This is a genomic window from Methylomonas sp. LL1, from assembly GCF_015711015.1.
GTDB lineage: Bacteria > Pseudomonadota > Gammaproteobacteria > Methylococcales > Methylomonadaceae > Methylomonas.
Window position 1 is genome coordinate 2,995,874 of the sequence record NZ_CP064653.1, and the last position, 57,671, is coordinate 3,053,544.

Here is a 57,671-nt window from a genome sequence, read left to right on the forward strand (position 1 = left end):
CCAGTTGCGCGTTGGTTTGCTCAACCGGACCGGCGGTTCGAGCTTTCAGTTGCAGCCACACCCCGGCCGACATCGCCACAATTGCCGCCAATACGATGATCAATTTGGTTTTCATAATTGCTTGAGCAAGTTGACGAAGGTGGCGGCATCTTGATAGCCGATCACGCGCTTGTTAGCGCGTTCTTGCCCAGCGGGGTCGAAAAAGATGATGCCGGGCGGGCCAACCAGATTGAACCGCCGCAGCAAGGCTTTGTCGTCGTCATTGTTTTCGGTCACATCGGCCTGTATCAGCACAAAGCCATTTAACTGCTGCTTAACCCGAGAATCAGTGAAGGTGTAAACCTCCATTTCCTTGCAGGACACGCACCAATCGGCGTAAAAATCCAACATCACCCACTGATGGCTGGCTCTGGCCTGTTGCAGTTTTTGCTCCAGCTCGGCCATCGTCCGTACCCGTTGAAAGCGGATGCCGGACTGAGTCGGTGCCTCGCCCGCCGCGGCCAAGCCCGCCAGCGGTTGCAACGGATTGGTGTTGCCAGCGCTCAGCCCGATCAACTGCATCACGCCAAACACCAGCATCATCAAGCCGACGCCTTTCCATAACTTGTTCCAGCCGCTTGCGGGATGCGGCAAGGGTTCGATGGCATTCAGGTAAATCGCCGGAATGATCAGCAACATCGCCGACAACAGCATGGTGATCGCGGGCGGCAAGATACGCGACAACATCCAGACCGCCACCGCCAGCATGATCACGCCGAACACGGCCTTGGTCGCATTCATCCAACCACCGGCCTTGGGCAACAACTTGCCGGCGGAAGCACCGACGACTAATAACGGCACTCCCATGCCCAAGCCCATCACGAACAAGGCCGACCCGCCCAACACCACATCGCCGGTCTGGCCGATGTAAATCAGGGCCGCCGCCAGTGGCGCCGCCACGCAAGGCCCGACGATCAATGACGACAAAGCGCCCATGATGCCGGCTCCCCAATAAGAACCGTCCCGATGTTTATCGCTGGAATGATGCAATTTCGATTGCAAGGCCGACGGCAACTGCAACTCGAAGAAACCGAACATCGACAGCGACAACAACACGAACAGGCCGGCGAAGGTGGCAACCACCCACGGTTCCTGTAAAGTGGCTTGCAGATTAGCGCCAAACAGCGCGGCCAATATGCCGAAAACTGTGTACATCAAGGCCGAAGCGAACACGAAACTGGCCGACAATAGAAAGGCTTTGCGAGTACTGATCTGGTGGCCATGGCCGACGATGATGCCGGACAGTATCGGTATCATCGGAAACACGCAAGGCGTATGCGCCAACAGCAAGCCGAAACCGAAGAAACTCAGCAAAGTCAAAGCCAGACTGTCCTGCTTCAACGCATCGACGATTCGGTCCTGCTCCGATGCCGTTGCAACCGGTTCGGACTCGGCAAGCGGCGCGATAACTTGAGTTTCGGCTAATTCCAAAACCACCTTGCTAGTCATCGGCGGATAACAGACCCCGCGATCGGCGCAGCCCTGAAACTTGGCGCTCAACTCCAGCGTTTCCGCCGCCGTCGATTGCCGCGACAACGGCAGATCAAAACTCAATTCATTGCGGTAGACTTCAACTTGCCCAAACTCTTCGTCAAGATGAGTCTCGCCAACCGGCAACGGCAGTTTAGCCAAACGGGTCTGGCTGGATTCATCCAGCTTCAGACCGAGTTTATCCTTATATAAATAATAACCTTCCGCGATCAGCCAACTGACATGCACGGTATGATCGTCCTTTAACGTGGCGAAAAATTGAAAAGCCTGTTCGGGCGGCAATAATTCGTCTTCGAGCAAGCCGGTCGTCAATTTTTTCAGACCTCCGAAAAATTGATTGATTGATTGGGGCGGCTCGACAGCCGGAGCTTCCGGCAGATTGACCTCCACCACAACTTTTTGCGGCGGATAGCAAACACCGATGTCGGCACAGCCTTGGTATTTAATCAGCAGTTTGGCTTGAGCCAGATTGTTTGGGTTGATTAACGGCAAGCTGATTTTGACAGAGTCACGATAAACACTGACGTCGCCGAATACCGCATCATGTTCCTGCAAACCATCCGGCAGTTGAAAATCGCCCGCTTTAACCCCGTCGGTCTGAGATTCGATCTTGATTTTATCGCGATACAGGTGATAGCCAGGCTCGATCCGCCATTCAAGCTCGACCAGTTGCCGCGACTTTCCGACTACCGCCATTTGAAAAGCCTGTTCGGGCCGTAATATATCCTCGCTGGTTAAGGCCTCGGCCGGACGCAAAAAAATCGTTAACAAACAAAATAAAATCAGTCGGTAGACAGGCATGAGTCGATCCATTTCAAATATTCGGCCGAGCCGCGCTCTATCGCGACGGCAATAATTTCAGGGAGTTGATAAGGGTGCGCGGCTTTAATCGCCGCTTCGATGGCGTCATAACGGCTTTGCGGACTTTTGATCAGCAACAAATGTTCCCGTGCGGTTTCGATTTGGCCCCGCCATTGATAAACCGAATCCACGCCCGGCAAAATATTGACGCAGGCGGCCAGATTCTCGCCGACCAATTGTTTGGCAATGGCTTCGGCGGTTTCCAGGTTGGGACAGGTGCAATAAATCAAATGATACATGACGCTATTATCCTGCATTTTGGTTTAAAGATGTTTCGGCTAATCTCGACCGCGAATGTCAATAAAGAGGCTTTCGGACATTTTTCGGCGCTTAAATCGGTTAAACTGCACCGATATTTATCCTATAAAAATTTTCCGAGTCATCCATGAAAGCCATTCAACTATTGTTTCTCTTCTTCCTGGCCGTACCGTTTGTGGAAATTTACGTGCTGCTGCAGGTAGGCGGGCTGATCGGAGCATTTCCGACCATTTTTTTAGTCGTTTTCACGGCGGCTTTGGGCGCTTGGCTGCTACGCCGTCAGGGTTTCGCCACCTGGCAACGCTTTCAGGCCAACCTGGCCCAAGGCAACATCCCTGCTTATGAAATGATAGAAGGACCGATTTTGCTGGTGGGTGGGGCATTGCTGCTGACACCGGGCTTTTTCACCGACATACTGGGCTTCGCCTGCCTGATTCCGGCCTTACGCCGCAAGATTGCCCAATACATCATCGAAAACCATCTTCTGGTCAGCGAAGCCGGCGGCGTGTTTCGGCAAACCAAATCCCAAGACCCCAACATCATTGAAGGCGAATATCGAAAAGATGATACAAACGTGTAAAACCATCCGAATCCGCGCATCAGCGTGGATTCGGATGGCCCATGATTACTGGCTGTCGGTATCGGTATCCGCCGCTGAAGGCGCATCCGAAGCCGCCACGGCATCCGCTTCCAGAGTAGTTTTACCGAAGCCCGAATAGGCGGGGCACCAGCCGAAGTAACTGGTAGCCACCAGCACCAAACCGACCAGCAACATCAGAATACTTGCGGTAAATAATGACGCAACCAATAAGACTATGCCGGATACCAACCGGACTTTCTTATCTTTCGCGCCAACGTTGTGTTCAAATTTAATCAAGCGTTTATAATCAAAACTCATTTCCAACCCTCTCTGTGTAATATTTTTATTATCCCGACGGTAAGGCTTTCCCTTGAAGAGCAAGCAAATATACACAGCTCATTGAAATCTGCAAACAAAAAATGGAACCCTCCACAATTATCGCTTCATTAAACGATGCTCAGCGCCTGGCGGTTTCCGCACCGATGCAGGCCATGCTGGTATTGGCCGGCGCCGGTAGCGGCAAGACCCGGGTATTGGTGCACCGCATCGCCTGGCATATCAAAATCAACCACATTTCCCCCCAGCATATTCTGGCGGTAACTTTTACCAACAAAGCCGCCAATGAAATGCGGGCACGGGTTGAAGACTTGCTGCAAATCTCGGCCCGCACGATGTGGATAGGCACTTTTCATGGTCTGGCCCATCGTTTGCTGCGCCAACACGCCAAACAAGCCAAATTACCGGATAATTTTCAGGTGATGGACAGCGATGATCAGCTGCGCATCGTCAAGCGCCTGCTGAAAGCCATGAATATCGACGACAGCAAATGGCCGCCGAAACAGGTGCAATGGTTCATCAACGCCCAAAAGGAAGAAGGCATCCGCGCCCGCCACATGGCCGACAACGGCGACTTTTATCAGCGGCAAATGCTGCAGGTTTACAAGGCTTACGAAGAACTCTGCGACCGCTCCGGCCTGGTGGATTTCGCCGAACTGCTGCTGCGCGCGCATGAATTGCTGCGCGATAACGAAGATTTGCTGAGCTTTTACCGGCAACGCTTCCAACAGGTGCATGTCGACGAATTCCAGGACACCAACACCATCCAGTATGCCTGGCTGCGCCTGTTGACCGAAGGCAATAACAATCTGTTCGTGGTCGGCGACGACGATCAGTCGATTTACGGCTGGCGCGGCGCCAAAATCGAAAATATCTTCAATTTCCAGAAGCACTATCCCGGCCATCAAGTCGTGCGCCTGGAGCAAAACTACCGCTCCACCGGCCACATCCTGAAAGCCGCCAACACCTTGATCGCCAACAACGACAGCCGGATGGGCAAGGAACTGTGGACCGACGCCGGCGAAGGCCATCATATCTCGTTGTACTCGGCCTTCAACGAACAGGACGAAGCCTACTTCGTGGTGGAAAAAATCCGCCAATGGGTCAAGGACGGCGGTTTACGCAGCGACGCGGCAATTTTATATCGCTCCAATGCCCAATCGCGCCAATTCGAGGAACGCCTGATGACCACAGGCACCCCGTACCGAGTCTATGGCGGTTTGCGTTTTTTCGAACGCATGGAAATCAAAAACGCCCTGGCTTATCTGCGCCTGGCCAGCCATCACGATGACGATGCCTCGTTCGAACGGGTGGTCAATACGCCGACTCGCGGCATCGGCGCCAAAACCGTCGACGACATGCGGGTGCTGGCCCGCGAACAAAACCTGTCCCTGTGGCATGCGGCCGAGCACATGCTGAACGAAAACCGTTTGTCCGCCCGCGCCGCGAATGCCTTGAAAGGTTTCATCAACTTGATTTTACAGCTCGGCGCCGAAACCGGCGGCTTGGCGCTGTACGAAACCGTCAAACTGGTGGTCGAGAAAAGCGGCCTGATCGAACTGTATAAGAAAGAAAAACAGGACAAGGGCGAAACCAGGGTGGAAAACCTGGAGGAGTTGGTCAATGCCGCCCGCCTGTTCGACTATGACAGCCAAAACGACGAAAACCTGAGCGAACTGGACATGTTCCTGACCCACGCCGCGCTGGAAGCCGGCGAGATGCAAGGCAACGTCGATGAAGATTGCGTGCAATTGATGACCCTGCACTCGGCCAAGGGCCTGGAGTTCAAACTGGTGTTCATGGTGGGACTGGAAGAAGGCCTGTTCCCGTCGCAACAAGCCACCGACGACATCGGCCGCCTGCAGGAAGAACGCCGCCTGTGTTATGTCGGCATCACCCGCGCCATGGAACAACTGTATCTAACCCACGCCGAATCCCGTCGCCTGTACGGCAAGGATAGCTACCCCAGCCCGTCGCGGTTTTTGCGCGAGCTTCCGCCGGAATCGATGCAGGAAATCAGGATGCGCGCCAATGTCAACCGACCGATTACCAGCGCCAGCAGCGGCAATGTCGGTGGTTTCAGCGGAAAAACCGGCAAATACCGGCTCGGCCAGAACGTCAGACATGAGAAATTTGGCGAGGGCGTGGTACTGCAAACCGAAGGCGACGGCGATCAGGAAAGAGTACAAATCAACTTCCGCAATGCCGGGATTAAATGGCTGATGTTAGCTTATGCCAAGTTGGAGACGGTATAGCCTGGTAATAGCTACGAGTCCAAAATGTGGCCTGACCCTGAGGTATCCCGGTGCTTGGTAATGACCGGTTTAACGGGGAAGTTGAACGTTTGACTGGTCAGCGAGCAGCAGCAAAAGGCGGGTAGCCTGATCGACTGACGGAAAGACAAAGTGAATGTAATTTAACCAAACTGAATTTACCCTGGCCCCAGTTATTCCTATCCCCGTATTCCCGTACTTCCATAGCGGGATATAACCTGTTTAGTAAGCCAAATGCCTCAATAAAGTATATGGTCAAATCTATGTGGTTGATTTTTTAAGCGCCGGAATATGGTCTTAAAATTGCTTTTGCAATGGATGGAAAGATCGCATTGCTTGCCAATTTCTTTCCATCGCGCTTACCTAAATTTTAAATTAACAGGGAACTTTGCTAATGAAACTGAAGAACATATCGCTGGCGATTGGGGCCTTTGGAGTGCTTGCGCTCGCTAACACAACAGCTGAGGCAGCTGTTTATACGATAGACAACCAGGCATCCGGATACGTAAGCGATGGAGGCAACTTTACCGGGATTCGCCCTAATACCAACTACCTGGTTGGCCTCTGTAATGCTAGTAACTGCCTAAGTGCTCCGGGCGAATACCGCGATTTCTTCTATTTCGTCATTCCGAAGCTGGACGGTCCGATTGCATCCGCGATTCTATCCATTCCTACTCGCGGTGTAACGCTTAACCAGTCAACGACAACGACTTACCAAGTGACATCACTCGACATCGAACAAGCCGATCTTGGGCCATTGAGTTTTGCCGGCTTGGGCACCGGAACCTTCTACGGCAGTCGCGAATACACCGTTGCAGACGCGAGCACAACACAGACCATTGACTTGTCAGCTGCCGCGCTCGCGGCTTTAGGTGACGGCAGTTTAACCTTTGCCCTGGGCGGACGCTTATCTTCACCAACCGATTTCACCACTACCGCGCCTGACCAACTCTTGTTTGGCCGGAGCCAAAATCAAATCTCTCAATTAATTATCACAACTGTTCCACTTCCCGCAACGATGCCGATGATGCTGTTCGGCTTGTCCGGACTAAGCCTGTCTGGCTACCGCAGCAGCAAAAAACGCAAAGAGCTGGCCGCGTCCTGAGGTATTAGGTGAATTGCATCCCGTCGTAAGCGGGGATGATTGCAGTCACGACCGCTCTGCAGTCCCGTGCGACACCCTCTCAAACAGGTTTTCCCAATCCCATCAACGAAGGCATAGCAGCATGAAAATTTTGACTAAAGCCGTACGTTTAGCACTTGCCGGCAGCGTTCTGGCGCTAGGCGCATCCACCGCCGAAGCGGCCATCACGATGTATAACACGTACACCACTACAGACCAGAACGCAACCGACGGATGGACGCATGCCAATGGCAGCACAAACAGCGGGCAGCTTCAGCCTTGGGTCGGCATTCCGAATGCGACCGACCAGCCATTAGGGTTCCACGGTGGTCACGCCTTAAGCTGGGCAATCCAGCTGACCAGCGCTGGCGATTCCGGTGTAATTTCGACGGCTGACTCGCAGCAGCGCTATGGTTTTGCCGCTGAAATCGATACCGCCCAAGGCGCGTGGCAGGATAATTCCGGTTCATCGTTAAATCCGCCGAATCCCCTTGCCGACACCGGCTGGCGTCACCAGACCGACTTCGGCATCATCAAGTCCGATGTGACGCAGACAGTCCGTATCAGCGCAAGCGTGGTTGACGGAGCGTTTCCTTCCCTGTTCGGCATTACGTTGTATCAAGGCATGGATACCAGCAACTTTGGTAGCTGGAGTCATCACGGAAACTGGAATGCCGGTTACGTTGCTGGTAGAACCACGACTGGAAATCTTTCGAAAGTCAACGGCAATAATGCGGTGGGTATTCCCGGACTGATCTTCCTTGACTTTATCGATAGTTCAGGCCTGGGACCGCACGGCGGAACCGTTCTGGAATTCACGGCGTTGGCAGGACAGGTCTACACGGTGGCGCTTGGTGGTCGCGCCGGAGGTAGCTGGAATGGTACGAAGGCGAGCTACGAACTGAATGTTGCGGCAGTACCGGTTCCGGCTACCGTCTGGCTGTTTGGCACCGCACTTGGCGCGGTCGGCTGGGCTGGAGGCGGCAGAAGGAGAATCGCCCGGAAAGACTGAACCCACGCAAAGTGGAACTCGCAGGTGTTCCGGCAACATGTGACGACACAAATTGGCGGATCGCCTTGATATTACACTGGCTGCAAAGCACTGCCTTTTCCAGAAAAGCCTGCCCTTGGCGGGTTCCCAAACTCCAGTTTGGGAACAACGCCTTGAAAGCTCCAACTTTCATTGATTTGTTCAGGAATCTGGGGCTTCCAAGATCAGGTAACCAAGCTGAAGCTTGGTTACCTGTCAATATGACTTATTGGGTCGTACACCCAAAACAAGCTACCGACGACATCGACCGCCTGCAAGAAGAACGCCGCCTGTGTTATATCGGCAACTTCAGTGGAAAAACCGGCAATATAGGCTTGGCTAAAGCATCAAACATGAAAAATTTGGCGAGGGCGTGGTACTGCAAACCGAAGGCGGCGGCGAGCAGGAAAGAGTACAGATCAACTTTCGCAATGTGGTTGATGTTGGCGTATGCCAAGTTGGAGACGGTTTGATTGGGGGCTTTAATCATCACCGTCATGTAACTGTAAACGCAGTAACGTAACCGACTAGCCTGCAATCTGGCTGTTAGATGCCGCCAGGTTTTGCAGTCTCGAACAAATATTGCTTGTGCGGGCAATTACGACGAAAATGCGAACAACGCTATAAAAATAATAATTTCCGGCTATCGTTACGGATCACGCAACCCAATTGTCGCGGCCTCCACCATAGCCACAAGGATCAGCGGCATGCGCATACCAAAAACCTTGCTCGACAGTATCACTACTAAATCGTTTTTCCTCGCACCGACCACAAATTACCTAGGCCGTGGTTTATTCAAACTAAATTTGCGGACGCTATTTGCTATCCCGTCTTTCGATGCCGAGACCGAACGCTTGTTCTGGCAAGAACGCTTTCTGGTTTTACTTACGCCATTAAAGTCCGCCCTGGTGTTGGGCGCCAGTGCCTTTCTGGCATACATCCTGTTGGACGTCTACACCGGTAACGAGGGTGTAAGAATTTTTGTGTAAACGGCCATTAGGCGGGAAACTGCCGATCCTTAAAGGAGCAAAAATGACCGTATTAAAATCCATCCCAACCGAATTGCTCGATACCTTGCTATCGGGTTATCAAAAACCCGAAGACCTGATTGGTGAAAATGGTCTGTTGAAGCAATTAACCAAGGCGCTGGTGGAACGTGCGTTGGAAGCCGAACTGACCGAACATCTGGGCCACGCCAAGCATGACCCCATCACCAATCCGAGTGGCAATGCCCGTAATGGCAAAAGCCGAAAAAACCTGAAAGGCGACTTCAGCGAATTACCGATTGAGATTCCGCGTGACCGTCATGGCAGCTTCGAGCCGCAAATCGTCGCCAAACATCAAACGCGCTGGACTGGCTTCGACGACAAGATCATTTCGCTGTATGCGCGTGGAATGACGGTCCGAGAAATTCAGAGTCATCTGGAAGAGCTGTATGGCACCGAGGTTTCGCCTTCGTTGATTTCCTCGGTCACCGATGCGGTAGCCGATGAAGTTAAAACCTGGCAATCGCGCCCGCTGGAACCGGTTTATCCCATTGTCTATCTCGACTGCATACACGTCAAAGTGCGCGATACCGGCGCTGTGCGGGTCAAAGCCGTCTATCTGGCGATTGGTATCAATCTGAATGGCGAGAAGAAAGTTCTGGGGTTATGGATCGCCCAAACCGAAGGGGCTAAGTTCTGGTTACAGGTGGTCACCGAACTGAAAAATCGCGGCGTGCAGGACATTTTTATCGCCTGTGTCGATGGGCTGAAAGGGTTTCCCGAAGCCATCGAAACCGTTTATCCGCAAACCGCCGTTCAGCTTTGCATCGTCCATCTGGTGCGTAACAGCCTGAACTATGTCAATTGGAAAATGCGCAAACGGATTGCCGATGACCTCAAGCGGATTTATCAATCGGCTACCGTTGCAGAAGCCGAGCAGCAATTGGCTGAGTTCGAGGCACAATGGAATGGCGATTATCCTTCGATTGCCCAGATATGGCGGCGTAACTGGAGTCGGGTCATCCCGTTTTTCGACTATCCGCCGGAAATACGCCGAATCATCTACACCACCAATGCCATTGAGTCGGTCAATATGAGCCTGAGGAAAATCACCAAAAATCGTGGCTCTTTCCCCAATGACGAGGCATTATCGAAACTGTTTTATCTGGCACTGATGAATATCAGTAAAAAATGGACCATGCCATTGCATGACTGGAAAGCGGCTTTAAATCGGTTTAGCATTCAGTTCGACGACCGGATGCCAAACCGTTAATTAAACCCGTTTACACAAAATTCAGGACACCTTCCAAAACGCCAATTAACTCGCCATATATCAATAACTTAAATGATTGGCTTTGCGTGACTTTGCATAACAAAGCATAACGAATCACAACTAAAATACGCAAAATTCACGCAATTCATCTTGATAGATTTACCGATTGGTATCGGCATTCGTTGCCATTCAATCCTGTAAATTCAATGTTGAGTTGTTGCTATCAGACATAGATGATAGCATTGATAGCAACTAATCTTCGGAGATTACCATGCCTAGTCTAGTTGTCAGAAACCTTGATGAATCCATCATCAACGCGCTTAAAGCGAGAGCAGTTGCACATCACCGTTCTACCGAGGCGGAGCACCGCGCGATTTTAGCGGAGTTTTTGTTAAGTCCCCAACGTAAAACCTTTGCGGAGGCATTAGCTAATATACCTTCTGTCGGTATAGATAGCGATTTTCAACGCGTGAATGACAATACTATGGCAACCAATGTATTTGATTGATACTAACGTCATCAGTGAGATCAGAAAAGGCGACAAAGCTAATCTAGGGGTTCGCCGTTTTTTTGATGCCGCAACCCAAAACAATCAAAAACTTTATATTTCTGTGGTCACGATTGGGGAGCTACGCAGAGGTGTCGATTTGATTTTTCATCGCGGTGACATCTCGCAAAGCAAGCTTTTAGAAACGTGGCTAAATTCGATTCTTGAACAATATCAAGAGAACATTCTCGGTATTGACTGCGAGATAGCTTTAATCTGGGGAAAAATGCGCGTTCCTAATCCACAGCATCCCATCGACAAACTGATTGCGGCAACTGCATTGATTTATGATTTGACTGTCGTAACTCGCAACACAGATGATTTCCAAAACACAGGCATTGCTCTACTAAATCCATTCTCTGAATAATTCTGTTGCAACATGGCGTCGCCAGTTCGGTGCCTGCCAATCAGGTCTGTCTTGACATCTTAAAAGTATCGAGTTTAATCAGATGGGATATTTACTAGGCAGGATTGCTAAGAGGTTCACTCTCCCAATTCCTAAAAAGCTGCTCGGTCCCAAGACTCTCCTGCGGTATCCAGTAATCCAAAGCCCAGAGCTCCAAAATACGATCGATCAACTTGTAATGGTCAACAAAAACCGGACAACACCAGTATCTTCCATTGCTCCATGCCGGGCCGCCCGGTTTGGCGGTTGGCTTTGCCTTGCCCGTTCGCACGGTCAGGTATCATCTCTTCCAGAATGGTAAATACCCGCTCACGCAAGCCGGGCTCGGTGTAGAGATGTTGCAGTCCACGCAGTAATTGGGGAATGTCATCGCGCGATTTGGGATCGAGGACGATGGCGGCAATATCGGTTTCACCGAATTTGAGTTGTGGCTGAATGACGGTACGCATACAATTTCGGGTAACGAAGATTTTGGTTTTTAGGCCGTTGCAGGCTGATTTTCGCCCAAAATAGGGCAAAACCGGTCTCAGAACAACACATCTTCGTGCTGCGAAATAATTATAATATATTGATAGTTATGGCTTTAATTGATTTCCGTTCAGGCACTATATAGCGCGATTGCCCTGGCAGTTGGTTAAAGATTTCGAATTATTCGCACATATAAACTGTCATTCATCCTTGCAGGTAGATTTTCAATACTGTTGGCATTTACGGCGCATTATTTGTTAGCATGAACACCCTGTTGACAAAGTATGTTAGGGCCAGAAAAAATCTTGTTTACTTCAACAAAATTGGAAACACGATGGAGCGCCAAGGCTGGCGTTATTGTAAGGATAGTTAGCTGTCAATAATGCTCTATAAGGGGTACGTATCATGACAAAAAATTTTCATGCAAATATTTCAGGCGCAATAATTGGTGTCTTCGCGCTATTTTGCGCCTCATTTAATTTACTAGCATCCCCTCCCGACAATAAGGGGAAGCCGGTAGACGGGTCATTTGTAGTTGATTTACCTGCCAATTCATTTATTAATTGTCCATTCGACATTCATATAGAAGTCATTGGTAATACAAAGACAACTACATTGCCAGGTAATCGATTTATTACGAATAACCCGAATATGCAGGCCGTTATAACAAACTCGTCCAATCCTACGAAAACAGTCAGTCTTAGCATAACAGGTGCCACCCATCAATCGACCAACAATAATGGCGACAAAGTGACTGTGGCAACGGGACGAAATTTAATGGGTGACCCTGTGGCGGGCTTGGTGCTATCTATTGGAACCTTTAGTTTCGTATTTGACGCATCCGGTAATAACCTCGTACAACCTCTCATGGGTCAAGGGCAACTTATTGATGTCTGCCAACTCATTTCCTAAGCGCGAATGCAAGAACAAAGTCCTCCGACTGGATTTACTAACTCAGTCGGAGAGTCTTTCATAAGACTCGAATAGCTAAATTGCTAGATTTCATGGACAGCTATAGCATTTTCAGCCGGACTGCTGGGTGACGTAAAACGCGATAAGGTGCGCTATAGGATGCTGTCGTTAGGCGCATCGTTCGCGACCGTTGCGCCTCGCATGGCTCGGCACAACTAATCTTTGACGGCGCACCTTATCGCATTGGGGGCAGAGTAAATATCAGGGATACCTCAGACTCTGCCCCCCAGTTATTCCGTATTTTCCGAGCCCTGCATAATCCCCTTTACTACACGCATGGCGGAATTCGCAGCGCCATTGGAATGCGTGTCTTCGGTAAAGTCGCCAGCAAAATAGACTCTGCCTTGAGGCTGCCGAAAGGCTTCGGATAGTTGATCGAAACGCGAGCGGCCGACCGGCCAGGAAGCGATGGCGCGCGGATGATAGCGGTAAAAAGTCATCTGTTTGACCAGAGGTCCGAAGCCCGGCCACAATCTTTCAAACGCTTCCAGCAGACTTTCCCTAATGTCGTCCGAACTGGCGATTCTGGCATTGAAGCGCTCGGCTTCGGCGCCGGACACCAACAAATTCAAGATCGCGTCGTGACCGACTTCGGAGTGGCCTTCGTAAATCACGCCCAACGGGCCATCGGTCAAAATCGGCAAAATGCTCTCATCATCTTGTTTCCAAAACTTGTCGGCTTTGCCATCCACCAAGACATGGGCGGTAAAGTAAGCGCCAGCCGATTGGCTTTGTATCGCTTGACGCCTATCCGGCGTTAAGGGCGGGGTGAATTGAATGTCGTTCAGCCTGAACAAGGGAATCGCGGCGATGACATAACGGGCACGGAATACCTGTTGCTGAAAACTGGCCTGATCGGTCACCGTGACTTCGACACTGCTGTGATCGGACTTGATGTGTGTAACCAGTTGATTGAGCCTAATGTTATCCCTGCCGACGAAATCGGCGATGGCTTCCGTGGCGCGTTGATTGCCGCCCACCACATGGCGGGGAGCGAGTCCTTCGCCAGAGAACAGATGCCATTCGGCTATACCGTCCAGCGCGCTGATTTTATGCCAGGAAGCCGCGTATTCCGGTTCGGTTTCGATTCGCACAAATTCCTGGGTTTTCGGCGACAAAGCGCTGGTGTTTTTGATCCAATCCGCAAAGGATATGTCTTTCAAGGCCATTATTTCCGCTGGCAGCGGTTGCTGGCCGAGTTGACGGTACAGCGCAGCCATTTTGCTGTCCCAAGCTTTGTAAGCCCGCATTTCATCGGAATCTATGAACGACTCTAAAAACTCCAGATTGCTGTCATGGCTAAATGGGTGAAGTTTGCCTTGATAGTAAAAACTGGAAAAACTGGTGTATGAGGTTTCCAACGGGATGTTGAGTTCCCGCAAAATCTCGATCGCGGGATTGTTTTCCCAAAATTCCTCCAGGCCCACTTCGGCATGCGCATTATTCGCATAAGCGGCGGTACGTATCCTCCCGCCAATGTGCGGACTCATTTCCAGAATGACACTGGATTTTCCGGCTTTTTTCAGATGATAGGCGGCACTCAAGCCGGAAAGTCCGGCACCGACAATCAATACATCGGTAACCTCCTGTTGCGCCCACACCCAGGCGGAGCGAAGACTAAAACAACACATCAACAAACTTAATATCAGCCGGCGGGATAATTTCCGGTTCATTGGGTTCACCTCGACAAAACGGAAGAGAAATAGACAACTAGGGATACAGACCACATTTTTTCTTCGGGTCGCCTTTTGTTTGGATACTTCTTTTTGGCAACGCATCAGGAAGTATCTCGCCCGTTGGTGCGAAAACCGACTTTAAATAAACAATCCCGATAGCGACACGACAAATGGATGCAACAACCAATTTCCGGGCCATCGTCCGTTTGTTAAATCCCGGACACAAAAAAGGAGGTGCCGCTCGCACGACACCTCCCTTTCAGATCGATGAGGCCGAGAGATTAATCTTTAGCCACATTGATGACTTTCAGCGAGTTGGTTCCGCCGCTACGGCCGGTCAAGTCGCCCTTGGTCAGGATCAGCGAATCACCGTTTTTCACGACCCCGCGCAACAACAATTTATCGATGACGAATTGGCTGGCTTGAGCCGTATTCATCTGCTCGTGAGTGAAATGAATCGGGAAAACACCTTTATACAAGGTTACCCGACCCAACGTCCGCTCATGGCTGCTGAACGCAAAAATGGGGATATTCGAGTTAATCCGCGACATCCATAACGGTGTCGAGCCAGACTCGGTCAACGAGACGATGCCGTTGAGGTGAGTGTGGTTTGCCATATACATGGCCGACATCGCGATGGCTTCGTCGACTCGCTCGAAATTGTCGGTCATCCGGTGCATGGATTTGATCACGCTCGGTTGCTTTTCGGTTTCAAGGCAGATCCGCACCATGGCTTGCACGGTTTTGACCGGATGCTTGCCGGATGCGGTTTCGGCGGACAGCATGATCGCATCGGTACCATCGACAATCGCGTTGGCCACGTCGAATACTTCGGCCCGAGTCGGAATCGGATTTTCTATCATCGATTCCATCATCTGGGTCGCGGTAATCACGGCACGGTTCAACTCGCGCGAACGGTTGATCAACAACTTTTGCGCGGCCGGTAAATTGGCATCGCCGATTTCCACGCCCAAGTCGCCGCGCGCCACCATGATTGCATCGGAGGCCAGGATGATCTCGTCGATCACTTCCATCGCTTCCGCGCGTTCAACCTTGGCGACCAAGCCGGCATAACAACCTTGCGCTTCCAACAAGCTCCGTGCTTCGTTCATGTCGGCCGCGGTACGCGGAAAGGAAATCGCCACGTAATCGGCCTGAATCACCGCGATGGTTTTGATGTCTTCCTTGTCTTTGTCGGTCAATGCCGCCGCCGACAAACCACCGCCCAACAAGTTAATGCCCTTGTTATTGGATAAATCGCCGCCGACAACCACCTTGGTATTCACACGCGTGTTGTTCTCGACATTGACTACGTCCAGAACTACCCGGCCATCGTCAAGCAATAAACGAGTCCCGGGTTTTACTTCACACGCTAGCGGTTTATAGCTGATACCGACTTGAGTGTTATCACCATCCAATTTACCCAGATTGATATCCAGGGAAAAATCCTGGCCTTCTTCCAGCCAGACTTTGTTTTCCTTGAAGCGTTCGATCCGGATTTTCGGGCCTTGCAAATCAGCCAGGATACCGACTCGGCGGCCGGTTTGCTTGCTAAGAGCGCGCACGCGGTTGGCGCGATCGATGTGATCCTGCGCCGAACCGTGTGAAAAATTCAACCTGACAACGTCAATACCGGCATGGAACAACTCCTCCAGTACGCCGGGTTTATCCGTGGCAGGTCCCAGCGTAGCCAGGATTTTTGTTCTTCGTAACAGCATGTAAATCCTTTATTTAGCGTTAAACAACGCAACAGTAGTGTCAAGCATACGGTTTGAGAAACCCCATTCGTTGTCGTACCAGGACAGAACTTTCACGAAGTTGCCGCCGGTGACTTTGGTCAAGGATGCTTCGTAGATTGACGAATGCGGGTTGTGGTTGAAATCGGAAGAAACCAATGGCTCGTCGTTGATGGCCAGAATACCTTTCAGGGAACCGGCGGCCGCTTCGCGCAAGATGCCGTCGATTTCTTCCTTGGTGGTGTTACGCGAGGCTTGGAAGCACAAATCCACCACGGAGACGTTGATGGTTGGCACGCGCATCGCGAAACCGTCCAGTTTGCCTTTCATTTCCGGCAACACTAAACCCACAGCCGCGGCCGCACCGGTTTTGGTCGGAATCATCGATTGAGTCGCGGAACGCGCGCGGTGCAAGTCGCTGTGATAGACGTCGGTCAACACTTGGTCGTTGGTGTACGAGTGGATGGTGGTCATCAAACCGTGGTCGACGCCGATGGTGTCCATCAACGGTTTAACCAGTGGCGCCAGGCAGTTGGTGGTGCAAGACGCGTTGGAAATAACGGTATCGGAGGCTTTCAAGCTGGTATGGTTGACGCCGTAAACCACGGTCGCATCGACATCGGCACCGCCGGGAGCGGAGATGATGACTTTTTTAGCGCCGGCGCTAATGTGCGCGGAAGCCTTGGCTTTGCTGGTGAAAAAACCGGTGCATTCGTGAACCACATCGATACCCAGCTCGGCCCAAGGCAGTTTTGCCGGATCTCTTTCGGCGAAAACGCGAATTTTGTCGCCGTTAATTACGATGTAATCACCGTCAACCGACACATCAAACGGGAATTTGCCGTGTACAGTGTCGTATTTGGTCAAATGTGCGTTGGTTTTGGAATCGCCCAGATCGTTGATAGCAACGACTTGAATTTCATTGGTTCTGCCTGATTCGTACAAAGCGCGCATGACATTGCGACCGATACGACCATAACCGTTAATTGCAACTTTAATTGCCATAGAGTGTTCTCCGGGATGAGTGTGAAAGACTTGGGTGAATAAATTGACACCGGCAGCGCCAAAAATAGTCCTGATTGTAGCAAAGTGAGCCGGAAAGCGTCCAGATTGCTAAAATTAAAATCTCAAACTACCGATTGAGCCAGAGCTTCTTTCCCAACCCTGCCCATTCCGATTCAAAGCCGTCAGTCAAAACGTTACAACCAGGCTATTCGTTCCAGCGCCGTTGCGGCGACTGGTAATCTACTTTGCTAACGCGACAACATCCCAGCCAGGAGTTTTCAGTGCGGAACATTCCGCCTCAAGCCAGCCTTCATTTATAATTCGGCTAATTTCTCGGCTATTTATCCATCACAGAGCATGTTCGAAAACATAAAAATTGCCGTCCTCATTCCCTGCCATAACGAAGAAGTATCCATAGCGAAAGTGGTAAGCGATTTTAAGCAGGCTTTGCCCGAGGCCGGTATTTATGTGTTCGACAACAATTCCAGCGATCATACGGTTCGGGAAGCGTTGTCGGCCGGTGCACAGGTACGGCGCGAAACCCAGCAAGGCAAGGGGCATGTTGTCCGCCGCATGTTTCGCGATATCGATGCCGATTTATATCTGATGGTCGACGGCGACGATACCTATGACGCCGGTTTGGCGCCGGATATGATCAAGCTGGCGATGAGCGGACCCTATGACTTGGTTAACTGTATTCGCCGCGAATCCGGCGATGCCGCTTATCGGGACGGACACCGCTTCGGCAACCGGCTGCTGACCGGCGTGGTAAGGCGAATTTTCGGCAACCGGATACTCGACATGCTCTCCGGTTACAAGGTATTTTCGAGGCGATTCGTAAAATCCTTTCCGGCGCTATCGACCGGGTTTGATATTGAAACCGAGTTGACCGTGCATACCCTGGAACTGTCGATGCCGGCAACGCATATCGAGGGTTCATATCGAGGCCGCGCGGAAGGCTCGGAAAGCAAGTTGCGTACTTACCACGACGGCTGGCGGATTTTGATGCTGATTATCAGACTGGTTAGACATGAGCGGCCCATGGTATTTTTCGGGACATTGGCCGGCCTGCTAGCTATAACGGCTTTGCTTTTGATCTGGCCGGTGATTGTGACTTATCTGGACACGGGCCTGGTGCCCAGATTCCCGACCGCCTTCCTCTCCATGGGCATCATGCTATTAGCGTCATTGAGCGTGTTTACCGGCACCATACTGGATACCGTGACGCGCGGCCGCAAGGAATTGCGTATGCTGACTTATTTGCAATATCCGCCACCGCTCTATGTGCCAAGCGAATGCGCCGAGTCATCCGCCATCAGGCCGGCCGACAAGGATTCTCTTCATACCAGAAATAACGATCTACTCGGACAGATGTGGCGTTTTGGACTGGTCGGGATCGTCGGCTATATCGTCAATGCCGGTTTAGTCGAGTCGCTAGTGCTGAACATGGGGCCGATCCGAGCGCAAATGTTGGCTTTCCCGGCGGCTGTCAGCGTAACCTGGTGGCTCAACCGGACCTTTACATTCGGCGCAAGCCAGCACGGCATCCATCAAGAATGGCTGCGTTACGTGCTGGCCAACATGTTGGGCTGGGCAGCCAATAACGGCGCTTACCTGTGGATGATTTTCAGCATCCCGATGGCTTACCGGCACCCGGCTTTGGCGGTTGCCGTCGGCTCCTTGGCCGGAATGGTTTTGAATTTTTCGGCTTCGCGCTTAATCGTGTTTAAAAAAATTCGTCAAATCCGATGACATTTGTTCCCAAAACAGCCACGCCACCAATCGAATCGGTTTTTATCGTTGGATTCTTGATCCATGTCGGCATCCTGTATCCAGGCTTCATGTGTTATGACGCGGTTAATCAAATCCTCGAAGCACGGGAAGGGGTGTTTTCCGATTGGCATCCGCCTTTGATGGCTATCTTCTGGCGCTTTACCGATAGTATCGTCCCCGGGCCGGCGGGCATGCTGTTGCCGCAACTCGGATTAGTGTGGTTCGGCACATATCTGGTCTTTCATGCCTTTTTTAAGCCTTACGGCGCTAAAGTGGCGGCGCCAATGCTTTGCGTTCTGTTATTTTTACCGCCGGTGTTCGGCATCAGCGGCGCCATCCTGAAAGACGTACTGATGTGGGGGGCTTTGTTGACCGCTTTCGGCCTTGCGGGGCATATAAAAAGTCACATCAACCAAAGTGCGCGCTTTACTTTGCTGTTATTCTCGCTAACGCTGCTAATGTCATGGCTTGCCATCCTGCTGAGACATAATGCATTTTTTGCCACAATGCCGATACTAGGCCTTGCCATCCATCGTTTATACCCAAAAACCGGCCTGTTGGGAATGATAAGGACCGCCGTTTCCGGCGCGGCGATTGCCATTGCCATGTTTGCCGCCACCGGAGTGATTAATGACCGGTTGGCCGATCGGCATACCCATCCCTGGGTTGCCAACGCCGCGTTCGACATCGCCGGCATTATCAAGCGGCTTGATGACAAAAATCAGCAACAGGTATTATTCGCTCAACTGGCGAGCGCCCTCAACTCGAGGGGTTCCGTCGAGCCCTTGCTCAAAGCCTATACCCCGATGTACTGGCGGGAAATTTTCAGAACCAAGCCGCCAACCCTGGAGCTGCCGACACATTCGATGGAGTCGCAAATACATGGGTTTGAAAGCTTATCCGACCAGCAACGGCAAGCGTTGCATACACTCTGGTTCCAATCCATCCTTGCGGAACCTGTTTTATGGCTGCGTCACCGTCTGGCGGTTTCAAAATATGTCTTGGGCTTGGTAGCGGAAGTCAACTGGAGCCCGGTCATGATGGCAAAAGAATTTCCCATCGATTTAGAGCCATTTTACGGCAAGCATCCGCAAGCAACTAAATTGCAAGAACAAATCGAGACAGGCATTTCCAGGCTGATCGATTACTGGTTTTTTCAGCCCTGGCCTTATTTTTTTAGCGCAATTTGCATTTTTTTTGCGGTAGTTTTTCGTCCGGTGGCCGCCAAGATCGAAATCATTTGCCTAATTTCAAGCGCAATCCTGCATGAATCCAGCTTGATACTGGCGGCGCCCTCACCCGATTATCGCTATTCGCACTATATGGTTTTTTGCACGTTGCTCAGCGTATTGATGTTGGCACGCCCTTGGATGAAAAGCCATCACTCTTAAACGCAAATCAAGGGCTAATGCGTAAAAAATTCCAAAAAAACATTGCGGCGGCCAATTTACCGAACACTTGAAGCATCTGATTCCGGGTTTGCGGAACCTTGTCGGCATCCGGGCGTTAGTAGGCTTTGCCACCTTTCACCATTGAGGATTAGAGTGGTGTTTTTCTCAACAAATAGTGTGCTGGGAGTTTCGGACTGGCTCTATTTAGCTCTTAATCGCATTTAACCAACCCAAGCCAAAATACCGGTGTCAGGCCTATTCGGGGTAATTTAGCTGTCGCTCAATAAGTGACTAAGATACAATTTGCAATTTCGAGCCAGTAGAATTTAGATGAATAAGGATCAAGTTTTTAAAGAAGAAATCCAAAAAATTTCGGATTTTAAATTCGGCACTGCCGTTGCCAGTGTATTTGATGATATGGTCAACCGGTCGGTGCCATTTTATGGCGAAATTCAGCGCATGATGGCGGAACAAGCGGCTGATTATGCCAAGACAGGCACTGATGTCTATGATTTTGGCTGCGCTACCGGCACGACTTTAATCGGCATGAACACCTCGATAGCGGAAGATATTCGCTTCGTCGGTATCGATGACTCGTCTGAAATGCTGGCCAAATGTCAAACCAAACTGGAAGAAGCCGGTTTGAACCGCCCGTTCGAACTACGCGTTGCCGACTTAAATCAAACCGTCGAAATTTCTAACGCTTCGGTGGCAATTTTGTGCCTGACACTGCAGTTTGTCCGCCCCATTAATCGAGAAAAGTTATTGAAATCTATTTTTAATGGCTTACACAGCGGCGGCGCATTAATTCTGGTGGAAAAAATACTGGCGGAAGACAACGTCTTTAATAGAGACTTTATTAAATATTATTATAATAACAAGCGGCGCAATCATTACAGCGAGATGGAAATATCGCAAAAGCGCGAAGCCCTGGAAAATATTCTTATCCCCTACAAGCTCAGTGAAAATATCACATTATTACTGGACGCCGGCTTTTCCCATTGTGAAGTGTTTTTCAAATGGTATAACTTTGCCGGACTGATTGCGGTGAAAAAATAATGATGGTTCAAATAGGCAATTTCTTTTTTAAATATCGAAACTGGGTATTTATTCCCCTGTATTTGGCACTATTTATCCCATCGTCCGAATTAGTGGGTATTGAACAGCATAAATGGGCAATCTGGACAGGTTTATTTATCACTATTTTAGGCCAAGGAATTCGATGCGCCACCATCGGTTTGGCATACATTGTTCGTGGCGGTAAGGATAAAAAAGTCCATGCCTCGCATTTGGTAACCGAAGGCGTTTTCAATCACTGTCGAAATCCCTTATATGTCGGAAATATACTCAAATTAGCCGGCATTGGCATACTGGCCAATTCGTTACTCTATGTCGCGATTTTTATCCCGGCATTTTTATTCATATACCAAGCCATTGTCCTGGCGGAAGAAAACTTTCTGCGGGCTAAATTCGGCCAGGAATTCGATAGTTATTGTCAACGCGCCAACCGCTGGGTTCCCAGACTTTCCGGCCTGGTTTCGACATTTAATGATATGAACTTCAGGTGGCAGCGTCCCGTGGTCAAGGAAAACTCATCCATCTATGTCTGGTTAATCGGCATTGTGTTGGTCTTATTATACAAATACCCGGAACTTACCGACCATGACCCGCAATTGCGCAACCAATTACTAATGGTTTTACTGCCGTTACTGACGGCCATTTATTTGACTATCCGTCATTTAAAAAAATCGGGAACATTGCAAGGCATGTAATGTCGGCACTTTGATTTTTTTTCAGAATCGGATAGACAGGCAGCAACCGCCGTTTTAAAACTCCGCGGGGGCAATAATTGACCTTTAGACCAACATCGCGCCTATAGCCCTTAATGCCTGTTGGGCTTCATGACTTGCCCTTAGTACCGATTTCCCGCAAAACCGGATAGAATTCTCCCATTAAGCTAAGTTTTAGGAGCAATAGGTGAGTATTTTAACGATTCTGGAATTTCCCGATAATAGGCTGCGCACCGTGGCCAAGGAAGTATCCCAAGTCGATGCCGAAATCAAAACCCTGGTCGACGACATGCTGGAAACCATGTACGCCGCCAAGGGCGTGGGCCTGGCCGCCACTCAGGTCAACGTGCATAAACGCGTGATCGTGATGGATGTCAGCGAAGACAAGGACGAACCGATTTGCCTGATCAACCCGGAAATCACCGAAAAGGACGGCGTGGAAGAGTCCGAGGAAGGCTGCTTGTCGGTGCCGGGCTTTTTCGAAAAAGTCAGCCGGGCCGAACATATCAAGATCAAAGCCCTAAATCGCGACGGCGAAAGCTTCGAGATGGAAGCGCGCGATTTGTTGGCGGTGTGTATTCAGCACGAAATGGATCATTTGCAAGGCAAACTGTTCGTGGATTATTTGTCGGCCTTCAAGCGTAACCGCATCAAGGCCAAGCTGGAAAAAATCCATAAGCAGCAAGGCCATTAAGGAGCAACATGAAAATCATTTTTGCCGGTACGCCGGATTTTGCCGTACCGACTTTGCGGGCATTAGTGAATTCCACTCACGACGTCTGCGCCGTTTACACCCAGCCGGACCGGCCGGCCGGCCGCGGCCGTAAACTGAGCGCCAGTCCGATCAAGCAACTGGCTCAAGCCCACGATATTCCGGTGTATCAACCGGAAAACTTCAAACAACCCGAGTCCCTGGCGCAACTAGCCTCGCTAAATGCCGACCTGATGGTAGTGATCGCCTACGGCCTGATTTTACCGCAAGCCGTGCTGGATAGCCCTCAGTTGGGCTGCATCAATGTCCACGGCTCACTGTTGCCGCGCTGGCGCGGCGCGGCTCCGATTCATCGAGCCTTGATGGCGGGCGACAGCAAAACCGGCATCACCATCATGAAGGTGGCGAAAAAACTCGATGCCGGCGACATGCTGCTGAAGATCGAATGCCCAATCGGCGCCAACGACACCTCCGGCAGCCTGCACGACATCCTGGCACAAATAGGCGCGGACGGCTTGATCCAAGTGGTCGAGCAGTTTCAACAAGGTTCCGTGACGGCCGAAGTACAGGACGAAAGCCTAGTGACCTATGCGCATAAACTGGAAAAACACGAAGCCGTGCTGGACTGGCAAGACTCCGCCATCGAGCTGGATCGCAAGATTCGCGGCCTGAATCCCTGGCCGGTCGCCCAAACCCTGTTCAAGGGTGAAGTGCTGCGGGTATGGAATTGCGTGTTGACCGATAAAACCAGCGACTTGCCGCCCGGCACGCTGAATTGCTCCGAGCACGCACTGGATGTCGCCACCGGCGCCGGCGTGGTTCGCTTGCTGGAAGTGCAACTACCCGGCGGCAAACGCATCGCCGGCAAGGATTTTCTGAATGCTTATCCGGCCGACGGCGCGAGGCTGGGAGTATGAATTTACGCGGCTGCGCGGCCCAAATCCTGTCGCACGTACTGAGTGACGGCCAGTCCTTGACGGCCGCGCTAGACAGCCACTTACCCAAAATTCATAACCCGCAAGACCGCGCTTTCGTGCAAGCCGTTTGCTACGGCGTCATCCGGCATTACTACGCCCTGGAATTTGTACTGCGGCAACTGCTCGGCAAACCGCTGAAACAAAAGGACGGCGATATAAAAGCCTTGTTGTTGGTCGGTCTGTATCAACTGCAATACATGCGGGTCAAACCGCACGCTGCGGTTTCGGAAACGGTGGCCGCCACCAAACACAAACCCTGGTCCAAATCCCTGGTCAACGCCATCCTCAGAAACTATCTGCGCGATGCCGAAATCTTGCAATCGGCCTGCGGTACCGACCGGCAGGCCGCCGCCAATCATCCGCTATGGATCATCGAACAAATCGAGCAATGCTGGCCCGAGCTAGCCGAGCAAATCCTGGCCGCCAACGACCAAGCGCCGCCGATGGCGCTGCGGGTCAATTTGTCGCAAGGCACGCGCGACGATTACCTCGACCTACTCACCCAGCAGGGCATAGCCGCTCAGGCTATCGAGTATTGCCCGTCCGCGCTGGTGTTGGACCAACCCTTGAACGTCGAACAATTACCCGGCTTTAGCGAAGGCCGGGTTTCGGTGCAGGATGTCGCCGCGCAACTGGCCGCCGGCTTGCTGAACGTACAACCGGGACACAGGGTGCTGGATTTATGCGCGGCCCCCGGCGGCAAAACCGCCGCCATCCTGGAACAACAACCGCAATTACAATCCCTGCTGGCGATTGATGTTGACGACAAGCGTCTGCAACGGGTAACGGACAATCTAAAGCGCCTGAACCTATATGCCGAGACGCTGGCGGCCGATGCCTGCGCGCCCGAAACCTGGGCCGCTGGCAGAGTATTCGACCGTATCCTGCTGGATGCGCCCTGCTCCGGCTTCGGCGTGATCCGCCGCCATCCCGACATCAAACTGTTGCGCAGGGAAAGCGATATTGCCGCATTGCGGGATTTGCAAGCCAAAATCCTCGACGCGGCCTGGTCACTGCTGGCGCCCGGCGGCATACTGCTATATGCCACCTGCTCGGTGTTAAAACAGGAAAACGAAGCCCAAATCGGCGCGTTTTTAAATCGGCATGCCGACGCTGAGGAATTACCGATAGAGGCCGATTGGGGTTTGGCCGCCAGTCATGGCCGGCAAATTCCGACCGGCAATTGTCAAATGGACGGTTTTTATTATGCCAAGCTGGGCAAGAGCGTTTAGCGGCGGTTTGTTGTTTTGCCTGATGCTCTGGCCGTTGTTGAGTGTTGCCGATCCGTTTGCCGCCAAAATCGACCACGCCGAGTTAGTCGATTCCGCCGCCGGCCCGCGCCTACAGGCCCAAATCGATTACCAGCTTAGCCCCACCGCCAAGGAAGCCTTGCATAAGGGCGTGCCGTTGACCTGGTTCATTCTGGTCAAAATATTGGAACCGGGCTGGCTGTGGGACAGCAGCGTCTACAGCCAAAAGCTGCCCTATCGGCTCCAGTTTCACGCCCTATTGAATCAATACGAAGTGCTGACCCCGGCCAAGCGTAGCGAAATGTTTTTAACCCTCAATGCGGCGTTGAGTTTTATGGCGGGCCTGCATGATACCCAACCGATTGCCGCCGAATTATTGCAATCCGGCCAGCCTTACCGACTGGCGATCAAATGCCAATTCGACCGGGAGTCGCTGCCGGTTCCGTTACGCCCTTTCGCTTATCTGGACTCTCAATGGTTGCTTTCCAGTGACTGGACATTATGGCCTATTCAAAAATAAAACTGCCGGCTAGCGCCTCCATCGCCATCCTGTTCGGCTTTATCCTGTTGTCGCTGCAATTGATGAGTAGTTCCACCCAGGAATCCTCCGAATTGAGCGAAATGCATTCCTGGCTGCTGGTCATCAACACCCTCGGTTCCATCATGCTGTTGGGACTGGTGGTGGTGAACGCGTATTCGCTGGTGCGGGAGCTGAAAAAGAAGGAAGCCGGCTCCAGGCTGACCACCCGGATGGTGTCGCTGTTCGTGCTGCTGGCCTTGGCGCCGGCCGCGATCGTATTTTATTTTTCCGTGCAGTTTTTGCATCAAGGCATCGACAGCTGGTTTAACGTCGAAATCGACCGGGCGATGGACGATGCGCTGGAACTGAGCCAGTCCTCGCTGGCGCAGCGCATGAACTGGCATATTAAGCAAACCCGGCAAATCGCCGAAAAATTGGAAGATAAATCCGACACCCTGATTGCGTTGGAAATCGGCTCGCTATGGGCCGATTCCGGAGCAATGGAAATCGCGGCCTTTTCCAACCAAGGCCGAATTTTGGCTTCCAGTAGCGCCAGTCCCAGCGAGATTCTACCGCATCTGCCCGACGAACAAATCTGGTTGCAACTGAAACAAAACAAGGAATACTTTGCCTTCGACCCCGGCGATAACGACGAAATGATGGTACGCGTGATTCTGCCGATCGACCGCGATCAGAGCCGGTTTTTACAGGTGCTGTACCCAATCCCGGTACGGGTGACCGACCTAGCCGACTCGATCGAATTCGCCTTTATCCGTTATCAGGAAATGACCTTCCTGCGCAACTCGCTAAAAACCAGCTTTTCGTTGATATTGCTGCTGGTGCTGTTGTTGAGTTTGCTGGCGGCGATCTGGGTGGCGTTTATCAGCATCCGCAACATCGTCGCCCCGGTCAAGGAGCTGGTGAAAGGCACTCAAGCCGTGGCCGACGGCGATTACAAACGGCAACTGCCGGTGATGAGTCAGGACGATTTGGGCTTTTTGGTGGAATCGTTCAACCAGATGACCAAGCGCATCGCCCGCTCCAGCGACGAAACCCGCGCCGCCGGCCTGGAAGTGGAAAACCAGCGTGCCTACCTGGAAACCATACTGGCCAACCTGACCGCCGGCGTCATCAGTTTCGACGCCTCGTTTCATATCCGCACCGCCAATCAAGCCGCCTACCGGATTTTGCATATCCCGGTCAGCCATTTTTTCGATCAAACCCTGCCGGAGTTGGCGCGCAAACACAACGAACTGGCCGACGTATTGATCGCCATTCAGAGCCTGCTGGAAAAAGCCGAAGACATCTGGGAACAGCGCATCGTCTTTCTCGGGCCCAGCGGCCGCCAGGAATTGCTGTGCCGAGGAACGCCGCTGTTTTTGCAGGACGGCAGCCGGATGGGCGCCGTGGTGGTATTTGACGATGTCACCGACTTGATTCAGGCCCAAAAAAACGCGGCCTGGGGCGAAGTGGCGCGGCGACTGGCGCACGAAATCAAAAACCCGCTGACGCCGATCCAACTATCCGCCGAACGCCTGCAACACAAACTATCCAAGGAACTCGACGACGGCCCGGCCGAATTTCTGCAACGCGGCACCCGCACCATCGTTCAACAAGTGGAAGCCATGAAACGGATGGTCGATGATTTTTCCGAATACGCCCGCCCCTCCAAGAAACAGGTGGACAGAATCAATCTGATCGATTTGATTCAGGAAGTGCTGGCCTTGTATCAACCTTCCGGCATTCTGTTCAGCTGTTGTTTCGCCTCGCGCCGGGTTCTCGTCGAAGCCGACCCGGTCAGCATACGCCAGGTTTTGCATAACCTGATCAAGAACGCCCAGGAAGCCACCACCTCACCCTGCCGTATCGAAATCAAAATCAATAAAGTCGTGCGCAATAACGCCGAATATGCCGAAATGGGCATCTACGACAACGGCAGCGGTTTACATACCGATCAAATCGAAACCATTTTCGAACCCTATGTCACCAGCAAAGCCAAGGGCACCGGCCTGGGGCTGGCGATCGTCAAAAAGATCGTCGAAGAACATGGCGGGGTGATTTGGGTGGATACGTCTTATAATGCCGGAGCTGGCTTTATCATCCAGCTACCGGTCTTTGAATTTGGAAACATTGAATGAACAAACAAGCGCCTTACATATTGGTGGTCGACGACGAACAGGACATTCGTCAACTGGTATCTGAAATTCTGGAAGACGAAGGTTATGACGTCGCGATGGCCGAAAATGCCGCCGAAGCAAAAAAACTGAAAAACCAACGTCCGCCACACCTGATCTTGCTCGACATCTGGATGCCCGATTGCGACGGCATCACCTTGCTGCGGGAATGGGTCGCCGAAGACGAAGCCCTTTGCCCCGTGATCATGATGTCCGGCCACGGCTCGGTGGAATCGGCCGTCGAAGCCACCCGTCTGGGCGCTTATGATTTTCTGGAAAAACCGCTGTCGCTGGCCAAGCTGTTGCTGATCGTCGAGCGCGCATTGGAAACCAGCTCATTGCAACGCGAAAACGCCGGCCTCAAGCAACAATTGATGATAGGCGTCGATCCGGTCGGCAAAAGCGCGGTGGTGGAACGCACCAAGGACAAGGTCAAACGCTTGGCGCAACACGACGCCCGCGTGCTGTTCGTCGGCGAAGCCGGGGTCGGCAAGGAAATGTTTGCCCGCTATCTGCATAACAACAGCCCTCGCCGGGACGGATCGTTCGTCGACGTCTCGGTCGGCAGCATTTCGCCGGAAAACGCGGCGGTGGAATTTTTCGGCCGCGAAGATAACGGCCGGGTTTACCGAGGCCTGCTGGAGCAGGCCCACCGAGGCACTTTATTCCTGGGCGAAATCGGCGGCATGGACCCCGAAACTCAGGCCCGCCTGCTCAGCGCGCTGGAATCCAGCTCCTTCCTGCGCGTGGGCGGCAGTCAGGCGGTACGCGTCGATGTACGCATCGTCGCATCGACCCGGATGGCGTTGGACGAGGAAGTCAATGGCGGCCGCTTCCGCCAAGATCTGTACTATTTATTGAATGAAGTCACGCTGGAAATTCAGCCCTTGCGAGAGCACAGCGAAGACGTGCCCGGTTTGCTGAATTTCTATGTCGATCATTTCGTCGTGCATGAAAAACTACCGTTCCGGCGCTTCTCGATGGCGGCGCAAAATTATCTGCGCAACTACAGTTGGCCCGGCAACGTGCGCGAACTGCGTAATTTGGTCCAGCGCCTGATGATACTCGGCGCCGGCGACGACATCGAACTGGACGAAGTCAAAACCGCGTTGGGTTCCATCGCCGAGCAACCCAAACTGGGCACGAACGTGCCTGAATTTTTTAACCTACCGTTGAAGGAAGCACGCGATCATTTCGAAAAATCCTATCTGGAATACCATTTCGAAAAAAACGGCGGCAGCGTGGCCAAGTTGGCCTCGGCCATCGGCATGGAACGCACCCATTTGTACCGCAAACTGCATTCGCTGAAAATCAAGCTTTGAGGATAAAAAACGGTGGTAATAACATTACCCCATCCCAAAAGTTGTCATTGCCTGAGCGCCAAAAAATCTGTCGTTGACTGAGCGGAGTTATCGTTCGCTGAGCGGAGCCGAAGCGAATAGTTGACTTCGGCTGCCTCGGCTTCGCTCAGCACAAGACCGCTCAATCAATTACTTCGCTCGGCGAGCGATAGTTTTGGTATCGGCAATGGTTTGGCGGCATCCTGCTGAAGTTGCAGCTCACGTTCCTCCAATTAGCGTAGCGTAATCGGAGGAACGTGTTCAACATGCGTCCGATTACGTTATCGCTAATCGGACCTACGACCCAGGATGTATTGGGAGTACTTACCAACACAAATATCCACCTGCTTTTCTAGAAAAATTAAGTAGTCATTACATAGATTAGAAATTGATTTTCTTGAGAAATTACTATTTTCGTCATCATCTTTTCTACGTAACATTATTGAAAAGCCATTTTCGTCGTGAGACTTGTTGTGAAATTCCTCATCATTTTCATCATATAAAGTAAGATGAACTACATCCCCTTCATTACATTCACTGAGAAAGTTTTCTACTGTTGGGTAATCATTTTCTTTCTCAACAACAAAAAGACCTTTTATCAAAAAAAAATCGGTTTTAATCCCTGTTTTCTTGGCGCTCAATATTCGAAAATCATTTATTTCTTTTAGTAAATTTTTTTCTTTATCTGAAATTTTGCAAGACTTAAACCAGTCTTCCCAGCCAACCACTTTATTGAACTCGTGTCTCATTATCCATGTCACGCTTCGAGCTGCATTTAGGTATGCACTTAAAATGTAGTCAAAGTACACAAAATCAGGTGTCAGCTGTTTAAGGAAATATTTAGCTTCTCCTAGTTTTCGTTCTGTGTTGGTCATTCATTTGGACCTATAACAAGTAATTAAAAAGTTCTGTATATCATCCCATGCCAGGCGATATACAGAATTTTTTATCACGCCGACCGCCCGTTCGCGGCATATTCCTATCGGTTAACATCGTTACCCTACTCGTCATCCTCAAACCCCGGCCTGTCGGCACTGTTTTCCAAATTATCGAAAGCCTGTTCCAACACTGCCATAAACCCTTGGCGGCTACCGCTCCAGTTGATGGCGGGAGCGATGAAGACATCGACGAAGAACGGCACCAGCACGAACTCGCCCTTGGGCAGGCACTTGCCCAGGCCGCTGAAAAATACCGGGGTGACCGGTACTTCCGGACGTTTGCTTAACAAATGGGCGATGCCGCTTTTGAATTTGCCGCGCCGTTCGGGCGCGCCACGGCTGCCTTCCGGAAACAGGATCAGAATCTTCCCCCGATCCAGCGCGGTTAACAGCGGCGCCAGGGTATCGCCGTCCCGAGCCGAAGGCCGGCGATCTATCGGGACGATGCCGACGATGTTCAAGGCAAACCACTTCAAACAGCGGTTGCGAAAAAAATAATCCGCCGCCGCCACGGGATGCAGGTCGGGAATCAGCGCCCGAGGAAACAGCGACATCAACACCAGGGTATCCAGGTGGCTGTTGTGATTGGCGACCACGATGGCCGGGCCGGAGCTCGGCAAATATTGCCGGCCGCGCACGTTCAGGCCGATCAAAAACAACACCAGGGGCTTGACCAGCAGCAGATAAAACAAGCGCCGCAACATGGCCATCAATAATGCAGGAAATAGGCGTAGTGGAAAAACAGCGGCGCGGTGTAGGTCAGGCTGTCCAGGCGGTCGAGAATGCCGCCGTGTCCGGGCAATAGCGTGCCGCTGTCCTTGACGCCCAGGTCGCGTTTAAGCGCCGAAATCGTCACGTCGCCGACGAAGCCGGCCACGCCGATCAACAGGCCTGCACCCAAGGCTTCGTAAACACTCAACGGCGTCAGCCACGGCGCCAAAGGCACCGCCAGCGCCGCCGTGCTGAACACCCCACCCAAGAAACCGGCGAAGGTCTTGTTGGGGCTGACTTTCGGCACGATTTTGCGTTTGCCCAAGCTTTTTCCCCAGACATACTGGGCAACGTCGTTGATTTCGGTGAGAAAGACCAGGTAAATCAACAAGCCCATCGCGCCACCGCCCGGATTGTTTTCCGCCGGCAGCACCAGCATGAAGGCCATGTGGCTGAGGCTGAATACGCAAATCATCAAGCCCCAGTGCAAGGTGCCGATGGCACGCAAAAAGCCCTGGGTTTCGCCGATCAATATCATCCGCATCGGCAGCCATAAAAACACATACACCGGAATGAAGATGATGAACAGCCCGTACCAACCCGCCCACACCCAATAATATTGCAGCGGAATCGCCAGATAAGCCCAAAACAATACCCGGTGATCGGCGCGCCGGGTCGGAATCAGCGATAGATATTCCTTGAAAGCCAAAAAGCTGATCAGACCCAGCACGATCACCGATGTAGTGCGATTGATCAACACCGCCACCGCAAACACCGCGACGATGATCCACCAGGTTTTGACGCGTTGGCGCAATTCGCTATAGTCGCGCTCCGGCCTGCTGCGTTGCAGCATAATCGAAATACCACTGGCGATACATAACAGCAAGGCGATGCCGGCGAAAGCGATCTGCACGCTGCTCGGTAAATCGACCGCCATCATGCCCGTATCTCGGCCAATGCTTTCCGACAGCGGTTAACGATGGTGACGGCCAGCAACAGCAAAACCACGCCGAACAGAACGTTGATCCAGGCGCCCTGCCAACCCAAACCAACGGCTAAGGCCAACGCGCCGAACACGAAGGCCCGGTCGCTCTTGCCCATCGGGCCATCGTAACGCCGGGAAGCGCCGATTTGCACGGCGACTACGCCGGCCATTTCGCTGATCACTGCGGCAATGACGATACCGACCACCAGCCACAAGTTTGCGCCCGGCAACAGCGCAAACGGCAAATACAAAGCGGTGTCTGCCAGCACGTCACACAGTTCGTTCAAGATGCCGCCCAGCGCGGACTGCATGCCGTGCTCGCGAGCCAGCATGCCGTCGATCGCATTCAAGGCCATGCGCACCAGCATCACCAGCGGAATCGCCCAATAAATGCCGGGTTGCCAGCCCGGATAAAGCAAGGTCGCGCCGACCAGCAGCGACAACAGCATGGCCGCCAGCGTGACTTGATTGGCGGTCACGCCCTGCCCCGCCAGCCAACGCACGCCGGGCCGCAACAGGTTTTGAAATGCCGGTTTGATGTCGTAGATGGAAGCCATAAGTACCTTTAGAAGTAGGTTGTCACAAATGCCGTTAGCCAAATATAATCGCTTTTGCCGATTTTGAATTCCCCTTTTTCGAGGGAAGAAGCGAATATGGCGTATAAATTAGGTCTATACCGGCAACTTCGCGGCGCGAGGGCGGCTCTTGGTTAAATCGTTTTCCGCGGCAGCACGAAACAACCCGCGTTTTTTAGTCAAATCCCAAATAAACTTGAAGTTGGAATCCCATTTCAGTAGAATGGGCGGTCTTTATATTTAGCCTCAACCGATTGAGAAGCAAAACGATGAAAACATTTAGTGCAAAGCCCGCAGAAGTTAAGCGCGATTGGTACGTGATTGATGCAGAAGGAAAGACGCTAGGTCGCCTTGCTACTGAGATTGCACGACGTCTTCGCGGCAAACATAAACCCGAATTTACACCGCACGTCGACACCGGCGATTACATCATCGTGATCAATGCCGAAAAAGTGGGCGTTACCGGCAACAAGGAAAAAGACAAAATGTATTACCGCCATACCGGTTATGTCGGCAACATGAAGTCCGCTTCCCTGGGAAAACTGAGACAAACTTTCCCGGATCGCATCATCACCACCGCCGTGCAAGGCATGTTGCCTAAAAACCCACTGGGCCGGGCGATGTTCAAAAAATTGAAAGTTTACGCAGGTTCTGAGCACAATCACCAGTCTCAACAACCTAAAGTTTTAGAATTTTAAGCAGGTAGATAGTTTATGGCAGCTCAATACTACGGAACAGGTCGTCGCAAAAGTGCGGTAGCCCGCGTCTACGCTACAGTCGGCACTGGAAAATTCACCATCAACAAACAACCTGTTGATCAATATTTCGGCCGCAAAACCGACGAAATGATCGCCAGACAGCCTCTGGAATTGCTGGCCAAAAGCGGCGATTTCGATGTCAACATCATCGTTACAGGCGGCGGCCCATCCGGCCAAGCCGGTGCGATCCGCCACGGCCTGACTCGCGCCCTGATGGTTTTCGATGAATCCTTGAGACCAACTTTGAGAAAAGCCGGTTACGTGACTCGCGACGCTCGCGAAGTTGAACGTAAAAAAATCGGCCTGCACGGCGCCAGAAAACGTCCTCAGTACTCGAAACGTTAAGCGTTTCCTACCGGGAACAACAAAAAAGCCGCTATCCAGCGGCTTTTTTGTGTCCGGTGTTTTCAACCCTCCCACCCAAATCAGGCCAACAAAACCCAATTGGCCACGTCTCTTCCCTACACAGCCGCCGCTCAGTAATCTATAAACCCCATGACTTCCCGCCACCACGGACGCCAAGGTTCCATCGGCAAGCTATTGTGGCCGGCTTGTTCGAAGCGCCAGAGTTTCTTTTGCCCCGCTAGCGCATCGAACAAAACCATGGAGCGCCGGTTCGGTATCACCTCATCCCGTTCGGCTAACAGCATCGCGTTAGACCCAGGAAATTCGCGTAGCCTTGCAACATTATCGTACTTATCTCGAAGCAGCCATCGAGCTAGAAAAAACCAATAATGGTGTTGCGCAACCTTGTCCATCGCATCAAACGGCGTTATCAGCAACAACCCCTTCACCGGCACTTCACCAGAGGCCACAATACCCGCAACAACACCGCTCCCCAGCGACTCGCCGCACAGAAACAAAGGCTGCTTAAATTCGTCCAAGGCCATTTTTGCCGTGGCAATGCCATCCTCGATCAGCGCCGCTTCGGAAGGCTTACCAGTGCGCGCGCCATAGCCCGGATATTCGGCGACAATGACTCGGTAACCCAAAGGCTGCAATCCGTCGATAAAATAGCTCCTATGCAAGGCGGAACCGGCATTGCCGTGAAACACCAACACCGTGCCTTTCGCATCCACCACCGGCATTCTACCGAGCATCCCCCTCGGCTCGCTTGCCGACGGCCAGGTTTGCAAATTTAAAGCCGCGCTCAATTCTTGCTGCCGTTCCGGAGTAAAGCGAGCCGGAAAATACATCATGTTGCGCTGCAACAGAAAGACCGCCAACAGAATCAGCAGATAGATCACTAGCAGAGTCATAACGCGCGGTAGAAAATAGCGTTGAATTTTGACCATGATGCACCACTCATTGCCAACCGCAGCATGCTGCCGAGGAATAGATAGGTCAAGACTATCGTTTGCGCGGGGAACGGAACGGCATCGCCAGCAACTGGATAAAGCCCAATTCGTCGGCTCGGCGAAAAGCGTCCAAACCAATGTTTATCTCTGTTTGCGGCAATGTTGGACTATGACAATAGGTCCTGAACAACCGATCCCAGCACGACAACGAAAAGCCGTAATTGCTGTCGGTTTCCGCTTGCCGGGCGGAATGATGAATCCGATGCATGTCGGGCGTCACCAATACATAGCGTAAATAGCGCTCGACCAACGGCGGCAGGCCGACGTTGCCATGGTTGAACAACGCGCAAGCGTTCAGAATCACCTCGAATGCAATCACCGCCGCTGGATCGGCGCCGAGCAGCAATACCAACACCGCCTTGTACAGCATCGACAACATGATTTCCAGCGGATGAAATCGCACCGCAGTGGTGGTATCAAAATCGAGATCGGTATGATGCACCTGATGCAGACGCCAGAACCAACGCCAGTGGTGGGCGGCAATGTGTTGCGCGTAGATAGCCAGATCAAGCAGTAACAGCGTCAACGCCAACGCCAGCCAGTACGGAACCGGCAACAAATTGAACAAGCCTATCCGCTGATCGGCGGCCCAAATCGCCGCCAACCAGGCCGCCGCGCCGATACTGGTCCGCATCAACGCGACATTCAAGGCCGCCAGACCGAGATTAATCGGCCAGCGCCGGCCGCGCCCATTGTTCAGCGGGCGCCTGGGGCGAACAAACTCCCAAACTACCATCAACAACAAGATAGCCAAAAACACACCAAAGCGAACCGTTGCTTCCATCAAGGTCTCCGGTAATATTGCACCGCCAGTTCGCCGGGATCGGCACCGAAAAAATAGGCCAAGCGCAAGCGCCACATCAACAAAATGGTGTTGAGTATGCCGTGCTTCCGCCAACGCCGGGCCGAGGTAATGACTTTATCGCGCGGACAACAAGGCTTGCCAAGTTTTTTAAGCCGGCGACTGATCGCAATATCCTCCATCAGCGCAATTTCCGGAAATCCACCCACGGCCTGAAACGCCGAGCGTGTGACGAACAGGGCTTGATCGCCGGTGGCGATGCCGGTCAGCCGCGAACGCCAGTTCATCATGAATGCAATCAATTTGAAAACAGGCCGAGGATCGTCAAACTCGACATCGAATCGCCCCCACTGGTAACCGTCGGCCACCGCCCGCAAGATACGCCGGACGGCCTCATCCGGCAAACGGGTGTCGGCATGCAGGAACAGCAACACCCGCGCTTGAGCCGCCATCGCTCCGACATTCATTTGCTTGGCTCGTCCGCATGGCGCTTGCAACACTTTATCGACCAGCACTTCGGCGACAATTCGACTGCCATCGTCGCTACCGCCATCGGCCAGCAATAGCTCGCAATCCGCCCGCAACGGTTGCAAGGCTCCCAGTTTGGCGGCGATTTGCCCGGCCTCGTTCAGCACCGGTATCACGACACTCAGCTTAGGTTGCATGAGTCGCTAGTGTCCAGCGCGCCGCCGCAATTGCTGCCTTGGGCTATTTAGGCTCAATGCTCGTGAAACGGAAAAGGCCTGGAGTATTCTCGGCTGACTTGCGGCAGGGTGGTAAAAGCTTCCCTAAGTTTTTCGTGCCAGATGCGGCGCAATTGAATCAGATATTCGTCGTCTTCCTGAAAACAGTAATATTCATCCAACATCAGGCTGTCCTTGCCGTAAATCAACAAATCCACCGGCGCACCGACGCTGGCGTTGCTGCGTATGGTGGAATCCATCGAAATCAAACAACAGCGCACGGCATCTTCCAGGGAGGTGTCAGTTTTTAGAAACCGATCCAGCACCGGCTTGCCGTATTTATTCTCGCCGATTTGCAGATAAGGTGTTTGGGTGGAAGTGGTAATGTAGTTACCTTCCGGATAGACCAGATAGGCACCGTGCGGCTCGCCGTCGATTTGGCCGGCCAGCAAGAAGGTGGCTGCGGGAAAAAAACCGTTTTGTCCGGCATTGGCGTGACGCTTTTGTTTCGCCAAACTGACTTGGCCGAGATATTCCGCAGCCTCGGACAAATAATGCACGGTGTTCAGATTGATTTTGCTGCCTTCCTTAATGTCGCGCCGCAATTGATCCAACACCGCCTGCGTGGTGGCAAGATTGCCGGCGCTTAACAATATGATTTTCCGGTCGTCAAAGGTAGGCATCACGTGCATTTTGCAATGCACGCTCACATTATCAATGCCCGCGTTGGTTCTGGAATCCGACGTCAGAACCAAGCCGCCCTTCACCGATACAGCAATACAATAAGTCATGGCCAATCTCTGCTTTAACTTTCAACCGATTAGTCAGTTTACTAAAATTAGCCCGCAATGACCACGCAACCGCCTCAAACAATTTTATTGGTTTGAGTCCGGCACTTAGCCAGCCTTATTACCTTGCCGCTCAACCCGCCAACCGCTTTTCCAATTCATGACGAACCAAGTTGTCGTAATGCCGGCGCAATACCGAATCACTAGGTCTAGCCGGCAGCCTGGCCTCGATTTCCGCTTGCAGCTGGCTGATGAAATGCCGTTTTAAAATAGAATCCTGCGGTATCGCCATTTTTGCCGTTTGCCGAACAGATGAAGGCCTTGTCTCGGCGACAACCGACGCCAGCTCTTCTCTCCCGATGGCCAGTTCGATGATGCTGGCTTTCGGCGCGGGCTTTGCCGATGCCGGCTGTTCCGCAACCATTTGCGCCACGGGCGCGGCGACCTCGCTCGCTACCGATGGCTCCAAGGCCAATTTATGCAAGGCGTCATAGTGGCGACGCAATACCGAATCGGTCGGATAGGGATTGGACAACGCTTGTTTTTTTGCCGCCAATTCGGCCTGGTAATGCCGGCGCAACACCGAGTCCCTCGGAATATCGCTCAGCGGAGCGCTTTCGGACGCGGGCGCATGATGTATTTCTGGCTGTTTGTCGGCCGGCCGCAAAATCTCCTCCGTTGTCGGGCGATTGTCCGCTTTTATTGGCGGAGTAACCGATTGATCCATGAAGCCGGATTGAGACTGCATTTTTGGCGCTTCAACCGCCGGATTGTGCCGATGCGGCTGTTTATTGACCGGCTGGCTCTGATCGGCTTCATCCCTGGAGGCACGCACAATCAACCAGGTCAGCAATAACCCTACCACTAGCAGGATCGCGGCGATTTGAGCCGCGCCCATTGAATTAAGAACACTCACCATGTTTTGTAGTGTTTCCATATCCCCTCCTGTTTTTTTCTTATATGTTGGATACAACAGGCCGACCGCATCCCCGTTAAGTTTCAAGCCGGACACGATCAAGCGCTTTGTTTTTACTACAAAAATATCGACAAAGATACCCCTGATTCAAATTTTGCTTCAGACAAATCGGCTCGACGGCATGCGCGGCTTTACCGGAATTGGCCCGGCAGTAGTAAAGTAAGCCGACAAACGGCATGATTCGATCAGAACTTGACCGCTATATCCAACCTTGTCCATTCAAAAGGAGTGTGCGCCATGCCCATCGAATCCTGCACCTATGTCATTTTTGGTGCGACCGGAAATCTGGCTCGGCTTAAGTTGATGCCCGGTTTTTACCACCTGGAAATGGAGAAAAAACTGCCGGAAGGCACTCGTATTGTCGCGATAGGCCGCCGTCCCTGGGACCGGGAAAAATGGCTGAGCGAAGTACGTGGCATGCTGGAAGAAAAAGCCGGCGACAAACTGGATGAAACCGTGTTTGCCCGCTTCAGCGAGCGCCTGTTTTACCACCGAGGCAATCTGGACGATGACCAATGCTACCAGGATCTGGCCGTCACTCTGAACGATGAAGCCCAACATTTTCCCAAGAACATCGCCTTTTATCTGGCGGTCGGTCCGGACGATTTTGGCCATGTGATCGAATCGCTGAGTCAGGTTCATCTATTAACGCAAGAATACGGCTGGCGGCGGGTGGTGATCGAAAAGCCCTTCGGTTACGATCTGGAAAGCGCTCAAGCCCTGCAAAAGCGCATCGAACGCTTTCTGACCGAGGAACAAATCTATCGGATCGATCACTACCTGGGCAAGGGCATGGTACAAAACGTGTTGGTATTCCGGTTTGCCAATGTGATGCTGGAACCGATATGGAACCGCAATTACATCGATCACATCCAGATCACCCACGCCGAGGATATGGGCATCAGCACGCGCGGCGAATATTACGACAGTGCCGGCGCGATGCGCGACATGCTGCAAAGCCATTTATTGCAATTACTGACTCTGGTGGCGATGGAACCGCCGGTGGCGATGGACGCCGAGGCCTTGCGCGATGAAAAAGTCAAAGTATTGAAATCGATCCGGCCTATCCCAAAATCGGCGGTGCATGCCCACGCCTTCCGCGGCCAATACGCCAAGGGCACGATCGATGGGCAAAAGGTCAAAGGTTATCTGGAAGAAGCCAACATCCCGGCCAACAGCACCACCGAAACCTATGCGGCGATGAAGCTAATGATCGACAACTGGCGTTGGCGCGGCGTGCCATTTTACCTCCGCACCGGCAAGCGCATGGCAAAAGGCCAGTCCAGCATCTCGATCTGCTTCCGCCACCCGCCGCTGCAATTTTTTCGCGACACGCATATCCATTGCATGAATCCCAACTGGGTCATCATGGGCATTCAGCCGGAAGAATGTATCCGGATCGAAATGACGATAAAAGAAGCCGGCCTGGAAATGCGCACCCACACCACCAGTCTGGATGCCAGCTTTCGCCAGCCGAACCAGCGCCATGTCGATGCTTACGAGGATTTACTGCTGGACGTGATACAAGGCGACCGCTCGTTGTTTTTGCGTTTCGACGAAGTGGAATACGCCTGGCGCATCGTCGACCCGATACTGCAGACTTGGGCTACCGAACGCGACTACATTGCCACTTATCCGGCCGGTTCCTGGGGGCCGACGGAAAGCCGCCGCTTGTTTGAAAAAGAAGGCCAATTCTGGCGCAGTTCCTTGCTGCCGGAATGCGGTCCCTGACGCGAAAAAGGGCGACGCCAGGCGTCGCCCCAAGCCTGAACGCTTAATCGGTGGAGTCTTCGCTACCCAAAAACTGGTAGACCAAGGCGCCCGCCACCGCGCCCACGATGGGCGCCAACCAAAACAGCCAAAGCTGAACCACGGCCCAATCGCCGACGAATATCGCCGTAGCCGTACTGCGGGCCGGATTGACCGAGGTATTGGTGACCGGAATGCTGATCAAGTGAATCAGGGTCAGGCATAAACCAATGGCGATCGGCGCAAAACCTTGCGGCGCTCTGGCATCGGTCGCACCCAGAATCACTAACAAAAACATCATGGCCATCACGACTTCGGTCACCAGCGCCGACAACAACGAATAACCACCCGGCGAGTGCTCGCCGTAACCATTGGAAGCAAACCCGGCCGACACGTCAAACCCGGCCTTACCGCTGGCAATCAGAAATAAAACGCCTCCGGCCACGATGCCGCCCAACACTTGCGCGGCAATATACGGCAGCAATTTATCGGCGGGGAAACGGCCGCCAACCCATAAACCGATCGATACCGCCGGATTCAAATGGCAACCGGAAATATGTCCGATTGCGAAGGCCATGGTCAACACGGTCAAACCAAACGCGCAGGACACGCCCAATAAACCGATACCGACATCCGGAAAAGCCGCAGCAAGCACCGCACTGCCGCAACCGCCCAGCACCAACCAAAATGTCCCAAAAAACTCCGCCGTATATTGTTTCATCTGCTTTCCCCGTTTTAATGTTGTATTTATTTGCTCAATCGGCCGGAACGACTCATGGCCGTCTCAACCTACTGTTTGCTAGATTATTTCAGGGGTTGAGCGATTCGCCGGTGTAAATGTCGAACCTGTTTGATCCGCAAGCCAAGGATCCAGCATGCCAAAAACGATTCCCCGCCACCATCTAACATATTGAGTCTAGTTACAAGTCAGACAAAGTCAATCAATCTTCTTTATAAGCAATAACTTACGAATCATTTTGCGTTGTTGCAAGGCAGCGCGGCATATCCCAACAACCCGCCGGCGTCCTTGCTGAACCTGGCGTTGCGGAAAGCCGATGGCAATGATGAATTTTTAATGCCAGCCGCCGTATTGGCTGGTCGGGTCGCCGCGAAAGCCGGCGGTGGTTTTGTTATTGTCCGGAACGGTGCCGAAGCTTTCCGCCGCCCTCACCCAATTTTTGTGGGTGTAGCCGCCTAGGGCCCGAGCTTGCTTGGCGATGCGGGTACTCAAGGGGTTGATGTCGTATTTGCTGGCGGCGGCATGGATTGCCACCGTAATCATGCGCTGTTCTTCGCCGGCGTCGGCTGTGGGATAGTAGGCCAGAATCACCGGCAACAAAGTACCGGCCGGCACGTCCACGCTATAACGCGGACTATCGGCCAACTCCACTCTGGACAGTTCCCGGCCTTGTTCGGTCAACACCTTGACCAAACCGGTTTTAGCCGGCCCCTGATCGTTGCTAACCAAGCCTTCCAAGGTCTTTAGCTTGTCGTATTTCTCCTGATTGGCTTGACTGACGACCGCTGGCTGCGGCTTGGAATCGCAACCGATCATGGCCCAGCCCGACATGATCAAGACGCCACTCAAACCCAAGACTGGTTTAAACGCTGATTTCATCGCTCTCTCCCCATTAATTAAGACTAAAATACTGCTGAACCAGTGTAACCCAATCGGCCCGGCAATGCCTTCCGCCAGATAGAGGTTGAATTCGGCGCGCATCACCTTTATAGTGATTCGCCTTTTTTCCACTTGCAAATCAATATCATGCCATCATTCGACATCGTTTCAGAACTTGATAACCACGAAGTGACCAACGCCGTTGATCAAGCGAACAAGGAAGTCTCCACCCGCTTTGATTTCAAAGGCAGCAACGCCTGTTTCGAGCAGCAGGACGATAGCATCGTCATGAAGGCCGAATCGACTTTTCAGCTCCAGCAAATGCTGCCTATCCTGTACGCCAAGATGGGCAAGCGCGGCATCGATATCGCCAGCATGGAAAGCGGTAAAATTCAGGATACCGGCAAAACCGCACAGCAATCCATTACCTTGAAACAAGGCATAGCCAGCGATTTGGCCAAAAAAATCGTCAAATTGATCAAGGATAAAAAGCTTAAGGTACAAGCCGCCATCAACGGCGATAAGGTGCGCGTGACCGGCAAAAAGCGCGACGATTTACAGGAAGTGATCCAGATGCTGCGCCAGGAGGATCTGGAACAACCGCTGCAATTCAACAACTTCCGCGATTAATTCGAAACCAAGACCCGCAAACCGCCGGATAGCGATCACAGGCATCGTTCCGGTTTATTCCTACTCATCCGGACATTCCGACGCTTCATGCATGACTGTTTTTGATCATAATCTGGGTATTCAACGCGCCGAACAACTGAATCGGGATTGCCATTGCGTGGCGTTGAACCGGCAGCTGCTGCGGCGCGAATTAGCCCATCAGCTCGATGGCGATCGGCTATACCGGATGATTACCGACGATAGACCACATCTGTTTTCCGATTCCGCGGTATTCGTGGCCGAATCCAGCCTGAACAAACAGCGCGACATCATCAATGCCTTGGAGCGCGTGATTGCCTTACCGACTTATCAGCAACGGGTGCTGGCCCATGCGCCCGAATCCGCCCAATTTACGCCCAAGGCGCGGGGAGTTTTCCTAGGCTATGATTTTCATCTGGACGCGGACGGGCCACGACTGATCGAAATCAACAGCAATGCCGGCGGCGCCTTGCTGAATGCATTGCTGGCGCGCGCTCACAGCCCTTGCGATAGCTGCCCATGCAAGTTGGCGCATCCATCCGCCCTGGCCCAGGAACAGATTTTTATCGACATGTTCCTGCGGGAATGGCGTCTGGAAGGCCATTCGCAACCCCTGTGCACACTGGCGATAGTCGACGACAGCCCTGGTCAACAGTACATGTTGCCCGAGTTCATGCTATTTAGAAACCTGTTCGCCGCTCATCAAATCGACACGATTATTTGTGACCCATCCGATCTGACCTACCGGGACGGCCGGCTCCGGCACGGCGATAGTCCCATCGATATGGTCTACAATCGCCTGACCGATTTCGGCTTGGAACACACTAACCATCAAGCCTTGCGCGATGCCTATCTGGCCGGTTCGGTCGTCGTCACGCCGCACCCCAGAAATCACGCCTTATACGCCGACAAGCGCAATCTAGCCTTGTTGACCGACGTCGATGCCCTGGAACAAATCGGCGTCGATGCCGCCACCCGCGCCATTTTGCTGCAAGGCATAGCCAAGACGGTACGGGTCGAGACTCAAGACCAGGAAAGCCTGTGGCAGCGGCGCAAGCAACTCTTCTTCAAACCGGCCAAGGGCTACGGCAGCAAGGCCGCCTATCGCGGCGATAAGCTGACGCGCCGAGTGTTCAGCGAAATTTTACAAGGCGATTACGTCGCCCAAAATCTGGTACAACCCAGCGAACGCCAGTTGCAGATCGCCGACCAGGCCGTGGAGTTGAAGCTGGATTTACGCAACTATGTCTATCAAGGCCAAATCCAAGCCACCTGCGCCCGGCTCTATCAAGGCCAAACCACCAATTTCCGCACGCCCGGCGGCGGCTTCGCCCAGGTAGTCGTGGTGCCGCAAGTCACCGAATCCGCGCAAGTGATTGCCGGCTAAAAAGAACCCGCCACGCCGGCTATCGGCGACTTTTTTCAACTTCATTAACGGATTTTAGTTTATGCTCCTTCCGCATGGCCGGCGAGCTACCTTTGTTATCTACCATTTTGTCGGAACGAAGATTAATTAATGCCTCTACGAAAACTCTGGCCGTTTCGGAAAAAGAAAAAAACACCTGTCAGTGCCGCCGTCGAATACAGCGTACCGCAACGCGTTTACACGCCGGTTAACCTGGTGGAAATCGGCATGTATGTGATCGAATTGGACCGCTCTTGGCTGGACAGCCCTTTTTTATTTCAAGGTTTTGAAGTGCAAACCCAGGATGAAATCCTGCAATTAAGAGGCTGTTGCGATTACGTTTATATCGATACCACCATCAAGCGTAAACGCCGATTCGGGAAGTTCGCCACCCATAACAAACCGCTGATCGAGACCGCTTCGGATTACGGTACCCCGCCTCCCAAACTCGGCAGCTTCGAAACTGAAATTGGCCGCGCGGAAGTCGTTTATCGACAGGTGAGTCAGTTCGTGGCGGAGACCATGCAACGCGTCAGTTATGGCGAGGCCATCGATACCAAATTGGCCAAAGCAGCGGTTGCGGAATGTGTCGCCAGCATTTTGCACTCCCCGGATGCTTTTTTATGGCTTATCCAGCTGAAAAATAGAGACGAATATACCGCTCAACACAGTTTGAACGTCTGCGTGCTGTCCATCGTGCTCGGGCGGCACATCAACCTGTCCGACACCAGTCTGCATAATGTCGGCTTATGCGGATTGATGCATGACATGGGCAAAATGCTGGTGCCGGACCAGATTTTGAACAAGCCCGGCAGGCTGGAGCCGGATGAAATGGAGATCATGCGCGGCCATACCACCAAGGGTTATGAATTGCTGCAATCCAGCGAGAACATGTATCCGGGCGCGATCAAAACTGCATTGTCGCATCATGAAATGTTGAATGGTAAAGGCTATCCAAACCAGCTAACCCATCGCCATATCCCCCTGTTTACCCGCATAGTGACCATCGCCGACATTTACGACGCCATGACCAGCGACAGGGTTTATCAAAAAGGCCGAACCCATCTGGAAGCAACCAGCATCATGGCTGACATGAGCGGTGAAAGTCTGGAGGAACGCCTGGTCACCAAATTTATCGAATCGCTGGGTGTTTACCCTCCCGGTTGCGTCGTCATGCTGACTAACGGCGCCATCGCGATTGTGGTAGAAGTCAACGAATTTGTTCGATTGCGCCCCAAAATCATTATTCTGCTGGATGCGGAAAAGCAGCCCCTGGCGGAGGAAGTGACCAATTTGGCGGATATGCCATTGGATGACCGAGGCAACCTGCTGACAATCAGGGGCATAGTCCGGGCGCAAGACTATGCTATCGATATTGGTAAATTTTATCGCGAAGGTGTTTTGCAAAAAGGCTTCGCGGCGAACCAATAGGGTTTCGCTAAGCGGCGCGGCAACAGTCAGCTGGGTGAGCGGTTTTCCGGCGCTGATATTGAGCCTGTTGCCCAAGATTGCCAGCATGAAAGCGCCTCGGTAAAAAACCGGGTAACCAGAGGCGCATTCGCGACAGGATGCCTCTGCGGCCGAAGCATGGTATGGTTGGTTACGTTCATTTGCTTTTAGGGAAATCGTTATGACAGAGCCGCTTTTTATCGCCCAATCCACTACCGGTACCTGTTGCATTTTACCGGCCATGGCCAATCGCCACGGCTTGATTGCCGGAGCCACCGGCACCGGCAAGACCATCACACTGCAAACCTTGGCCGAGGCATTTTCGAATATCGGCGTACCAGTGTTCATGGCCGACGTTAAAGGCGATTTATCCGGCATCTGTCTGACCGGCGGCGGCAACGGTAAAGTCGAAGCGCGGGTAAAGGAATTGGATTTACAAGATTTCGGCTATCGTTCAGCCCCTACGTTGTTCTGGGATGTATTAGGAAAAAAAGGCCATCCGTTGCGCTCCACCATTTCGGAAATGGGGCCGCTGTTGCTGTCCAGAATGTTGAACCTGAACGAAACCCAAGCCGGCGTGCTGACAGCCGTCTTCAAAATCACCGACGATAACGGCTGGCTGCTGCTGGATTTGAAAGACCTACGGGCACTGCTGCAATTTGCCGCCGACAACGCCTCGGAACTGCGCGGCGAATACGGTAGCATGTCGGCTGCCAGTATCGGCGCGATACAACGCGGCTTGCTGCAGCTGGAACACGAAGGCGGCGAAAATCTGTTCGGCGAACCGGTGCTGGATTTCAACGATTTGTTGCAAACCGATGGAGGCCGAGGCGTGATCAACATTCTGGCCGCCGACACGTTGTACAATTCGCCACGGGTTTACGCCACTTTGTTGCTGTGGCTATTGTCGGAACTGTTCGAAAATTTGCCGGAAGCCGGCGACCTGGACCAGCCCAAACTGGTGTTCTTTTTCGACGAGGCGCATTTGCTGTTCAACGACGCGCCGGCCGCCTTGCTGCAAAAAATCGAGCAAGTGGTGCGCTTGATACGTTCAAAAGGCGTGGGCGTGTATTTCGTCAGCCAGAATCCGCTGGATATTCCCGACGTAATCCTGGGCCAGCTCGGCAACCGGGTGCAACACGCCCTGCGCGCCTTTACACCGCGCGATCAAAAAGCCGTCAAAGCCGCCGCCGAAACCTTCAGAAGCAATCCCGGCCTGGATGTGGAAACCGCCATTACCGAACTAGGCGTCGGCGAAGCCCTGGTATCTTTTCTGGATGAAAAAGGCACACCACATCCCGTACAACGCGCGTTTATCAAACCACCCCAATCACGCATCGGCCCAGCCAATGACGAAGAGCGCCGGCAGACAATCGAAAATTCGGTGCTTTACGGTCATTACGAAAAACAGATCGACCGAGAGTCGGCCTATGAAATATTGAAAGGCCGAGCCGAACAGACAGCCGCAAGCGCGCAAAAGCCAACAGCGGGCAAACAATCGGATGCCGGTATCGGCTTGGCGGATATTTTGTTGGGCAGCACCGGCCCGCGAGGCGGCAGACGCCAAGGTGTGTTGGAATCGGCCGCCAAAAGCGCCGCCAGCACCATCGGCCGCGAAGTGGGCCGGCAACTGATACGCGGAGTATTGGGCTCGTTGCTGGGCGGTGGCCGCAGACGCTAGACCAATACTACATTTCCACATTTAATTACATTATTGATTTACCCAACAAAACCTTTATGACATCAATCAACATCCAACAAATGATGGCCGACAGCGGCGTGGCATTCGGCACCAGCGGTGCGCGCGGACTGGTCAGCCAAATGACCGACCAGGTTTGCGCCGCTTACACGTTGGCTTTTCTGCGGGGACTCAATCTGGCCAAACCGGGGCAAAAAATCGCCTTGGGCATGGATTTGCGCCCTTCAAGTCCCGCCATCGTCCGCGCCTGCGCCGCCGCTATTCGCCAGGCCGGTTGCGAGGTGGATTTCTGCGGCGCATTACCGACACCGGCCTTGGCTTACCATGGCTTAACCCAAGGCCTGCCGGCAATCATGGTAACCGGTAGTCATATCCCGTTCGACCGCAACGGCATCAAGTTTTATCGGGCCGAAGGCGAGATCAGCAAGGCCGACGAAGCGGCTATCACGCAGGCCACGGTCGAATTAGCGGACTTCAATGACGACGGCGTCATGCCTACCATCAACCCGGAAGCCTTGGATCATTACAAACAACGCTATACCGGCCTGTTTGCTCCCGATCTGTTGCAAGGCTGGCGCATCGGCATTTACGAACATTCCAGCGTAGCCCGGGATTGTTTGCGCGACATCCTGAGCGCATTGGGCGCCGAGGTGATCGGCCTGTCCCGTACCGATACCTTCGTGCCTATCGACACCGAAGCCGTCAGCGAAGAAGACCGCCAGCGCGGTCTGGCCTGGGCCAAGGCTCATCAATTGGACGCGATCATCTCCACCGACGGCGACGGTGACCGGCCACTAATTGCCGATGAAACCGGCACCTGGCTGCGCGGCGATATTGTAGGTTTGCTGTGTGCGCATTTTTTAGGCGCGGATACCGTGGTGACCCCGGTCAGCTGCAATACCGCGATCGAAGCCTCGGGCTTGTTCAAACAGGTACTGCGCACCCGTATCGGTTCGCCGTATGTGATTGCCGGCATGGAACAAGCCGAGGCCGGCGGCAAGGCTATAGCCGGCTTTGAAGCCAATGGCGGTTTTCTGGCCGGCAAGGGCTTGCGGGTAGCGGACCAAATAGTAGCGGCGTTACCCACCCGCGATGCGGTTTTACCGGCTCTGGCGCTGCTGGCAATGGCCAAACGGCAAGGCATCAAGCTATCCGAGTTGAGCGCCGGCTTACCCAAACGCTACACCGCTAGCAACCGTCTGCAAAACTTTCCGGTTGACGACAGCCAAGCTCTGCTGAAACGCTTACAAAACGACGACACGGCCTATCAAAGCCTGTGGGGAACGGAACTGGGCGCGATTTCCGAAACCGACTTGACCGACGGCCTGCGACTGACCTTTACCAACGGCGAAATCGTGCATCTGCGCCCATCAGGCAATGCACCTGAGCTGCGATGCTACGCCGAAGCCGACAGCATGTCTCGGGCACAAGCACTGGTTGACCTCGGTTTGCAACGTATCGCGCAACGATCGTAGAATTAATGTTCAGTTAAGAATCCTTGATGTACTCTGTATCCGCACCAACCACTTAACACGAGGACTGATTCATGAATAACAAAATCATATTATTGACTTCATTAGTGTTTGCTTCCAGCATGGCGTTTGCCGAAACCTCTTTGCTAGAAGCCGCGGGTAAACAATTTGCCAAGGACAAAGCGGCGGAAGTTGCGCCAGACGCAGTGAAAAATGTCGAAGCTGCCGGTAACGCCGTCGATAGCGCTAAAGCCGTCAAAAGCGCGGCGGAGACAGCACCCGAGGCCGTTACCGGCCAAGCTCGGGATGCGGTGAAAAAAGCAGCCGAGGAAGAGGTTAAACAAGCCGTGCCGGCCGAAGCCTCCCAGGTGGTAGACACCGTAAAATCCAGCAAGGCCGCGGTTAAAGCCGCGCCAACATCCACCGGCGAAGCCGTGGATACCGTAAAAGACAAAGCCACTCAGAAAGCAACCGAAAAAGCATTGGATATGCTGCGCTAGTCCACCTCGTCAGCAGAAAGGCCGGAATTTCCGGCCTTTTTGTCTAATGCCTATCTGGTATTGTTCCGAAAGAAAGACCACCGGCTCAGGCTTCGAGCAGGGCAAAACTATCGTGGTCATCAACGGCGGCCGCGGCTCTTCGAATCAACTCCAGATTACTGTCATGCTGCATCATACCGCCTATCCCCAAGGTAACCGTCATGGCTTCAAACGGGTAGACCAAATGCGCCCGATAGCGCCGAAATAGTTTTTGTTCATCCAGCTCTTCGACGCCCGTACTGGCTAAATGGTTGACATACTGATTTAACAGGCTTGACTCATACTTTCGCCTGAGCCGCGGATCGAGCGCGGTCGCCAGGAAATAAGCCACGTCGCCTATGCCCTCGCCCATCCGCACCAATTGCCAATCCAGAAAGCCCGGCTCGGAATGGGTCCAGAAAATGTTGCCGGGATGACAGTCATAATGCACCAGGGTTTTGGCACCTTGAGCCAAAAAACGCTTGATTCGACGCCGATTTGCGGCATAGCGCAGAGCGGGGCCGTGGAGCTTTTTCGAGATCAAGGTTTCCGCGCGCAATAGCCCTCGTTGCATCAAGGGCGCTGCCAACAAACTACCCATCTGATTTTCCATTTGGTGGGAAAATCCATTCAACCAACGGTGACTCTTCAGTAGGGCCGGTTTGTTCCAGTAACTGCCATGCAAGCGGGCCAAATGAGCGACAACCTGGCTGGCCTGCTCATACGACAACGCATCCGCCGCTCGGCCCGGCCTAAAATCCAACTCAGTCAGATCGGTCATCACTAAAGTGGAGCCTCGTCCAAACCGACTTTCAGCGGCCAATATCTTGGGTAATTTTACCGGCACGCTACTGGAAAGCGATTGATAGAAAACCACCTCCTTGTGCAGGAAACGCGGCAATGCGGTAATCAAGCGGGATTTCAGTGCCAGCGACGGAGTTTTAACGAACCAGCGCGCGGGCAGAACGTCTTGCGCATCATGGGTCACCTCAACCCTTAAGCGGGTAGAAGTTCCAACATCAATCGATTGCAAATCGATGTTGGAGACCTTGGCGTTCGACACATAATGATTAACGATGTGCTGCGCCCACTGAACCGATATATCCTGAGGGCCGTGGAGCACGATATGTTTGTTTGGATTTTTCATGACTATATTAAACACCGCTAATAAGCCTAAAACAATACTCCCTGCATTTACATTATGATTGGATAACGTGCAAGGTGAGCAGAGTCCGTTTCAGGCTCTTCGGGTCAGGCTGGCCGGCATTTCGAAATCTTGGAAACACCTCAAACTCAGTTGCCTTTGTCGGCATCCGATTCCTTGCCGCCGAAGGCCAGTTTTAGACTGGTGAATTGGCGTAATTGTGCGTCGATCTTGCCGTTAAAGGTTGCCGGCGGATATTGACCTTGTTGGTCGGCTTCTCCTACTTCGCAATCGCTCAATAGCTCCAGCGCCTGATCGACGGTGCTGACGGCATAAATGTGAAACTGGCCGCTTTCCGCCGCATGCACCACGTCCCAGCGCAGCATCAAATAAGGCACATTACTGGCCGGAATGATGACACCCTGCGTACCGGTCAGCCCCTTGGCCGAACAAACGTCGAAAAAGCCCTCGATTTTTTCGTTGACCCCACCGATCGGCTGCACCAGACCTAGCTGATTGACGGAACCAGTCATGGCCAGATCCTGACGCAGCGGAATTTGCGCCAAGGATGACAAGATCGCGCACAGTTCGGCCAGCGATGCGCTGTCGCCCTCGACATGGCCGTAGGACTGTTCGAATACCAGACTGGCGGACAGCGAGAACGGCGTGCTGCGCGCATAACGAGAAGCGATAAAGCTGGATAAAATCAGCACGCCCTTGGAATGAATCGCGCCGCCCAGTTCGGTTTCGCGCTCTATGTCGACTACCTTGCCGTTGCCCATCCTGGTGGTGGCGGTGATCCGCGAGGGTTGACCAAAAGCAAACTCGCCCAGTTGCAATACCGATAAACCATTGATTTGACCGATGACTTTACCGTCGGTGGCTATCATGATCGTGCCGCGTTGAATAGTTTGATAAAGCCGTTCACGGACCTTATCCAGCCTATGTATTTTTTGATCGATGGCCTGTTGCACGTCGCTTTGGGCAATATGGGTATGGCTGTTTTCGGTAGCCCAGTAATCAGATTCGGTCAGCAAGTCCTTAATGCTGCGCAAATGGGTCAGCAGCTTTTCGGCGTCGCCGCTCATGCGCGCGCTATGCTCGATCACCCGCGCCACGGCTTGCTGGCTAAGCGGCTTCAGTTTTTCACGGCGGGCGATGGTTGCCAACAGCCGGGCGTATTCCATGCTGTTGTTTTTTCTGTCCACACTCTCGGCAAAATCGGCCGCTATTTTGAAGAAGTCCTGAAACTCGGGGTCGTAAAAACTCAACAGGTAGTAAATCAACGGGTCACCCAGCAGGATGACCTTAATTTCCAACGGTATCGGCTCCGGCTCAAGCGAGGAAGTGCTGATCAGGCTGAGCGCGCGTTCCAGCGATTCGATCCGGATTTCGCCGGACTGCAAGGTACGCTTCAGGGTTTCCCAGGCGTAGGGCTGCATCAACACCTTGCGGGCGTCGATGATCAGATAGCCGCCATTGGCTTTATGAAAGGCGCCGGGCTTGATCATGGTAAAATCGGTGACCAGCGAGCCCATGTGGGCCTGATGATCGATGCGGCCGAGCAGATTGCCGTAATTCGGCAAGTCCTCGCAAACCACCGGAGCCGAGCGTTTCTGACTCCGATCGACCATCAAATTGACCTGATAGCGCTTGAATGGATTGGGGTCTTGCGGCAGCTCCATGAAGGACAGGACTTTTTCGCTATGCGGGATAAAATCGCGCACATGTTCGATTATGTCTTTTTGCACCGCGTTCAAATAATTCAACACCGGCTGCCATTTGGCGTATTTTTCCTTGAGCTCATCGATCGAGTGATTAACCGCCAGTTCCGCCACTTCCCGATTCAGCGCCTGTAATTTACGTTTGGTTTCCTTGCGCCACACCGGAAATTTTTTGATGGCAGCCTGTACCCGCTCTTGCAGATCGAGCACGGTTTCATGGAACTTATGCTGCTGCTCCTTATCCAGTTTGTTGAATTGTTCCGGCGTCAGCGGTTCGTTGTTTTCATCGGCCGGTAAAAAGGCATAGCCGGTGGCGGTTTCGGTGAAAATGATCCGAGCTTGCTCGGCTTCTTCCCGCAGACGATTGATTTCGGTCGCCTCCCGCTGGCGCGATTCACTTTCCAGTTCGCCGGCGCGGGAGCGATATTCGTCGCCGTCGAACGCGGCCGGGATTGCCACGCTCAGTTCATCTATCAGTTCGGCCATATCCCGTTGAAACCCCCGGCCTTGTCCAGGTTCCAGATGGATAGCGGTAGGCTTGGCCGGCTGGCTGAAATTATGCACGTAGCACCAGTCGAACGGCACCGGTTGGCGGCTGGCCTCGTGTTCCGCCAGTTGTTTGACCGTGGTTAATTTGCCGGTGCCATCCGGCGCCATCGCAAAAATGTTGTATCCGGATTTACGAATCCGTATCCCGAATTTGATCGCCTCCATTGCTCTTTCCTGGCCGACCAAAAGCTCGAGATCTTCCAGTTCCTCGGTTGAGGTGAAATTTAATTGACCGAGATTGCAAGACTTATACAGTTGAGACGGCGATAACGGCGACTTTTTCATGGATCAAAATCCCTGTATGGAGGCTGAAAATGTTGGTTGAAACGGCTGCGCGGGTGGAAAGTGTAACCCAGGATGACTATCGTCCGGGATATATTCCGCCCAGTACCACGGGGACTCTGGCACCGGTGACGCTGCATAAATTGCCGGGTAAGCGATGCAGGGTTTGCTTGGCCAGCCAGGCAAAAGCCATGGCTTCGACATGATCAGGAACTATGCCAAATTCCTCGGTGGACAGCAAAGGCATGGCCAGCCGTTTTGCCAATCCGGCCATTAATTGACGGTTATGAACGCCGCCGCCGCATAGTAGAACTTGCGTGCTGTCGGCCGCATGTTCCAGTACGGCACCGGCAATGCTGCCGGCCGTCAATTCGCAGAGAGTCGCTTGAATGTCTTCGGCTTTGCAATATCGATAACAGGCGATTTTTTGTTCCAGCCAGGCCGGAGAGAAATATTCCTTGCCCGTGCTTTTGGGCGGCGGCTGCCGGAAATAGGGGTCGTCGAGCAGTTGTTTCAGTAGATCGGCATCGACTCGTCCGGTGCCGGCCCAAGCGCCAGCGGCATCGTAGCCAAGGCCCGTATTCAGCTGGCACCAATAATCCATCAGCGTATTACCGGGGCCGGTGTCGAAACCCAGCACACTATCGTGGCGCAGTATGCTGATATTGGCGATACCGCCTATATTGATCACACTGGTGGTTTGACCGGTTTGGGCGAACACGGCTCGATGAAAGGCCGGCACCAACGGCGCGCCCTGCCCGCCCACGCTGATGTCGCGGCGGCGGAAATCGCCGATGGTGGTAATACCGGTGATTTCCGCAATCCGGTTGGGATCGCCAATTTGTAATGAAAAACCGTGACAGCCGGCCGGTGCGTGATATACGGTCTGGCCGTGACTACCGATGGCTTTAATCGCAGAGGGGGCAATTTGCGCCTTGTCGAGCAAGGCCAATGCGGCTTCGGCGAATAAACAGCCTAGTTGTGCGTCCAGAGCCCCGTAATCTTCAAGCAACACCGGCTGGCCGGGCTGGCTAATCCGATGAATTTGTTGCCTGAGGTCGGCGGGGAAAGCTTGGTAATGAAAGGCAAGCAGGCGAATCCGGCCATCGCTAAAATCAACCAGGCCAGCATCGATACCATCGAGGCTGGTCCCTGACATCAAGCCGATATAGAGCTCGGAACTACCCTTAGTCTTGTGAGTTTTGTGCAAGCAACGGGTCGCCTTTGGCTTGTTTCAGTTGCGCCATTAAAGGTTGAGTTTGGGCCTTGAATTTAGCCAGCAAGGCTTTGTCCATCGGCATCGAGCGCGGCAATTTCGCCGACAGCGGGTTGACGTGCTGGCCGGCGATTCTGAACTCGTAATGTAAATGCGGGCCGGTAGCCAGGCCGGTTTTGCCGACATATCCGATTACATCGCCTTGTTTGATCTTGCTACCGACTTTTTGGCCGGATTTAAAACCGGAAAGATGGGCATACAGCGTCGAATATTTTTGGCCGTGTTCGATTTCGACCACATTGCCGTAACCATTTTTGACGCCGTGAAACACGATCTTACCGTCGCCGGTGGTTTTTACCGGCGTACCGATCGCGGCTGAATAATCGACGCCTTTATGGGCACGGATGGTATTCAGTATCGGATGTTTGCGATGCAAATTGAAATGCGAGCTGATTCTGGCAAAGTCCATCGGCGTCTGCAAGAAGGCCTTGCGCAAACCGTTGCCTTCCGGGGTGTAATAACCGGTATTACCGTGATTGTCTTCAAACCGGACAGCCGTGTAGGTTTTGCCCTGGTTGATGAACTCGACCGACAACACATCACCGGTGTCGAACTCCTGGCCGTCGACGAACAGTTTTTCATAGACCACGGTAAATTGGTCGCCATCTTGTAGATTAAGGGCAAAATCGATGTCCCAAGCAAAAATATCGGCCAGTTTTAAAATGATTTTTTCGGACAGGCCCGCTTTGACGCCATCCTCGAACAACGAGGCATGTATGGTGGCCTTGGCACTGCTGATTTGGTGATCGATTTTTTTGCTGAATAATTTAACGTCGAAACCGTCGTCATTGCGGGTAGCAACCAAGGTTTCAAAGGGATTTTTGGCGTAGGTCAGTTGCTCCAACTGGCCTTCCGCATTGACTGTAACCACCAAGTCCTGGCCCGGCAGTACATCGGCAAACTGTTTGCCGGCATCATTGGCATGAATGATTTTATGCAGGTCTTCGCGGCTTAAATTCAGCGTTGAAAAGATGGTGGACAGGCTTTCGCCGGATTTGACCGTGTGCTCCATGTCTTCGGAAAATTCCGCTTCCTTGACTTCAACTGCCGGGGCAACATAGTTCGTATACTGATTGACTTTGGAAGAGATCAGCCGCTCTTGTTCTAACTTTCTGGTATCTTCAAAAAAATTCTTGTGTGGAATAAGTCCGTAACTTGCACTGGCGGCAACAACGGTGCTGGCGCCTAACAGCACCGTCTTGAGTATTCTGTTTTTCACAGCAATCACACTTCAATAGTTGTCGAACGGCTCATTGTAGGCAATTTTCCGGGATAAGGCCAATTTAAACCGGTTTAGGCGAACAAGTTTTCCGCCGCTAATTGAACCTGCAATTCCTTAAACCAGCGGATGTGAACTATCGACTAGGCCTCTCCGAGATAGCGTTTATCCAAGCCGTTTTCCCGGAATGATGTAATGTAAATGTAACTGGTACGGGGATCCTCTGCCAACTCGGCCAAACTGAATTGGCGTTTCGGCTGGCTAGGGAAATCGATTTTGTCGATATTTTGGTTAACGTCCCGAAAACCCATGCTCCATTCCGGAAAAATCCGGTGATACTCGTTACCCTGCATGATGATAGTGAGATTGCAATGGCGAGGATCTTTTTTGATGAGTTCGAGCAGATTCAGTACCTTAGTCCGCTCGCCCTCCAGATATTGCATGAAATACCCCTGCTGGTGCAGCAGACAACCGGTGATACCCTTGCTACTGTTGGCCGAGCGGGTCTGTTTCAATAATTCGGGGATTTGGTTTTTATCCAGGGCCGGCGTGGCCTGACTCGAGTAGAGCAGGAAAAACAGCGGTGGTTCGGGTGTAGTTTCAGCATTTTTGAGCGATTGCTCGACCGCCTCGACGAATTGGACTTCTTCCAACGGACGATAAAATAAATACCCTTGTATGTAATGGCAGCCGAAGTTACGCAACTCCAAAAGCTGCGAACGGTTTTCCACGCCTTCCGCCACCATCTTTAAACCCAATGCCCGCCCCAAACCGATAATAGCCCTAACCACCGCGCGGCTTTCAGGCTGCTTTTCGATGCCATCGACAAAAGCCCGATCGATTTTCAGGACGTTGACCGGCAGCCGAGTCAATTGTGCCATCGACGAGTAACCGGTGCCAAAATCGTCGACGGCGACCCGAAACCCCATATTCGCCAAACTGCGTAAAACACGCAGATTGGTTTCGATATCCGCCATCAACGAGGTTTCGGTGACTTCCAGCAGAATCCGCGACGGGTCGGCATCATAGTAACTGATAGTGCGCAGGATATCGCCGATCAGGCTTTCCTCGTTCAATTGGCGGGCCGATACATTGACCGAAATATAAGCCGGCGCCTGTTCACCCCAGCGCCGACGCCATTCGGCTTCGGCACGGCAGGCCTGGGCAAATACCCAAGCCCCGATAGGGACTATGCTACCGGTCATTTCCGCAATCGGAATAAATATACCCGGTGAAATTTCGCCCTCGGCGGGATGCCAACGCAATAACAATTCGGCGCCCATAATCCGGTTGTTATCAGCATCCACGATGGGTTGAAAGCGGACGGATAATTCTTGGCGTTCGATGGCAAGGCGCAGACCAAGGGTGATCGATAACTTTCTTTTGACTTTTTCTTCCAGGCTGCTGCTGAAAAAATGCCAGCCATCCCGGCCTTGTTGTTTGACTTCGTACATGGCGGTATCCGCCGAACGCAGTAAATCGTCGGTCGAATGAGTAGAGCCATGGCCCACGGCGATGCCGATACTGGCGCTGGTATAAAGCACTTGTCCATTACATTCGACCGGTTGGCGCATGGCCTGATTGATTCTTTCCGCCAACTGGGAGATCAGGGTGGGTTGTTCCAGTTGTTCGCACATAATCACGAATTCGTCGCCCGATAATCGCGCGACCGTATCGCCGGGACGGACCATGTCGATCAGCCTGTTTGCCATGGTTTTCAGCAAACCGTCGCCGGTTTCGTGGCCGTAAGTATCATTGATCAGCTTGAAACCATCCAAGTCGACAAACAATAAAGCCAGACTCAAGCCTTGCCGCCGGCTACGTTGCAGGGCATGGTCCAGGCGTTCGCGAATCAGATTGCGGTTCGCTAGTCCGGTCAGCGCATCGTGGGTGGCCTGCCAGAGCAAATCGGCTTGATTGCGTTTTTGCTCACTAATGTCGCGCATGGTGGCCACCAGCATCCATTGTTCGCCGTTGTGGAACTTGCCGATAGAGGCCTCGACCGGGAAGAAAGAACCGTCCTTGCGATAGCCCATCACCTCGTTACGCCGAGACATGGGGAGCTCGGTTTCCGAGCCTTGCACAAAGCCGCGCACCATCTCCGCGTGGCGTTGCCGTATATGCGGCGGCACCAATAAGTGTACCGACATACCCCGCATTTCCTCGCCGCTGTAACCGAACATGGCGCAGGCGTTGGGATTGGCCTGCTGAATGGTGCCGTTCTCATCGGTGGACAAAATCGCCATATCGGCAATCGACAGAATTTGATGCGCGGTGTTCATTTTGCGTAGGCTGGCCTCCGCTTCGGCCTTGACCTGTTCGAGCAGGGTCGACGAGACTGAAATTTGTTGAGATTCTTGGATTTGGCTTTTGTAACGCTTGGGGATTTGCGGCGGGTTGTTGCCAAAACGCTCGATAATGCTAAAACCGCCATCTCGATTACTGCGCGCCAGAAAGGTGTTGACGCAGGCGTGGTGGGTTTTGGCATCCATCTGTACCCAGCCTTGCGGTGCCAGCACGCTGCTGTGTTCCAGGGCCTCAACCAGCGCTTCGGCATCGGTACTGCCGGCCTTTTGCGCGGCTTCGGCAAAGGCCCGGACACATAAATAGGTCGCCTCGCTAAAATTGGTTACTACTCCGTTGCCATGCGGCCATATGCCGTTCACGCCCGGCATGGTTGCCAGTTGTTGCAAGTAAAAATGGTTTTGCGGGGTGTCCAGCGACATGAAATAAGTGTTGCTGGAATAAAAGCCTTCCCTCACTTCCGGCAATAATTGTTGCGCCAAGGTTTCGTCGTAATGCCCCATAACCACCGCCATGCGCTGTTTCAGGCCCATTGCGCTGAAACGATTCAGCAAGGCGATCTGATCTGCACCGGCGAAATAAGGTACAAACACATCGGCGCCGGAACGGGCCAGCTGTTGCAATAACTGTTCGATTTGGAGCGAATCGGCATTGATAGGCAGATATTCCTCGCCGACCACGTCGCCGTCCAGTCGGCTCAGCGCCTGTTTGGCTGCGTCGATCGAGCCGCGTGGCCATTCGTAATTACTGCCGGCAAAAAACATTTTCAAGCCAAAGCGTTGCGCCATGGCCGGAATCATCTTCTCGATTTGTTGATTGGGAAGCGCCGCAAAATGAAAAAAATAGCGGCCGGCTATACTACCTTCGTAAAAGGAGAAATTCAGATAGGGGATTTTTAACCTTTCCGCCACTTGATTGGCGACGGCAATACGTGAATTGGATAGCAAATTACCTATCATCGCCACGCAATGATGGCTGTTGACCAATCGCAACGCGGCCGGCACCGCTGTGGCCGGTTGGCTGCCGTCGTCCTCGACAATCAGTTCCAACGACT

At 52.7% G+C, this 57,671-nt stretch carries 51 protein-coding genes and 3 pseudogenes (2 of these 54 running past the window's edge); 29 read left to right on the forward strand and 25 right to left on the reverse strand.

Translation table 11 applies throughout. The features are described from left to right. The 3 genes in view from IVG45_RS13880 to cutA are tightly spaced (each overlapping or abutting the next) and all read right to left on the reverse strand, a layout consistent with a single transcriptional unit that may run on beyond the window. Positions 1-115: the start of a TlpA family protein disulfide reductase gene (locus tag IVG45_RS13880; RefSeq protein WP_196434401.1), read on the reverse strand. 413 nt of this gene lie to the left of the window's left edge; the window shows 115 of its 528 coding nt (coding positions 1-115); its start codon is at positions 113-115; its stop codon lies off the left edge, out of view. Next, positions 112-2,331, reverse strand: coding sequence for a protein-disulfide reductase DsbD (locus IVG45_RS13885; RefSeq protein WP_196434402.1), 2,220 nt, complete (start codon positions 2,329-2,331; stop codon positions 112-114). The genes IVG45_RS13880 and IVG45_RS13885 overlap by 4 nt, the downstream gene beginning before the upstream one ends. Next, the gene (gene cutA / locus IVG45_RS13890) at positions 2,313-2,630 is read right to left on the reverse strand and encodes a divalent-cation tolerance protein CutA (RefSeq protein ID WP_196434403.1); all 318 of its coding nucleotides are present in this window, start codon (positions 2,628-2,630) and stop codon (positions 2,313-2,315) included. The genes IVG45_RS13885 and cutA overlap by 19 nt, the downstream gene beginning before the upstream one ends. A 146-nt stretch (positions 2,631-2,776) precedes the next feature. On the opposite strand from cutA, the gene IVG45_RS13895 reads away from it, so the two are divergent. Further along, positions 2,777-3,229 (forward strand): FxsA family protein, encoded by a 453-nt coding sequence (locus IVG45_RS13895; RefSeq protein ID WP_196434404.1) that lies wholly within the window; start codon positions 2,777-2,779, stop codon positions 3,227-3,229. 45 nt (positions 3,230-3,274) lie between these two features. On the opposite strand, the gene IVG45_RS13900 is transcribed toward IVG45_RS13895, so the two are convergent. Next, positions 3,275-3,547 carry a YgaP family membrane protein gene (locus IVG45_RS13900; RefSeq protein ID WP_196434405.1) on the reverse strand — a complete coding sequence of 91 codons (273 nt, stop codon included), beginning with the start codon at positions 3,545-3,547 and terminating at the stop codon, positions 3,275-3,277. Between the two features lie 101 nt (positions 3,548-3,648). On the opposite strand from IVG45_RS13900, the gene uvrD reads away from it, so the two are divergent. The 8 genes and pseudogenes from uvrD (at position 3,649) to IVG45_RS13940 (ending at position 11,164) form a co-directional block, all read left to right on the forward strand. Continuing rightward, entirely contained in the window at positions 3,649-5,820 is a 2,172-nt protein-coding gene (gene uvrD, locus IVG45_RS13905) for a DNA helicase II (RefSeq protein ID WP_196434406.1), read from the forward strand. 412 nt (positions 5,821-6,232) lie between these two features. Then, a complete protein-coding gene (locus tag IVG45_RS13910) occupies positions 6,233-6,943 on the forward strand; it encodes a hypothetical protein (RefSeq protein WP_196434407.1) in 711 nt (236 codons plus the stop codon). Positions 6,944-7,064: 121 nt separating this feature from the next. Beyond that, a complete protein-coding gene (locus tag IVG45_RS13915) occupies positions 7,065-7,973 on the forward strand; it encodes a hypothetical protein (protein ID WP_196434408.1) in 909 nt (302 codons plus the stop codon). 364 nt (positions 7,974-8,337) lie between these two features. Then, a pseudogene (locus IVG45_RS23015) lies at positions 8,338-8,464 on the forward strand (hypothetical protein); the annotation flags it as partial. A 234-nt stretch (positions 8,465-8,698) separates the two neighbouring features. Beyond that, a complete protein-coding gene (locus IVG45_RS13925; RefSeq protein ID WP_196434410.1) occupies positions 8,699-8,980 on the forward strand; it encodes a hypothetical protein in 282 nt (93 codons plus the stop codon). Between the two features lie 43 nt (positions 8,981-9,023). Continuing rightward, positions 9,024-10,250: an IS256 family transposase gene (locus IVG45_RS13930; RefSeq protein WP_196434411.1), complete on the forward strand. Its 1,227-nt coding sequence runs from the start codon at positions 9,024-9,026 to the stop codon at positions 10,248-10,250. Between the two features lie 271 nt (positions 10,251-10,521). Next, positions 10,522-10,758: a FitA-like ribbon-helix-helix domain-containing protein gene (locus IVG45_RS13935; protein ID WP_196434412.1), complete on the forward strand. Its 237-nt coding sequence runs from the start codon at positions 10,522-10,524 to the stop codon at positions 10,756-10,758. Then, on the forward strand, positions 10,745-11,164 hold the full coding sequence (locus IVG45_RS13940) for a type II toxin-antitoxin system VapC family toxin (protein ID WP_196434413.1): 420 nt from the start codon (positions 10,745-10,747) through the stop codon (positions 11,162-11,164). The genes IVG45_RS13935 and IVG45_RS13940 overlap by 14 nt, the downstream gene beginning before the upstream one ends. A gap of 236 nt (positions 11,165-11,400) precedes the next feature. Here IVG45_RS13940 and IVG45_RS13945 read toward each other — a convergent pair. Continuing rightward, positions 11,401-11,652: pseudogene (locus IVG45_RS13945) on the reverse strand (ISNCY family transposase); the annotation flags it as partial. A 424-nt stretch (positions 11,653-12,076) separates the two neighbouring features. Here IVG45_RS13945 and IVG45_RS13950 point away from each other — a divergent pair. Continuing rightward, positions 12,077-12,583 carry a hypothetical protein gene (locus IVG45_RS13950; protein WP_196434414.1) on the forward strand — a complete coding sequence of 169 codons (507 nt, stop codon included), beginning with the start codon at positions 12,077-12,079 and terminating at the stop codon, positions 12,581-12,583. Between the two features lie 290 nt (positions 12,584-12,873). On the opposite strand, the gene IVG45_RS13955 is transcribed toward IVG45_RS13950, so the two are convergent. The 3 genes from IVG45_RS13955 to gap all read right to left on the reverse strand — a co-directional run bounded on the left by IVG45_RS13955 (position 12,874) and on the right by gap (position 17,060). Further along, positions 12,874-14,316, reverse strand: coding sequence for a flavin monoamine oxidase family protein (locus tag IVG45_RS13955; RefSeq protein ID WP_196434415.1), 1,443 nt, complete (start codon positions 14,314-14,316; stop codon positions 12,874-12,876). Between the two features lie 284 nt (positions 14,317-14,600). After that, complete coding sequence (gene pyk, locus IVG45_RS13960) at positions 14,601-16,037, reverse strand: pyruvate kinase (RefSeq protein WP_196434416.1); 1,437 nt, start codon at positions 16,035-16,037, stop codon at positions 14,601-14,603. 9 nt (positions 16,038-16,046) lie between these two features. Next, positions 16,047-17,060, reverse strand: coding sequence for a type I glyceraldehyde-3-phosphate dehydrogenase (gene gap / locus IVG45_RS13965; protein ID WP_196434417.1), 1,014 nt, complete (start codon positions 17,058-17,060; stop codon positions 16,047-16,049). Positions 17,061-17,417: 357 nt separating this feature from the next. On the opposite strand from gap, the gene IVG45_RS13970 reads away from it, so the two are divergent. Together IVG45_RS13970 and IVG45_RS13975 are read left to right on the forward strand one after the other, a co-directional pair. Beyond that, positions 17,418-18,812, forward strand: coding sequence for a bifunctional glycosyltransferase family 2/GtrA family protein (locus tag IVG45_RS13970; RefSeq protein WP_196434418.1), 1,395 nt, complete (start codon positions 17,418-17,420; stop codon positions 18,810-18,812). Further along, the gene (locus IVG45_RS13975; RefSeq protein WP_196434419.1) at positions 18,809-20,224 is read left to right on the forward strand and encodes a hypothetical protein; all 1,416 of its coding nucleotides are present in this window, start codon (positions 18,809-18,811) and stop codon (positions 20,222-20,224) included. Before IVG45_RS13970 ends, IVG45_RS13975 begins: the two co-directional genes overlap by 4 nt. A gap of 7 nt (positions 20,225-20,231) precedes the next feature. On the opposite strand, the pseudogene IVG45_RS23020 reads toward IVG45_RS13975, so the two are convergent. Next, positions 20,232-20,330: pseudogene (locus tag IVG45_RS23020) on the reverse strand (IS982 family transposase); the annotation flags it as partial. A 224-nt stretch (positions 20,331-20,554) separates the two neighbouring features. Between IVG45_RS23020 and cmoA the strand changes: the two are divergent. The 8 genes from cmoA (at position 20,555) to IVG45_RS14015 (ending at position 28,969) form a co-directional block, all read left to right on the forward strand. After that, positions 20,555-21,283: a carboxy-S-adenosyl-L-methionine synthase CmoA gene (cmoA, locus tag IVG45_RS13980; protein WP_196434420.1), complete on the forward strand. Its 729-nt coding sequence runs from the start codon at positions 20,555-20,557 to the stop codon at positions 21,281-21,283. After that, entirely contained in the window at positions 21,283-21,996 is a 714-nt protein-coding gene (locus IVG45_RS13985) for a methyltransferase family protein (RefSeq protein WP_196434421.1), read from the forward strand. The genes cmoA and IVG45_RS13985 overlap by 1 nt, the downstream gene beginning before the upstream one ends. Before the next feature lie 205 nt (positions 21,997-22,201). Next, complete coding sequence (def, locus tag IVG45_RS13990; protein ID WP_196434422.1) at positions 22,202-22,708, forward strand: peptide deformylase; 507 nt, start codon at positions 22,202-22,204, stop codon at positions 22,706-22,708. 8 nt (positions 22,709-22,716) lie between these two features. After that, positions 22,717-23,643, forward strand: coding sequence for a methionyl-tRNA formyltransferase (fmt, locus tag IVG45_RS13995; protein WP_196434423.1), 927 nt, complete (start codon positions 22,717-22,719; stop codon positions 23,641-23,643). Then, on the forward strand, positions 23,640-24,935 hold the full coding sequence (gene rsmB / locus IVG45_RS14000) for a 16S rRNA (cytosine(967)-C(5))-methyltransferase RsmB (RefSeq protein ID WP_196434424.1): 1,296 nt from the start codon (positions 23,640-23,642) through the stop codon (positions 24,933-24,935). Before fmt ends, rsmB begins: the two co-directional genes overlap by 4 nt. After that, positions 24,910-25,473: a DUF4390 domain-containing protein gene (locus tag IVG45_RS14005; RefSeq protein ID WP_196434425.1), complete on the forward strand. Its 564-nt coding sequence runs from the start codon at positions 24,910-24,912 to the stop codon at positions 25,471-25,473. Before rsmB ends, IVG45_RS14005 begins: the two co-directional genes overlap by 26 nt. Beyond that, positions 25,455-27,611, forward strand: coding sequence for a sensor histidine kinase (locus IVG45_RS14010; RefSeq protein ID WP_196434426.1), 2,157 nt, complete (start codon positions 25,455-25,457; stop codon positions 27,609-27,611). The genes IVG45_RS14005 and IVG45_RS14010 overlap by 19 nt, the downstream gene beginning before the upstream one ends. Next, on the forward strand, positions 27,608-28,969 hold the full coding sequence (locus IVG45_RS14015) for a sigma-54-dependent transcriptional regulator (protein ID WP_196434427.1): 1,362 nt from the start codon (positions 27,608-27,610) through the stop codon (positions 28,967-28,969). The genes IVG45_RS14010 and IVG45_RS14015 overlap by 4 nt, the downstream gene beginning before the upstream one ends. 305 nt (positions 28,970-29,274) lie before the next feature. Here IVG45_RS14015 and IVG45_RS14020 read toward each other — a convergent pair whose 3' ends face one another. The 4 genes from IVG45_RS14020 to IVG45_RS14035 all read right to left on the reverse strand — a co-directional run bounded on the left by IVG45_RS14020 (position 29,275) and on the right by IVG45_RS14035 (position 32,178). Then, positions 29,275-29,862 carry a hypothetical protein gene (locus IVG45_RS14020; protein ID WP_196434428.1) on the reverse strand — a complete coding sequence of 196 codons (588 nt, stop codon included), beginning with the start codon at positions 29,860-29,862 and terminating at the stop codon, positions 29,275-29,277. A gap of 125 nt (positions 29,863-29,987) precedes the next feature. Continuing rightward, positions 29,988-30,635, reverse strand: coding sequence for a lysophospholipid acyltransferase family protein (locus IVG45_RS14025; RefSeq protein ID WP_230874590.1), 648 nt, complete (start codon positions 30,633-30,635; stop codon positions 29,988-29,990). Then, a complete protein-coding gene (locus IVG45_RS14030; RefSeq protein ID WP_196434429.1) occupies positions 30,635-31,576 on the reverse strand; it encodes a phosphatidate cytidylyltransferase in 942 nt (313 codons plus the stop codon). The genes IVG45_RS14025 and IVG45_RS14030 overlap by 1 nt, the downstream gene beginning before the upstream one ends. Then, positions 31,573-32,178, reverse strand: coding sequence for a CDP-alcohol phosphatidyltransferase family protein (locus IVG45_RS14035; protein WP_196434430.1), 606 nt, complete (start codon positions 32,176-32,178; stop codon positions 31,573-31,575). The genes IVG45_RS14030 and IVG45_RS14035 overlap by 4 nt, the downstream gene beginning before the upstream one ends. Positions 32,179-32,465: 287 nt before the next feature. Here IVG45_RS14035 and rplM point away from each other — a divergent pair, with 287 nt between their 5' ends. Then, a complete protein-coding gene (rplM, locus tag IVG45_RS14040) occupies positions 32,466-32,894 on the forward strand; it encodes a 50S ribosomal protein L13 (RefSeq protein ID WP_196434431.1) in 429 nt (142 codons plus the stop codon). 15 nt (positions 32,895-32,909) lie between these two features. Next, positions 32,910-33,299, forward strand: coding sequence for a 30S ribosomal protein S9 (gene rpsI, locus IVG45_RS14045; RefSeq protein ID WP_196434432.1), 390 nt, complete (start codon positions 32,910-32,912; stop codon positions 33,297-33,299). Positions 33,300-33,430: 131 nt separating this feature from the next. On the opposite strand, the gene IVG45_RS14050 is transcribed toward rpsI, so the two are convergent. The 5 genes from IVG45_RS14050 to IVG45_RS14070 all read right to left on the reverse strand — a co-directional run bounded on the left by IVG45_RS14050 (position 33,431) and on the right by IVG45_RS14070 (position 37,522). Beyond that, positions 33,431-34,249 (reverse strand): alpha/beta hydrolase, encoded by an 819-nt coding sequence (locus tag IVG45_RS14050; protein ID WP_196434433.1) that lies wholly within the window; start codon positions 34,247-34,249, stop codon positions 33,431-33,433. A 55-nt stretch (positions 34,250-34,304) separates the two neighbouring features. Next, positions 34,305-35,096: a sterol desaturase family protein gene (locus tag IVG45_RS14055; RefSeq protein ID WP_196434434.1), complete on the reverse strand. Its 792-nt coding sequence runs from the start codon at positions 35,094-35,096 to the stop codon at positions 34,305-34,307. Further along, complete coding sequence (locus IVG45_RS14060; protein ID WP_196434435.1) at positions 35,096-35,779, reverse strand: TIGR04283 family arsenosugar biosynthesis glycosyltransferase; 684 nt, start codon at positions 35,777-35,779, stop codon at positions 35,096-35,098. The genes IVG45_RS14055 and IVG45_RS14060 overlap by 1 nt, the downstream gene beginning before the upstream one ends. Positions 35,780-35,832: 53 nt before the next feature. Next, positions 35,833-36,588, reverse strand: coding sequence for a peptidase (locus IVG45_RS14065; protein WP_196434436.1), 756 nt, complete (start codon positions 36,586-36,588; stop codon positions 35,833-35,835). Positions 36,589-36,718: 130 nt separating this feature from the next. Then, positions 36,719-37,522: a hypothetical protein gene (locus IVG45_RS14070; protein WP_196434437.1), complete on the reverse strand. Its 804-nt coding sequence runs from the start codon at positions 37,520-37,522 to the stop codon at positions 36,719-36,721. Positions 37,523-37,798: 276 nt separating this feature from the next. Between IVG45_RS14070 and zwf the strand changes: the two genes are divergently transcribed. Beyond that, positions 37,799-39,292, forward strand: coding sequence for a glucose-6-phosphate dehydrogenase (gene zwf, locus IVG45_RS14075; protein WP_196434438.1), 1,494 nt, complete (start codon positions 37,799-37,801; stop codon positions 39,290-39,292). 43 nt (positions 39,293-39,335) lie between these two features. Here the strand turns inward: zwf and aqpZ are convergent, their stop codons facing one another. Both aqpZ and IVG45_RS14085 read right to left on the reverse strand, forming a co-directional pair. Then, entirely contained in the window at positions 39,336-40,031 is a 696-nt protein-coding gene (gene aqpZ / locus IVG45_RS14080) for an aquaporin Z (RefSeq protein WP_196434439.1), read from the reverse strand. A gap of 351 nt (positions 40,032-40,382) precedes the next feature. Then, positions 40,383-40,928: a hypothetical protein gene (locus IVG45_RS14085; protein ID WP_196434440.1), complete on the reverse strand. Its 546-nt coding sequence runs from the start codon at positions 40,926-40,928 to the stop codon at positions 40,383-40,385. 147 nt (positions 40,929-41,075) lie between these two features. Here IVG45_RS14085 and IVG45_RS14090 point away from each other — a divergent pair, with 147 nt between their 5' ends. From IVG45_RS14090 to IVG45_RS14115, 6 genes are all read left to right on the forward strand, one after another. Then, positions 41,076-41,558, forward strand: coding sequence for a YajQ family cyclic di-GMP-binding protein (locus IVG45_RS14090; RefSeq protein ID WP_196434441.1), 483 nt, complete (start codon positions 41,076-41,078; stop codon positions 41,556-41,558). A gap of 91 nt (positions 41,559-41,649) precedes the next feature. Then, positions 41,650-42,963, forward strand: coding sequence for a hypothetical protein (locus IVG45_RS14095; RefSeq protein ID WP_196434442.1), 1,314 nt, complete (start codon positions 41,650-41,652; stop codon positions 42,961-42,963). Between the two features lie 129 nt (positions 42,964-43,092). Further along, positions 43,093-44,412: an HD-GYP domain-containing protein gene (locus IVG45_RS14100; RefSeq protein WP_196434443.1), complete on the forward strand. Its 1,320-nt coding sequence runs from the start codon at positions 43,093-43,095 to the stop codon at positions 44,410-44,412. A 199-nt stretch (positions 44,413-44,611) separates the two neighbouring features. After that, positions 44,612-46,111: a helicase HerA-like domain-containing protein gene (locus IVG45_RS14105; RefSeq protein WP_196434444.1), complete on the forward strand. Its 1,500-nt coding sequence runs from the start codon at positions 44,612-44,614 to the stop codon at positions 46,109-46,111. A 56-nt stretch (positions 46,112-46,167) separates the two neighbouring features. Next, positions 46,168-47,604, forward strand: a complete 1,437-nt coding sequence (locus IVG45_RS14110; RefSeq protein WP_196434445.1) for a phosphomannomutase — start codon at positions 46,168-46,170, stop codon at positions 47,602-47,604. 71 nt (positions 47,605-47,675) lie between these two features. Continuing rightward, positions 47,676-48,101, forward strand: a complete 426-nt coding sequence (locus tag IVG45_RS14115) for a hypothetical protein (RefSeq protein ID WP_196434446.1) — start codon at positions 47,676-47,678, stop codon at positions 48,099-48,101. A gap of 85 nt (positions 48,102-48,186) precedes the next feature. On the opposite strand, the gene IVG45_RS14120 is transcribed toward IVG45_RS14115, so the two are convergent. The 5 genes from IVG45_RS14120 to IVG45_RS14140 form a co-directional block, all read right to left on the reverse strand. Then, positions 48,187-49,266, reverse strand: coding sequence for a phosphotransferase (locus tag IVG45_RS14120; protein WP_196434447.1), 1,080 nt, complete (start codon positions 49,264-49,266; stop codon positions 48,187-48,189). A gap of 146 nt (positions 49,267-49,412) precedes the next feature. Further along, positions 49,413-51,821 carry a Lon protease family protein gene (locus tag IVG45_RS14125; RefSeq protein ID WP_196434448.1) on the reverse strand — a complete coding sequence of 803 codons (2,409 nt, stop codon included), beginning with the start codon at positions 51,819-51,821 and terminating at the stop codon, positions 49,413-49,415. A 76-nt stretch (positions 51,822-51,897) separates the two neighbouring features. After that, entirely contained in the window at positions 51,898-53,028 is a 1,131-nt protein-coding gene (locus tag IVG45_RS14130) for an anhydro-N-acetylmuramic acid kinase (protein ID WP_330165360.1), read from the reverse strand. Further along, positions 53,006-54,313, reverse strand: a complete 1,308-nt coding sequence (locus IVG45_RS14135) for an OapA family protein (RefSeq protein ID WP_196434449.1) — start codon at positions 54,311-54,313, stop codon at positions 53,006-53,008. Before IVG45_RS14135 ends, IVG45_RS14130 begins: the two co-directional genes overlap by 23 nt. 143 nt (positions 54,314-54,456) lie before the next feature. Continuing rightward, on the reverse strand, positions 54,457-57,671 hold the 3' portion of the coding sequence (locus IVG45_RS14140; protein ID WP_230874591.1) for an EAL domain-containing protein. It continues 76 nt past the right edge of the window; the window shows 3,215 of its 3,291 coding nt (coding positions 77-3,291); the start codon falls outside the window, past its right edge; the stop codon is at positions 54,457-54,459.

Coding starts and splice junctions, on each gene's coding strand:
- IVG45_RS14060 (WP_196434435.1), bottom strand. CDS start 35,779: ATGCAACCTAAGCTGAGTGTCGTGATACCGGTGCTGAACGAGGCCGGG.
- IVG45_RS14100 (WP_196434443.1), top strand. CDS start 43,093: ATGCCTCTACGAAAACTCTGGCCGTTTCGGAAAAAGAAAAAAACACCT.
- IVG45_RS14020 (WP_196434428.1), bottom strand. CDS start 29,862: ATGACCAACACAGAACGAAAACTAGGAGAAGCTAAATATTTCCTTAAA.
- IVG45_RS13975 (WP_196434419.1), top strand. CDS start 18,809: ATGACATTTGTTCCCAAAACAGCCACGCCACCAATCGAATCGGTTTTT.
- IVG45_RS14115 (WP_196434446.1), top strand. CDS start 47,676: ATGAATAACAAAATCATATTATTGACTTCATTAGTGTTTGCTTCCAGC.
- IVG45_RS14015 (WP_196434427.1), top strand. CDS start 27,608: ATGAACAAACAAGCGCCTTACATATTGGTGGTCGACGACGAACAGGAC.
- IVG45_RS14010 (WP_196434426.1), top strand. CDS start 25,455: ATGGCCTATTCAAAAATAAAACTGCCGGCTAGCGCCTCCATCGCCATC.
- IVG45_RS14070 (WP_196434437.1), bottom strand. CDS start 37,522: ATGGAAACACTACAAAACATGGTGAGTGTTCTTAATTCAATGGGCGCG.
- IVG45_RS14085 (WP_196434440.1), bottom strand. CDS start 40,928: ATGAAATCAGCGTTTAAACCAGTCTTGGGTTTGAGTGGCGTCTTGATC.
- IVG45_RS13915 (WP_196434408.1), top strand. CDS start 7,065: ATGAAAATTTTGACTAAAGCCGTACGTTTAGCACTTGCCGGCAGCGTT.
- IVG45_RS13935 (WP_196434412.1), top strand. CDS start 10,522: ATGCCTAGTCTAGTTGTCAGAAACCTTGATGAATCCATCATCAACGCG.
- cutA (WP_196434403.1), bottom strand. CDS start 2,630: ATGTATCATTTGATTTATTGCACCTGTCCCAACCTGGAAACCGCCGAA.
- IVG45_RS14025 (WP_230874590.1), bottom strand. CDS start 30,635: ATGGCCATGTTGCGGCGCTTGTTTTATCTGCTGCTGGTCAAGCCCCTG.
- IVG45_RS14125 (WP_196434448.1), bottom strand. CDS start 51,821: ATGAAAAAGTCGCCGTTATCGCCGTCTCAACTGTATAAGTCTTGCAAT.
- IVG45_RS13940 (WP_196434413.1), top strand. CDS start 10,745: ATGTATTTGATTGATACTAACGTCATCAGTGAGATCAGAAAAGGCGAC.
- IVG45_RS14095 (WP_196434442.1), top strand. CDS start 41,650: ATGACTGTTTTTGATCATAATCTGGGTATTCAACGCGCCGAACAACTG.
- IVG45_RS13950 (WP_196434414.1), top strand. CDS start 12,077: ATGACAAAAAATTTTCATGCAAATATTTCAGGCGCAATAATTGGTGTC.
- zwf (WP_196434438.1), top strand. CDS start 37,799: ATGCCCATCGAATCCTGCACCTATGTCATTTTTGGTGCGACCGGAAAT.
- IVG45_RS14055 (WP_196434434.1), bottom strand. CDS start 35,096: ATGGAAGCAACGGTTCGCTTTGGTGTGTTTTTGGCTATCTTGTTGTTG.
- pyk (WP_196434416.1), bottom strand. CDS start 16,037: ATGCTGTTACGAAGAACAAAAATCCTGGCTACGCTGGGACCTGCCACG.
- IVG45_RS14030 (WP_196434429.1), bottom strand. CDS start 31,576: ATGATGGCGGTCGATTTACCGAGCAGCGTGCAGATCGCTTTCGCCGGC.
- cmoA (WP_196434420.1), top strand. CDS start 20,555: ATGAATAAGGATCAAGTTTTTAAAGAAGAAATCCAAAAAATTTCGGAT.
- gap (WP_196434417.1), bottom strand. CDS start 17,060: ATGGCAATTAAAGTTGCAATTAACGGTTATGGTCGTATCGGTCGCAAT.
- IVG45_RS13970 (WP_196434418.1), top strand. CDS start 17,418: ATGTTCGAAAACATAAAAATTGCCGTCCTCATTCCCTGCCATAACGAA.
- rpsI (WP_196434432.1), top strand. CDS start 32,910: ATGGCAGCTCAATACTACGGAACAGGTCGTCGCAAAAGTGCGGTAGCC.
- uvrD (WP_196434406.1), top strand. CDS start 3,649: ATGGAACCCTCCACAATTATCGCTTCATTAAACGATGCTCAGCGCCTG.
- IVG45_RS14065 (WP_196434436.1), bottom strand. CDS start 36,588: ATGACTTATTGTATTGCTGTATCGGTGAAGGGCGGCTTGGTTCTGACG.
- IVG45_RS14050 (WP_196434433.1), bottom strand. CDS start 34,249: ATGGTCAAAATTCAACGCTATTTTCTACCGCGCGTTATGACTCTGCTA.
- IVG45_RS13955 (WP_196434415.1), bottom strand. CDS start 14,316: ATGAACCGGAAATTATCCCGCCGGCTGATATTAAGTTTGTTGATGTGT.
- IVG45_RS14120 (WP_196434447.1), bottom strand. CDS start 49,266: ATGAAAAATCCAAACAAACATATCGTGCTCCACGGCCCTCAGGATATA.
- IVG45_RS13895 (WP_196434404.1), top strand. CDS start 2,777: ATGAAAGCCATTCAACTATTGTTTCTCTTCTTCCTGGCCGTACCGTTT.
- IVG45_RS13930 (WP_196434411.1), top strand. CDS start 9,024: ATGACCGTATTAAAATCCATCCCAACCGAATTGCTCGATACCTTGCTA.
- IVG45_RS13885 (WP_196434402.1), bottom strand. CDS start 2,331: ATGCCTGTCTACCGACTGATTTTATTTTGTTTGTTAACGATTTTTTTG.
- IVG45_RS14105 (WP_196434444.1), top strand. CDS start 44,612: ATGACAGAGCCGCTTTTTATCGCCCAATCCACTACCGGTACCTGTTGC.
- IVG45_RS13925 (WP_196434410.1), top strand. CDS start 8,699: ATGCGCATACCAAAAACCTTGCTCGACAGTATCACTACTAAATCGTTT.
- IVG45_RS14035 (WP_196434430.1), bottom strand. CDS start 32,178: ATGGCTTCCATCTACGACATCAAACCGGCATTTCAAAACCTGTTGCGG.
- aqpZ (WP_196434439.1), bottom strand. CDS start 40,031: ATGAAACAATATACGGCGGAGTTTTTTGGGACATTTTGGTTGGTGCTG.
- rplM (WP_196434431.1), top strand. CDS start 32,466: ATGAAAACATTTAGTGCAAAGCCCGCAGAAGTTAAGCGCGATTGGTAC.
- IVG45_RS13985 (WP_196434421.1), top strand. CDS start 21,283: ATGATGGTTCAAATAGGCAATTTCTTTTTTAAATATCGAAACTGGGTA.
- IVG45_RS13910 (WP_196434407.1), top strand. CDS start 6,233: ATGAAACTGAAGAACATATCGCTGGCGATTGGGGCCTTTGGAGTGCTT.
- fmt (WP_196434423.1), top strand. CDS start 22,717: ATGAAAATCATTTTTGCCGGTACGCCGGATTTTGCCGTACCGACTTTG.
- IVG45_RS14110 (WP_196434445.1), top strand. CDS start 46,168: ATGACATCAATCAACATCCAACAAATGATGGCCGACAGCGGCGTGGCA.
- IVG45_RS14090 (WP_196434441.1), top strand. CDS start 41,076: ATGCCATCATTCGACATCGTTTCAGAACTTGATAACCACGAAGTGACC.
- IVG45_RS14005 (WP_196434425.1), top strand. CDS start 24,910: ATGCCAAGCTGGGCAAGAGCGTTTAGCGGCGGTTTGTTGTTTTGCCTG.
- IVG45_RS13900 (WP_196434405.1), bottom strand. CDS start 3,547: ATGAGTTTTGATTATAAACGCTTGATTAAATTTGAACACAACGTTGGC.
- rsmB (WP_196434424.1), top strand. CDS start 23,640: ATGAATTTACGCGGCTGCGCGGCCCAAATCCTGTCGCACGTACTGAGT.